The 57460-nt window shown below is 70.0% G+C and carries 53 protein-coding genes and 1 pseudogene (1 of these 54 cut by a window edge); 18 read left to right on the forward strand and 36 right to left on the reverse strand.

The genetic code is table 11. The annotated features are described in order from the left end of the window. From EJK15_RS17795 to EJK15_RS17875, 17 genes and pseudogenes are all read right to left on the reverse strand, one after another. A partial coding sequence (locus EJK15_RS17795; protein ID WP_206060923.1) for a hypothetical protein occupies positions 1-329 on the reverse strand: 329 nt, incomplete at its 3' end. Further along, positions 326-1327 (reverse strand): DUF5605 domain-containing protein, encoded by a 1002-nt coding sequence (locus tag EJK15_RS70655; protein WP_171074376.1) that lies wholly within the window; start codon positions 1325-1327, stop codon positions 326-328. The genes EJK15_RS17795 and EJK15_RS70655, both read right to left, overlap by 4 nt. Further along, positions 1324-2409: a DUF5605 domain-containing protein gene (locus EJK15_RS17810; RefSeq protein ID WP_206060924.1), complete on the reverse strand. Its 1086-nt coding sequence runs from the start codon at positions 2407-2409 to the stop codon at positions 1324-1326. Before EJK15_RS17810 ends, EJK15_RS70655 begins: the two co-directional genes overlap by 4 nt. A 109-nt stretch (positions 2410-2518) precedes the next feature. Continuing rightward, a pseudogene (locus EJK15_RS77590) lies at positions 2519-2725 on the reverse strand (DUF5060 domain-containing protein); the annotation flags it as partial. Next, positions 2722-4152 (reverse strand): ABC transporter substrate-binding protein, encoded by a 1431-nt coding sequence (locus EJK15_RS17815; RefSeq protein ID WP_138711565.1) that lies wholly within the window; start codon positions 4150-4152, stop codon positions 2722-2724. The pseudogene EJK15_RS77590 and the gene EJK15_RS17815, both read right to left, overlap by 4 nt. After that, positions 4149-5270 carry a sialidase family protein gene (locus tag EJK15_RS17820; RefSeq protein WP_171074377.1) on the reverse strand — a complete coding sequence of 374 codons (1122 nt, stop codon included), beginning with the start codon at positions 5268-5270 and terminating at the stop codon, positions 4149-4151. The genes EJK15_RS17815 and EJK15_RS17820 overlap by 4 nt, the downstream gene beginning before the upstream one ends. A 50-nt stretch (positions 5271-5320) precedes the next feature. After that, positions 5321-6373 (reverse strand): sialidase family protein, encoded by a 1053-nt coding sequence (locus EJK15_RS17825; protein ID WP_138711567.1) that lies wholly within the window; start codon positions 6371-6373, stop codon positions 5321-5323. Beyond that, the gene (locus EJK15_RS17830; protein WP_171074378.1) at positions 6370-7416 is read right to left on the reverse strand and encodes an ABC transporter ATP-binding protein; all 1047 of its coding nucleotides are present in this window, start codon (positions 7414-7416) and stop codon (positions 6370-6372) included. Before EJK15_RS17830 ends, EJK15_RS17825 begins: the two co-directional genes overlap by 4 nt. Then, the gene (locus EJK15_RS17835; protein WP_138711568.1) at positions 7413-8414 is read right to left on the reverse strand and encodes an ABC transporter ATP-binding protein; all 1002 of its coding nucleotides are present in this window, start codon (positions 8412-8414) and stop codon (positions 7413-7415) included. The genes EJK15_RS17830 and EJK15_RS17835 overlap by 4 nt, the downstream gene beginning before the upstream one ends. Next, a complete protein-coding gene (locus tag EJK15_RS17840) occupies positions 8392-9516 on the reverse strand; it encodes an ABC transporter permease (protein ID WP_138711569.1) in 1125 nt (374 codons plus the stop codon). Before EJK15_RS17840 ends, EJK15_RS17835 begins: the two co-directional genes overlap by 23 nt. A gap of 6 nt (positions 9517-9522) precedes the next feature. Beyond that, positions 9523-10521 (reverse strand): ABC transporter permease, encoded by a 999-nt coding sequence (locus tag EJK15_RS17845; protein WP_138711570.1) that lies wholly within the window; start codon positions 10519-10521, stop codon positions 9523-9525. A gap of 2 nt (positions 10522-10523) precedes the next feature. After that, positions 10524-12506 carry an ABC transporter substrate-binding protein gene (locus tag EJK15_RS17850; RefSeq protein WP_138711571.1) on the reverse strand — a complete coding sequence of 661 codons (1983 nt, stop codon included), beginning with the start codon at positions 12504-12506 and terminating at the stop codon, positions 10524-10526. A gap of 17 nt (positions 12507-12523) precedes the next feature. Beyond that, complete coding sequence (locus EJK15_RS17855; RefSeq protein ID WP_138711572.1) at positions 12524-14821, reverse strand: Ig-like domain-containing protein; 2298 nt, start codon at positions 14819-14821, stop codon at positions 12524-12526. Between the two features lie 249 nt (positions 14822-15070). Further along, the gene (locus tag EJK15_RS17860; protein ID WP_240777036.1) at positions 15071-16093 is read right to left on the reverse strand and encodes a sugar-binding transcriptional regulator; all 1023 of its coding nucleotides are present in this window, start codon (positions 16091-16093) and stop codon (positions 15071-15073) included. A gap of 113 nt (positions 16094-16206) precedes the next feature. Then, positions 16207-17103 (reverse strand): nucleoside hydrolase, encoded by an 897-nt coding sequence (locus tag EJK15_RS17865; RefSeq protein ID WP_138711573.1) that lies wholly within the window; start codon positions 17101-17103, stop codon positions 16207-16209. Between the two features lie 50 nt (positions 17104-17153). After that, entirely contained in the window at positions 17154-18416 is a 1263-nt protein-coding gene (locus EJK15_RS17870; RefSeq protein ID WP_138711574.1) for a hypothetical protein, read from the reverse strand. A 41-nt stretch (positions 18417-18457) separates the two neighbouring features. Further along, positions 18458-19768: a pectinesterase family protein gene (locus tag EJK15_RS17875; RefSeq protein WP_171074379.1), complete on the reverse strand. Its 1311-nt coding sequence runs from the start codon at positions 19766-19768 to the stop codon at positions 18458-18460. Between the two features lie 516 nt (positions 19769-20284). Between EJK15_RS17875 and EJK15_RS17880 the strand changes: the two genes are divergently transcribed. Genes EJK15_RS17880 through EJK15_RS17895 form a run of 4 tightly spaced genes read left to right on the forward strand, consistent with a single transcriptional unit; the run spans position 20285 to position 23824 of the window. Then, positions 20285-21235, forward strand: a complete 951-nt coding sequence (locus EJK15_RS17880; protein ID WP_138711576.1) for a MerR family transcriptional regulator — start codon at positions 20285-20287, stop codon at positions 21233-21235. Beyond that, positions 21232-22482 carry an NAD(P)-binding domain-containing protein gene (locus tag EJK15_RS17885; protein ID WP_138711577.1) on the forward strand — a complete coding sequence of 417 codons (1251 nt, stop codon included), beginning with the start codon at positions 21232-21234 and terminating at the stop codon, positions 22480-22482. The genes EJK15_RS17880 and EJK15_RS17885 overlap by 4 nt, the downstream gene beginning before the upstream one ends. Beyond that, positions 22479-23153: an HAD family hydrolase gene (locus tag EJK15_RS17890; RefSeq protein WP_138711578.1), complete on the forward strand. Its 675-nt coding sequence runs from the start codon at positions 22479-22481 to the stop codon at positions 23151-23153. The genes EJK15_RS17885 and EJK15_RS17890 overlap by 4 nt, the downstream gene beginning before the upstream one ends. A 38-nt stretch (positions 23154-23191) precedes the next feature. Next, positions 23192-23824, forward strand: a complete 633-nt coding sequence (locus EJK15_RS17895; protein WP_138711579.1) for a hypothetical protein — start codon at positions 23192-23194, stop codon at positions 23822-23824. Here EJK15_RS17895 and EJK15_RS17900 read toward each other — a convergent pair. From EJK15_RS17900 to EJK15_RS17915, 4 genes are all read right to left on the reverse strand, one after another. Next, complete coding sequence (locus EJK15_RS17900) at positions 23811-24020, reverse strand: hypothetical protein (RefSeq protein WP_138711580.1); 210 nt, start codon at positions 24018-24020, stop codon at positions 23811-23813. The genes EJK15_RS17895 and EJK15_RS17900 overlap by 14 nt on opposite strands. Before the next feature lie 118 nt (positions 24021-24138). Continuing rightward, positions 24139-25071 carry a nitroreductase/quinone reductase family protein gene (locus EJK15_RS17905; RefSeq protein WP_138711581.1) on the reverse strand — a complete coding sequence of 311 codons (933 nt, stop codon included), beginning with the start codon at positions 25069-25071 and terminating at the stop codon, positions 24139-24141. A 552-nt stretch (positions 25072-25623) separates the two neighbouring features. Further along, positions 25624-25800, reverse strand: a complete 177-nt coding sequence (locus EJK15_RS70660) for a hypothetical protein (protein ID WP_171074380.1) — start codon at positions 25798-25800, stop codon at positions 25624-25626. Positions 25801-26022: 222 nt separating this feature from the next. After that, positions 26023-27060: a S66 family peptidase gene (locus EJK15_RS17915; protein WP_138711583.1), complete on the reverse strand. Its 1038-nt coding sequence runs from the start codon at positions 27058-27060 to the stop codon at positions 26023-26025. A gap of 140 nt (positions 27061-27200) precedes the next feature. Between EJK15_RS17915 and EJK15_RS17920 the strand changes: the two genes are divergently transcribed. Beyond that, positions 27201-28589 (forward strand): sensor histidine kinase, encoded by a 1389-nt coding sequence (locus tag EJK15_RS17920; RefSeq protein ID WP_138711584.1) that lies wholly within the window; start codon positions 27201-27203, stop codon positions 28587-28589. Here EJK15_RS17920 and EJK15_RS17925 read toward each other — a convergent pair. The 4 genes from EJK15_RS17925 to EJK15_RS17940 all read right to left on the reverse strand — a co-directional run bounded on the left by EJK15_RS17925 (position 28527) and on the right by EJK15_RS17940 (position 32151). Then, positions 28527-29162 carry a response regulator transcription factor gene (locus EJK15_RS17925; protein WP_138711625.1) on the reverse strand — a complete coding sequence of 212 codons (636 nt, stop codon included), beginning with the start codon at positions 29160-29162 and terminating at the stop codon, positions 28527-28529. The genes EJK15_RS17920 and EJK15_RS17925 overlap by 63 nt on opposite strands. A gap of 11 nt (positions 29163-29173) precedes the next feature. Further along, on the reverse strand, positions 29174-30049 hold the full coding sequence (locus EJK15_RS17930; RefSeq protein ID WP_138711585.1) for a CPBP family intramembrane glutamic endopeptidase: 876 nt from the start codon (positions 30047-30049) through the stop codon (positions 29174-29176). Positions 30050-30307: 258 nt separating this feature from the next. Continuing rightward, entirely contained in the window at positions 30308-31582 is a 1275-nt protein-coding gene (locus tag EJK15_RS17935) for an MFS transporter (protein WP_138711586.1), read from the reverse strand. Next, on the reverse strand, positions 31579-32151 hold the full coding sequence (locus tag EJK15_RS17940) for a winged helix-turn-helix domain-containing protein (protein ID WP_138711587.1): 573 nt from the start codon (positions 32149-32151) through the stop codon (positions 31579-31581). The genes EJK15_RS17935 and EJK15_RS17940 overlap by 4 nt, the downstream gene beginning before the upstream one ends. Before the next feature lie 186 nt (positions 32152-32337). Between EJK15_RS17940 and EJK15_RS17945 the strand changes: the two genes are divergently transcribed. From EJK15_RS17945 to EJK15_RS17955, 3 genes are all read left to right on the forward strand, one after another. Beyond that, a complete protein-coding gene (locus EJK15_RS17945; protein WP_138711588.1) occupies positions 32338-32694 on the forward strand; it encodes a mycothiol transferase in 357 nt (118 codons plus the stop codon). Positions 32695-32791: 97 nt separating this feature from the next. Continuing rightward, positions 32792-33151: a hypothetical protein gene (locus tag EJK15_RS72800; protein WP_206060926.1), complete on the forward strand. Its 360-nt coding sequence runs from the start codon at positions 32792-32794 to the stop codon at positions 33149-33151. A gap of 503 nt (positions 33152-33654) precedes the next feature. Beyond that, positions 33655-33924, forward strand: coding sequence for a hypothetical protein (locus tag EJK15_RS17955; protein ID WP_138711589.1), 270 nt, complete (start codon positions 33655-33657; stop codon positions 33922-33924). Positions 33925-34064: 140 nt separating this feature from the next. Here the strand turns inward: EJK15_RS17955 and EJK15_RS17960 are convergent, their stop codons facing one another. Then, on the reverse strand, positions 34065-34508 hold the full coding sequence (locus tag EJK15_RS17960; RefSeq protein ID WP_138711590.1) for a hypothetical protein: 444 nt from the start codon (positions 34506-34508) through the stop codon (positions 34065-34067). 33 nt (positions 34509-34541) lie between these two features. Here EJK15_RS17960 and EJK15_RS17965 point away from each other — a divergent pair, with 33 nt between their 5' ends. Beyond that, entirely contained in the window at positions 34542-35285 is a 744-nt protein-coding gene (locus EJK15_RS17965) for an endonuclease/exonuclease/phosphatase family protein (protein ID WP_138711591.1), read from the forward strand. Between the two features lie 5 nt (positions 35286-35290). Here the strand turns inward: EJK15_RS17965 and EJK15_RS17970 are convergent, their stop codons facing one another. Further along, positions 35291-36319 (reverse strand): WXG100 family type VII secretion target, encoded by a 1029-nt coding sequence (locus tag EJK15_RS17970; protein ID WP_138711592.1) that lies wholly within the window; start codon positions 36317-36319, stop codon positions 35291-35293. 58 nt (positions 36320-36377) lie between these two features. After that, on the reverse strand, positions 36378-37709 hold the full coding sequence (locus EJK15_RS17975; protein WP_138711593.1) for a WXG100-like domain-containing protein: 1332 nt from the start codon (positions 37707-37709) through the stop codon (positions 36378-36380). Between the two features lie 137 nt (positions 37710-37846). Here EJK15_RS17975 and EJK15_RS17980 point away from each other — a divergent pair, with 137 nt between their 5' ends. Continuing rightward, positions 37847-38176, forward strand: a complete 330-nt coding sequence (locus EJK15_RS17980; RefSeq protein ID WP_138711594.1) for a hypothetical protein — start codon at positions 37847-37849, stop codon at positions 38174-38176. Between the two features lie 875 nt (positions 38177-39051). Continuing rightward, positions 39052-39225, forward strand: a complete 174-nt coding sequence (locus EJK15_RS70665; protein WP_171074381.1) for a hypothetical protein — start codon at positions 39052-39054, stop codon at positions 39223-39225. A gap of 117 nt (positions 39226-39342) precedes the next feature. On the opposite strand, the gene EJK15_RS17985 is transcribed toward EJK15_RS70665, so the two are convergent. From EJK15_RS17985 to EJK15_RS18010, 7 genes are all read right to left on the reverse strand, one after another. Next, on the reverse strand, positions 39343-42270 hold the full coding sequence (locus EJK15_RS17985) for a glycosyl hydrolase (protein WP_138711595.1): 2928 nt from the start codon (positions 42268-42270) through the stop codon (positions 39343-39345). Between the two features lie 109 nt (positions 42271-42379). Further along, positions 42380-44191 (reverse strand): right-handed parallel beta-helix repeat-containing protein, encoded by a 1812-nt coding sequence (locus EJK15_RS17990; protein ID WP_138711596.1) that lies wholly within the window; start codon positions 44189-44191, stop codon positions 42380-42382. Next, positions 44188-44955, reverse strand: a complete 768-nt coding sequence (locus EJK15_RS17995; RefSeq protein WP_138711597.1) for an RraA family protein — start codon at positions 44953-44955, stop codon at positions 44188-44190. Before EJK15_RS17995 ends, EJK15_RS17990 begins: the two co-directional genes overlap by 4 nt. An 8-nt stretch (positions 44956-44963) precedes the next feature. Then, positions 44964-46970, reverse strand: coding sequence for a DUF8034 domain-containing protein (locus EJK15_RS70670; RefSeq protein ID WP_476739196.1), 2007 nt, complete (start codon positions 46968-46970; stop codon positions 44964-44966). Positions 46971-46972: 2 nt separating this feature from the next. Then, positions 46973-47779 (reverse strand): carbohydrate ABC transporter permease, encoded by an 807-nt coding sequence (locus EJK15_RS18000; protein ID WP_206060927.1) that lies wholly within the window; start codon positions 47777-47779, stop codon positions 46973-46975. Next, the gene (locus EJK15_RS18005; RefSeq protein WP_206060928.1) at positions 47776-48684 is read right to left on the reverse strand and encodes a carbohydrate ABC transporter permease; all 909 of its coding nucleotides are present in this window, start codon (positions 48682-48684) and stop codon (positions 47776-47778) included. Before EJK15_RS18005 ends, EJK15_RS18000 begins: the two co-directional genes overlap by 4 nt. A gap of 20 nt (positions 48685-48704) precedes the next feature. Next, positions 48705-49988 carry an ABC transporter substrate-binding protein gene (locus EJK15_RS18010; protein WP_138711598.1) on the reverse strand — a complete coding sequence of 428 codons (1284 nt, stop codon included), beginning with the start codon at positions 49986-49988 and terminating at the stop codon, positions 48705-48707. Between the two features lie 162 nt (positions 49989-50150). On the opposite strand from EJK15_RS18010, the gene EJK15_RS18015 reads away from it, so the two are divergent. The 7 genes from EJK15_RS18015 (at position 50151) to EJK15_RS18045 (ending at position 56872) form a co-directional block, all read left to right on the forward strand. Further along, entirely contained in the window at positions 50151-51245 is a 1095-nt protein-coding gene (locus EJK15_RS18015) for an FCD domain-containing protein (protein WP_206060929.1), read from the forward strand. A 169-nt stretch (positions 51246-51414) separates the two neighbouring features. Further along, on the forward strand, positions 51415-52131 hold the full coding sequence (locus EJK15_RS18020) for a FadR/GntR family transcriptional regulator (protein WP_171074383.1): 717 nt from the start codon (positions 51415-51417) through the stop codon (positions 52129-52131). A gap of 11 nt (positions 52132-52142) precedes the next feature. Next, a complete protein-coding gene (locus EJK15_RS18025) occupies positions 52143-52919 on the forward strand; it encodes an enoyl-CoA hydratase/isomerase family protein (protein ID WP_138711601.1) in 777 nt (258 codons plus the stop codon). Then, entirely contained in the window at positions 52919-54109 is a 1191-nt protein-coding gene (locus EJK15_RS18030) for a CaiB/BaiF CoA transferase family protein (protein WP_138711602.1), read from the forward strand. Before EJK15_RS18025 ends, EJK15_RS18030 begins: the two co-directional genes overlap by 1 nt. Next, a complete protein-coding gene (locus EJK15_RS18035) occupies positions 54097-55137 on the forward strand; it encodes a type 2 periplasmic-binding domain-containing protein (RefSeq protein ID WP_138711603.1) in 1041 nt (346 codons plus the stop codon). The genes EJK15_RS18030 and EJK15_RS18035 overlap by 13 nt, the downstream gene beginning before the upstream one ends. Beyond that, entirely contained in the window at positions 55134-55835 is a 702-nt protein-coding gene (locus EJK15_RS18040; RefSeq protein WP_138711604.1) for an SDR family NAD(P)-dependent oxidoreductase, read from the forward strand. Before EJK15_RS18035 ends, EJK15_RS18040 begins: the two co-directional genes overlap by 4 nt. After that, a complete protein-coding gene (locus tag EJK15_RS18045) occupies positions 55832-56872 on the forward strand; it encodes an aldose 1-epimerase family protein (RefSeq protein WP_138711605.1) in 1041 nt (346 codons plus the stop codon). Before EJK15_RS18040 ends, EJK15_RS18045 begins: the two co-directional genes overlap by 4 nt. Here EJK15_RS18045 and EJK15_RS18050 read toward each other — a convergent pair. Next, on the reverse strand, positions 56869-57460 hold the 3' portion of the coding sequence (locus EJK15_RS18050) for an amidohydrolase family protein (RefSeq protein ID WP_138711606.1). The gene runs 239 nt beyond the window's last position; 592 of the gene's 831 nt are visible here — the last part of the coding sequence; its start codon lies off the right edge, out of view — the gene reads right to left on this strand; the stop codon is at positions 56869-56871. The two genes, EJK15_RS18045 and EJK15_RS18050, sit on opposite strands and share 4 nt — an antisense overlap.

Raw genomic sequence — 57460 nt, forward strand, 5'->3', positions numbered from 1 at the left:
GCCACGTCCGCCGCCCCTGCCGTTCCGCCCGCCGCCCCTGCCGTTCCGCCCGCAGCCTCGGCCGTTCCGCCCGCCACGTCCGCCGCCTCGCCTGGCGCGTCCGTCCGGCGCACCTGCACCGAGCCGGGCCGGGCGGGCCGGATGCGCCAGGGGCGGCCCGTGGAGGCGGTGAGCATTCCGTGCAGCGGCGCCCGCAGGTGCGGGCCGTCCGCGTCGCGGCGGCGCAGGCACACCTCGGGTCCGCCCGCACCCGCCACGACCTCGACCAGCTTCCCGCCCGGCTCGCCGATGGCGGCCACGACGTCCGCCCCGGACACCGTGGGCGTCATCGGCGCCGCCGCAGCCGGATGGCCTGGCCGGGCGTTCCCGGCAGGGGCACGGTCAGCGTCCCTCCCTCCCGCACTCCGAGCGACGCCACCGTCATCTCCCACGTGTCGATCACCTCGACCTCGTATCGTCCCGGCGGCACGTCGTACTCCCGCTGCGGAAAGCGGTGCTCCCCGCAGAACTCCAGGTAGAACTCGCCCGCCACCTCCAGCATCGGCGCGTCCCTGTCCCGGTAGCGCGCCTCCTCGGGCGTCCCGGCGAGAAACCGCCGCAGCAGCGCCAGCCGGGGCACCGCCGCGCCCACCAGCGTGCCCCCGTCCCGAGACCAGGTCAGCCCGTCCTCGTCCACGTACGACTCCCCGTGCGTCACCAACCGCCGGCGCACCGCCCCGTCCCACGCCTGGGCCACGACCTCCTCGGCGGTCAGGCTCAGCCACGGGTCGTCCGCGTCGCCCTCGTATCCGCACATGTCCATCAACACCGGCTTGTGGTGGTCCCGCGTCCGCACCCAGGCGTCCCGCGGGCCGGCCGCCCGGACGCTGCCGTGCGTGAACGGGCGCCGCCACAGCAGCGGCGACCCGGCCTCGACCGTGATCGACAACGGATGGTGTCCGGGGTCCTCCTCGGCCACGAGGTTGGCGAGGCGTACCCAGTCATGCTCGGAAATGTCGGGAAAAGGGGATGGGTCAGTCGTCAGCGACCACCACACGTTCGGGTGCGCGGCCAGCCGGGGGACCACCTCCTCCAGGTAGCGGGCCGCCGCCTCGACCTCCGCGACGCCCTCATCCGGATGCAGGAGCACCAGCTCGGCCGTCACGCCGATCCCGGCCAGTTCCGCCACCCGCTCCTCCAGCGAGTCCAGCGGGCATCGGGTGGCGGACGCCGCCATCCTGACCCGGTCGAACGGCGACGACTCCAGCGTGGCGAGCGTCCGCGCGCGCCGCTTCTCACCTTGCAGGTGCCAGCCGAGCGCCGTGGTCGCCATCGAAACGTTGATCATCGGCATCCCACCCTCGTCATCCGGAGTGCCAGGTACGGCCGCCGCGGCAGCGCCACCCGCACCCGGTCCCGGTGCACCCCGTCCACCGAGGTGATCGTCATGTTCCAGGCGTCGATCAGCTCGACCTCGTAGCCGTGGCCGGGCGGCAGCTCGGCCGTGACGTGGGCCGGTTGCCGCCGCCCCAGGTAGCGCAGGACGGTCCCGTCGCGGCGCTCCTCCATGATCGTGCGCAGGAACGCGATCCTGGCCGGGCTCTCCCCGCGCAGCGTGCCGCCGTTGCCGATCCACGGCCGTCCCTGCCCGCCGGTCATCGACTCGCCGTGCCCGACGTACCCGCCGCGCACCATGCCCTCCCAGAACCGGTCCACCAGCTCGGGGCCGGAGACGTTGCCCCAGCGCTTGCCGATGTTCCCCTCGTACGAGATCTCGTCGATCACCACCGGCTTGGGGCAGGCCAGCAGCCAGGAGCCGGTCAGGGTGGCGTCCCAGTGCTGGATGCTCTGGTGCGTCACCCAGGGTTTGGTGAAGTCGTACAGGGTCGCCACCTCGTACATCCGCGTCCCGTTGTGGATCGAGCGCAGGTGCTCGTACGGGTCCAGCCGCTGGATCGTGCGCAGGATGTCGTCCCAGTCGGCCACGTTCTTGGCCCGGTTGAAGTCGTACTCGTTGGCGGCCGACCACCACACGTTGCGGTACGCGGCCAGCCGGGCGATGACGTACCGCAGGTAGGCGTGGTCGGTGTCGCGGCCCATGTCCTCCACGCCGCGCAGGCCCCCGTCGTACGGGTGGAAGAGGATCACGTCGGCCTCCACCCCGATGTCGCACAGGTCCCGCACCCGCGCCTCCAGGTGGCGGAAGAACGCCGGGTCGAACCGGGTCTTGTCCAGCCCGTGGGGGTCCTCGCCGGCGAACGGCACGAGAGGCGGCTTCATCTGCCCGGTCGGCAGCACGCACATGCGCAGCTTGTTGAACGGCGAGGCCGCGAGCGTGCGCAGAGTGTCGCGCTCGCCCGACTCGTCCAGGTCGTGCGTCCAAGTGGTAGCAGGTCGTGCCGAACGGCAGGTACGGCGTCCCGTCCGCATACGAGAACCCCGTCCCCACGGCCCGCACCGGACCATGGTTGCCCGGCCCCGCGGGCGTCACCTCGAAGCCTCCGGAACGACCATCCAGCTCGTTCACGTTGCTCACCGTCGTGAACCGCCACGGGCCCATCGCGTCCGGCATGAACCGGACGCGGTAGACGCCGTCCCCGTCGTAGAAGCCCTCGGCCTCCACGACGCGGTTGCGGTACTGGTACCGGGCCGACAGCCGCACCTCCGCGAACGGATTGCCGCCGTCGGGCCCGGCCAGCTCGATCTCGTGGACGCCCCAGCGCTCCACGGACGGGGGATGGGTCACCAGTCCTTCCCGGCTTCGGCCTGCGCCTTGATGTAGGCGGGGATGTCCTGCCGCTCGGCCACGGTCAGCGACTGCTCCGGCGTCATGCCGTCGCGCAGGACGTGCTGGCGGAACACCTGCCACAGCGGCAGGTCCCAGTACTCGGTGTTCTGGTAGTTCGTCACCGTGGCGTTCTCGCCCCAGTACACGGCCGAGGTGTCGATCTTCGCCAGCTCCGGGACGCTCTTGCCGAAGCTCGACACGACGCCCTCGGTCTGCAGGACCGCCTTGATGCCCTGGCTGGACAGCTCCGTCTGACCCTCCTCGGACACCAGCCACTTCACGATCGCGAGGGCCTGCTCCTTCTTCGCCGAGGCCGGCGGGATGAACGCGGCACGCACGTTCGGCTGGTAGACCGCCTTCGAGCCGGACTCGAGCACCGGCACCGCCGAGACGCCGATGTCGACGCTCTTCGCCGACTCGGCGAACGACTCCTCGTCGCCGTCCTCGATGAACAGCTCGCGGCCGGCGTACATGTTCAGCCTGGACAGCGTCTCGACCGCCATGGCCAGGCGGCCCGGCCTGCTCATGTCGCCCTTGAGGAAGTCGTTCACGGTGGTGAACTCGTTGCGGGGGATCGTCAGGAACCGGTACAGGCTCTCCACCTGCTGCTTCCAGCCGTCACCGGTGATGCTCACCTTGACGTCCCCGGGCTCGGGCTCCTCGCTCGTCGTCGGCTGGAACGGGTAGAGCCCGAGCTGGTTGAACTCCAGGTACTGGTCGGGGTGCTGCATGTAGCCCTTGTAGTGGTCCAGGCCGTCGTCCCTGGTCAGGCGCTTGGCCAGCTGGTACGCCGCGTCGTACGTCATGCCGGGCTGGGGGTGCGGCACGCGGAACTTGTCGAAGATCTTCTTGTTGTAGAGCAGCAGGTGCTCGTCGATGAACAGCGGCACCCCGTACACGCCGCCGTCGGAGCGTGACCTGACCAGCTCGACCGCGGCCTTGTTGAGCGTGCCCAGGTCGATGCCGGCCTGCTGCAGTGCCAGCGTGAGGTCGCCGACCCAGCCCAGCGGCTCCAGGTCCCGGTCGATGCGGGTGCGCGGGTCGTCGATGATGATGTCGGGGACGACGCCGGCCTTCTTGATGTCCTCGTAGCGGATCGGGAGGTCCCACGTCGCGTACTTGATCTTGACGTTGGGGAACGCGGCGCGCAGCTTGTTGCCGATGACCTCGTCGAAGACCCTCGTACCCTGCCGGCTGTCGTCGACGCTCCCCTCGAACGGCTTGTAGTTGGCGGCGAAGACGAACAGCTCGTCGTCGCAGACGCTGAACGGCTTGTTGTACTTGTTCGGGATGTCGGTGCACGCGGCAGCGGCGGCGCCGGCGGGAACGGTGATCACGGTTGCCGCGAGCGCGAGCAGCGCGAGGGCCTTGGACCCGGCGATCATGAAGCCTCCTTCGAGGGCGCGTAACCGCACTGGCGCACGACATTCCGCCGGACGCCGTTCTTGAATTCAGTGATGGTGTGCTCCGGGTAATTCGACAAAAGGCCCACCCCGTCACGGAGATACTGCTCGTTGAAGACGACGTGCCGGATGTTGTTGCGGTTGTAGGAATAGACCATGTGGACGTAGCCGTCCCCGGTCTGGGTCAGCAGCGGGTAGGTGAACTGCGGGCCCGACTGCGCCTCCACGTCGGCCGTGTGCTCCCATGTACGCCCCTTGTCGGGCGACAGCGACAGCCGCATGGGGGAGCGGTGCTCGACCCAGGGGTTGTAGGCCAGCACCAGCTTGCCGCTGTCCAGCTTGAGCGCGGCGATGCGCGAGTTCGGGTTGCCGATGGGCTCGGCCACGGGCGCGCTCCAGGTGCGCGCGAAGTCCTTCGACTCGCTCCGGTAGATCGCGCCGTCGCCGGTGCGCATGTAGGCGATCAGCCGCCCCGGCTCGACCTCCGCCACCGTGGGCTGGATCGAGCCCTTCGGCGTGCGGATCCAGCTCCCATGCTCCTCGGGGTAGGCCTTCCACGAGCTCATGTCCGGGCTGAAGACGTAGAAGCCGGAGCTGAAGGCCTCCTCGTCGTAGATCGGCAACAGCACCTCGCCGTTGGACATGCGGATGGCGTTGGTGCCGGTCATCCACCCCCACTCCTCGCGGATCCAGGAGGGGGCGCTCCAGGTGTGGCCGTCGTCGTCGGAGGTGATCAGCCGGATCCCGGCCTGCTCCCACCCGTGCCCCGCGATCGTCACGAAGAACAGGTAGAGGCGCTTGCCGTCCGACCACAGGATCGGGTTGCCGTCGGCCTTGCCCGGCTCGTCGAACACGACCTCGGGCTTGGACCAGGTCCGCTTGCCCGCGGCCAGGCGCGACAGGTAGAGCGCCTGGTCCGAGGAGCCCTCGTTGGTCCCTCCGTAGTAGACGGTCAGCAGGTCGCCCTGCGGCGCCTGCGCCAGCGACGCGGAGTGCACCCTGCGGACGGCGGGGTCGGGGGCGGCCACGTCCTGGCGGCAGGCGTACGAGCCGGTGGGTTCCACCACCACCTCGCCTGTGTCCGCCGAAAGGTACGGCACCGCTCCCACGGTCACCGCGAGCGCGCCGTATAAAACGCTCTGCCGGAATTTCATCGCGTGCCAATCTCCAGATATTTGATGGTTTTCCGTAGATAAGAGAAGGCGATATGGAGACGGCCGCCGCCGTCGATGACGCTCGGATAGGAATAGCCGAGCTCGTTCTGCCAGTACTCACGGTCGTAGTCCTGGAGGACGTGCCGGTACGGCCAGCTCACGCCGCCGTCGTCCGACACCGCGAGCACCAGCGGGGTGCGCAGGGCCTTCCTGCGCCGCTCCCCGTTCTTGGTCACCCATCGGAACTGGCCGCGCTCCAGGCTCGCGTCGTTGTAGACGAGCGCGAGCCGTCCGTCCCCGAGCCTCGTGAGCTGGACGGAGGAGTCGTTGTTCGGCAGCCCGGTCCGCTCCGGGGCGGCCCACGAGCGGCCGTCGGCCGAGGCCGAGGCGTGGATGCGGCCCGCCCGCCGGTCCCTGAACATCGCCAGCAGGCTCCCGTCAGGGCGCTCCGCGATCGTCATCTGCACCAGGTCGGCGCTGCCGGGAACCGGGTGCTCCTTCCACGTGCGCCCGCCGTCGTCGGTGACCTTGACGACGCTGCGGTCGCCGGAGCCCCCGCAGTGGTAGGCGGGCAGCAGCCAGGTCCCGTCGCCGAGGATCAGCGGAGGGTGCCGGACGAAGATCCCGGGCTCGGCGAAGAGCACGCGCGGCTCGCCCCACGTCCGTCCACCGTCCGCCGACGTCCGGGCCACGACGTGCGCCGTCGTCTGGTCGTACGGCTCGCTGGAGGTGTGCAGCAGCCACACCAGCCCGCCGTCGTCGAACAGCACCGGGTTCTGCTCGCTGCGCTCCGGGTCGGCCGCGATGACCTCGGGCGGGTCCCAGCGGTCGCCGGCCAGCCGGGCGAGCACGACGTTCGTGCCCGGATGGCCCTCCTCGGGGCCGCTGAACCAGGCGCAGAGCAGGTCGCCGTCGGGCGTGCGCAGCAGGTTGGCCGCGTGGTTGTCATCGTGGTTTCCCGGGCCGTGCGGCGCGGGGAGCAGCGCCTCGCGCGCGCCGGGCAGCATGGCGGACGGGCGCACGATGCCGTCGAAACGCGGGTCCGTCATGTGCTCACCTCACGTACGTCAGGGTCCGCGAGCTCCGGCACGCCGCGCAGCTCCAGTTCCCCGGCGAAGTGGCAGGCCACGCTGCGCCCTCGGACCTCGCGCAGCGGCGGCACGTCCGTGCGGCACACGTTCTTCGCGTAAACGCACCGCGGATGGAACGGGCACCCGGGCGGCGGATGCGCCGGGTCGGCGATGTCGCCGAGCAGCTTGATCCGCTCGCGGTGCCGCTTGGCGGCCGGGTCGGGGTCGGGCACCGCCGACAGCAGCGCCTCGGTGTAGGGGTGCAGCGGCCGCTCGTAGAGCTCCTCGGTCGGGCCCTGCTCGACCACCCGCCCCAGGTACATGACCGCGACCACGTCCGCGACGTGCTCGATGATGCTCAGGTCGTGGCTCACGAACAGGTAGGCCAGGCCCGACTCCTCCCGCAGGTCGGCCAGCAGGTTGAGGATCTGGGCGCGGACCGAGACGTCCAGCGCGCTCACCGCCTCGTCCGCGACCACCAGCCGGGGCTCCAGGGCCAGCGCCCGGGCGATGCCGACCCGCTGCCGCTCGCCGCCGCTGAAGGCGTGCGGGTAGCGGCCGGCGTACTCGGGGCGCAGGCCCACGCGGTCGAGCAGCTCGCCCACGCGCGCGTCGATCTCGTCCTTCGTCCCCCACTTGTGCGCCCGCATCGGCTCGCCGATGATCTCGCGCAGCGTCTTGCGCGGGTTGAGCGACGAATGCGGGTCCTGGAAGATCATCCGCACCTGCGCCCGGTAGGGCTTGAGCTCCTTCTCCCCGAGCCCGGCCACGTCGATCACCGAGCCGTCCGGCCACCGGTAGAGCATGCGCCCGCCGGTCGGGTCGTGCGCCCGCACGATGCACCGGCCCAGCGTGGTCTTGCCACAGCCGGACTCGCCGACCAGGCCCAGCGTGCTGCCCGCGGCGATGCTCAGGTCCACGTGGTCGACGGCCCTGACCGCACCGACCTGCCGGCCCAGCAGGCCGCTGCGGACCGCGAAGTGCTTGGTCAGCCCCTCGATCTCGAGCAGTGGCCCGGTCACGCGTTCACCTCCTGCTCGTCGTAGAGGAGGCAGGAGACCTCGCGCTCGTCTACCGGGACCCGGCGCGGCGTGACCGTCTCGCACCGCCCCGCCAGGACGCTGTCGCAGCGCGGATGGAACGCGCACCCGCCGGGCCGCGCGTACGGCGGCGGCACCATGCCCTTGATCGCCGTCAGCCGGGTCCGCGCCGCCCGCCCCAGCCGGGGCATCGACCGCAGCAGCGCCTGCGTGTAGGGGTGCCGGGGAGCGCTCAGCACCTGCTCGGCGGGGCCGTACTCGACGACCCGGCCCAGGTACATGACCGCCATGCTGTCGGCCACCTGCGCGGCCACCCCGAGGTCGTGCGTGATCAGCATGATCGCCATGCCTAAGTCCTCCTGGAGGTCGGCCAGCAGGTCGAGGATCTGCGCCTGGGTGGTCACGTCCAGCGCGGTCGTCGGCTCGTCGGCGATCAGCAGGCCCGGCCGGCACGACAGCGCCATCGCGATCATCGCCCGCTGCCGCATCCCGCCGCTCAGCTCGAAGGGGTACGCGTCCACCCGCCGCTGCGGCATGGGGATGCCGACCCGGTCCAGCAGGTCGATCGCGCGCCGGCGGGCCTCGGCCTTGCCGGCGTTCTCGTGCAGCCGCACCGCCTCGACGATCTGGCTGCCGATCGTGTGCACCAGGCTCAGCGACGCCATCGGCTCCTGGAACACCATCGCGATGTCCCGCCACCTGACCTGCCGCAGCAGCTTCCGGTTCGCGCCGACCAGCTCGACCGGGCCGTCGCCCCGGTGCAGCGTGATCCGCCCGCCCATGATCCGGCCCGGCGGGTCCACCAGGCGCAGGATCGAGCGGGCCATCACACTCTTCCCGCAGCCCGACTCGCCGACGATGGCGAGCGTCTCACCTTTGCGCACCCGCAGGTCCACGCCGTCCACCGCGCGCACGTCGCCGTCCTCGAGCAGGAAATGGGTACGCAGGTCCTCGATCTCAAGCAACACGTCTGCGGGCACGCCTGCTCACCCTTCTGTTGCTGTGCTGGTGTGGATCGGCGGCGTCACGCAACCCGTCACCGAAGAAGTTCATGGCCACCACGACGACCACCACCGCCACACCCGGTGCCAGCATCCACGGCGCGTTCGCCACCACGCGCACGTTCTGCGCGCCCTCCAGCAGCACGCCCCAGCTCACCGCGGGCGCCTGCAGCCCCAGGCCGAGGAAGCTCAGGCTGGTCTCGCCGAGGATCATGCCGGGGATGGCCAGCGACAGGGACGCGATGATGTGGCTGGCGAACGACGGGATCATGTGCCGGAAGATGATCGGCAGCCGGCCGACGCCGTCCAGCCGCGCCGCCGTGACGAAGTCCTCCTCGCGCAGCGACAGGAACCGCCCGCGCACGTCCCTGGCCAGCCCGGTCCAGCCGATCAGCGAGAGGATCACGGTGATCGCGAAATACCGGGTCAGCGGCCCCCAGTCGTGGGGCAGCGCGGCCGACAGCGCCATCCAGAGCGGGAGCGTCGGGATCGCGATGATGAACTCGATGACCCGCTGGACGGCGTTGTCCACGCCGCCCCCGAAATATCCGGATATGCCGCCTATGAGCATGCCGAGTAAGAAGCTCGCCGCGACCCCGACCAGCCCGATCGACAGCGACACCCGCGCGCCGTGGATCAGCCGGGACAGCAGGTCCCGGCCGTTCTGGTCGGAGCCCAGCAGGAAGAACGGCTCACCCTTGGTGACCGGGCCGATCAGGTGCACGTCGGACGGGATCAGGCCGAGCAGCTTGTACTCGTCGCCGTGCGCGAACAGGCCGACGTCGATGCGCCTGCCCTCGTCCACGGTGTAGCGCTGCTCGTACGTCACGGGGTCGCGCTCGGTGCGGTAGCCGTACACGTACAGGCCGATGTCCCCGGAGTAGCGCACCAGCTGCGGCGGCGCGTACGTCATGGTGGTGTTCGCGGTCGAGCTGGACATCGGGGCGAAGAACTCGGCGAAGATCGCCACCACGTACACCGGCACCAGGATGGCCACGCCGGCCAGCGCCAGCCGGTGCCGGCGGAACCGCCGCCATACCAGCCGCCACTGCGGCAGCGTGCCGATTTCGTTGCGGGACATGCGGCGCTACTCTCTCTTGTACCGTTTGCGGATTCGCGGATCCCACCAGGCCAGCGCCATGTCGCTCAGCACGGTCCCGATCACGGTCAGCGTGCTGAGGATCATGATGAAGCTGCCGACGAGGTACATGTCCTGGTTCATCACCCCGCTGAGCAGCAGGGGGCCGCCGGTCGGCAGGCTCATCACGACCGACACGATCGTCTCCCCGCCGATCAGCCCCGGCAGCAGCCAGCCCACGGTGCTGAAGAACGGGCTCAGCGACATCCGCACGGGATACTTCAGCAGCAGCTTCCACTCCGGCAGCCCCTTGGCCCTGGCCGTGTGCACGTACGGCCGGTAGAGCTCGTCGAGCAGGTTCGCCCGGGTGATCCGGATCATGCCCGCGGTGCCCGAGACGCCGATCACCACGATCGGCACCCACAAGTGGCCGAGCAGGTCCAGGACCTTGCCCAGGTTCCAGTCCGCGTCCTGGAACTCCGGGGAGAACAGGCCGCCCACGCTCTGGCCGAAGTAGCGGAACCCGACGTACATGAGGACCAGCGCCAGCATGAACTCCGGGATCGCCATGCCGATGAACCCGAGGAAGGAGGCCGTGTAGTCGCCCCACGAGTACTGCTTGACCGCGCTGTAGATGCCGATCGGGAACGCGATCGCCCACACCATGAGCAGCGAGCTGATCGACAGCACCGCCGACAGCGCGACCCGCTCGCCGATGAGCGTGGACACCGCCTGGTTCCAGGCGAACGATTGACCGAAATCGCCGTTCAGGACGATCGCCGAGATCCAGCGCCAATACTGCACGAGGACCGGGTCGTCGAGGCCGTACCGCTGCCTGAGGTTGGCGATCTCCGCCGGGGTGATGCCCTCGCCGCCCGCCTGCGCGCTCGCGACCAGCGTGGAGACGTAGTCACCTGGCGGCAGGTTGATGATGACGAACGTGACGATGGAGATCGCCCAGAGCGTCACCACCACGTACAGGAGGCGGCGGCCGAAATATCCCAGCATGGCTAGAGCGAGTACTGCTCGGGCTGCGTCGGCCCGGGGTTCGTCGGGGCGCCGGCCATCGAGCCGGGCACGTTCTTGAAGCTGTTGGAGACGATGCCGTACTCGTCCGGGTACGAGCTGATCCCGATGGCGTAGAACTGCTCTTTCGAGATCTCCACGACCTGCTTGGCGAAGCCGAGCGCTTTGGTGAAGTCGTACTCGGTGCGCATCTTGGTGAACGCGTCGAGCTGGCGGCGGACCTCCTCGGGCGGCTCGTCGCCGCTCTTGCCGTGGCTGCCGTACCACTGCGCCCAGCGGATCGCGTACCGGGCGCTGCCGGAGTTGCTCGGCACGTAGTAGTGGTCGCCGCCGGTGCCCGTGATCAGGTCGAAGTCGCTGCACGTGTAGGCCGAGGCCTGCGGCTGGTTCGCCATCGTGCGCTCGGTGAACAGCGTCGACGCGACCGGGTCCGCCCGCAGCCCGACCCCGACCGCCTCCCAGCCCTTCTTCACGAACTCCAGCGCCTCGACGTGGTGCGGGAACTCGGTGTCGGTCATGATGGTCACGACCAGCGGCTTGCCGTCGGGACCCAGTCGCATCCCGTCTGCGTCCTTGCGGGTCAGCCCGGCCTTGTCGAGGTGCTCGTTCGCCCTGGCCGCGTCGAACTCGGTGTACTGCTTGGCGAACGTCTCGTCGTAGACCGCGTTGCGCTTGGAGGGCGCGGCCTGCCACGGCTCGCCCTGGCCGGCGTACACGCCGTCGATGATCTCCTGCCGGTCGATCGCGTACGACAGCCCGATCCTGAAGTCCCTGTCCCGGAAGAGCTTGCGCAGCCCCTCGTCGGCGACCGTCTGATTGAACTGGATGATCATCGTGTTGCTGAGCCGGCTCGGCACGTCGAACAGCCGGTACTTGCCCTTGCCCGCGTTCTGGGCGACCAGCGGCTTGTTCTCCGGCGTGTTGAAGTTACGCAGCTGCAGCCCGATCTCGCCGTTCATGATCTTCAGCAGCTCGACCTCGACGTCCCCGAGGATCTCCGCCCTGAACCGGTCGAAGTACGGGAGCTGCCGCCCCTGCTGGTCGACCTTCCAGTAGTACGGGTTGCGCTCGGCCACCAGCGCCGTGCCGCTGCCGATCGCGTTGCTCACCTTCCAGGCGTGCAGCGTGGGCTGGTCGGCGTTGTGCCACGGGTCCTGCTTCTGCATGAACAGCTGCGTCCAGTCCTCCAGCTGCTCGTCCTTGGCCAGCTTGTCCACGTCGGGGTTGTACTTCTTGTGGAACTGCTTCAGGTAGTGCTTGGGCAGCAGGAACCCGATCGGTCCCGGCCGCTCGAACGTCGCGACCGCGATCTGGAACAGGAACCCGGCCTTGGGCTCCTTGTAGACGTACCGGACGGTCCGCTCGTCCACCTTCTCGACCTTCACCCGCTCCGTGGTGCTGCCGTTCTCCAGGTAGAGGTCGTAGACACCGGTGGTGTGCAGGTCGTGGTAGACGGCCACGTCCTCGAAGGCGAAGATCATGTCGTCGGCGGTGCACGGCTGCCCGTCCGACCACTTCAGGCCCTCGCGCAGGCGGAAGACGTACTCCCGGCCGCCGTCCTTGACCTCGAACTCGGCCACGTTGGCCACGATGTCCTCCGGGCCCTTCTGCCCGCTCGTGCCCGGCTTGAGGCGGACCAGCGGCTCGTACCCGAGGGTGTTGGTCAGCCAGTCCACGTCGTCCTCGCCGACCATGGCCGAGGTCCAGGTGCCGCCGTACTTGCCCGGCCCCTGCAGCGGGGTGACCACCAGCGGGTTCTTCGGCAGACGCTGCTCCAGCGGCGGGAGCTTGCCGCTCTTGACCAGCTCGGCCAGCGCGGGCGCCTCCTTGGCCGACACATCCGCGGCCTGCGCGGCACCGCCGCTGCTGGGCCGGGTGTCGAAGAAGCTGCAGCCGGCGGCGGACGTCAGCAGGAGCAGACCCCCGCCACGGAGCAGATTCCTCCTCGTCAACGGTTGCTGTGTCATGCGTGCTCCGTTCCGGTCTAACGATTGACCTTGACCAGGCTGAACCGGGCCGTGGTGTAGTGGTGGACGGCGTTCGCCTCCTGGTTCCCGTCGACCGCGAGGCCGATGTAGAACCGGCTGGTCCGCATGGCGATGCGCTCATAGCCGATGCGCGTCCAGGCGAGCGAGTTGTCCGAGATGAACGCCTCGAACTCGTTGTCGCCGCCGGTCGGCAGGCTGCGGCACACCAGGCGGAGCCAGTACGGCTTGTCCGCGTCCAGCGGATCCTCCGACGTGGCCGGATAGAGGCCGACGCTGGCCCGCGTACCGGTGGAGGCGACCCTGATGGCCTTGGCCCGCTTGCCGTCCTCGGACCACCCGAGTCCGGCCAGCATGAACGGCGAGTTCGGCGCGAGATCCTGCCGCACCATCAATCCGGCGACGGCGTCGACGTGGGCCCTGCTCACCGCGTCCACCCGGGCGGTGATCTCGATGACCTCGCCCCGCTTGCCGAACCCGACGGCCTGGTGCGCGAAGTGGAAGGAGTCCTTCCACCCGGCGATCTTCCCGGACCCCTTCAGTGTGAGCACCCCGTCGGCCAGCGCCGTGTGCCCCGGAATGGGCACGTCCCCGATGTCCAGCGCCCGCCACGGGGTGACGCTGGTGGCGCGATTGACGTGAACGGGGACGATGGAGGAGGTGGTCGCGGACCCCGTGCCGTCCGTCGCTCTGGCCGTCAGCCAGTAGGACCCATCGGCCGCATCCGCCCAGGTCACCTGATACGGCGCCGCCGTCGCCTCGCCGATCTTCTTGTCCTCGTGGAAGAACTCGACCTTGGCGATGCTCGATCCGTCGAGGGCCTTGGCGGCGGCCTGAACGGTCATGCTCTGGCCGGCCTTGAAGATCTGGTCGGGCCTGGGCTGGGTGATCGCGACCTCGGGATTGCGGCTGCCCGCCCGCTGGATGGAGTGCAGATACCGCTCGAGGTTGGTGTAGCCGTTCCCGTCGACAGCGTTCCGATCATCCGCGTTCCCGGGATCGAGCCCCTGCGCCCGCTCCCACTCATCCGGCATGCCGTCGTGATCGCTGTCGGCGGGCGCGGGATCGGACGGTAAGGGCACCCATCCGCCGACGTCCCGCTGCGAGTTGATGGCCCGACCGGTGCCGGTGCGCGCCTCGTGGATCAGCCGGGCGTCGATCGGATCCCTGCGGGGGAGGACGGCCCCGGCCTGATCGAGCACCGCGGCATATGCCTGCGCGGGCGGCTGCTGCGTGATGCCGTGCTCCAGCTCCACCGGCCTGGGCAGCAGCGTGATCCCGCCCACCGGGTACGTGATCCCGCGCGTGTTGTCGCCGGTCACATCCGGATGACCTTCGACGTGATTGCCACTGACATGCCACTGCCCGAACCGCCCCGGAGCCACGATGACGGGCGCGATGTCGGCCAGCGTGTTCGGTCCGGGCTTGTAGAAGTTCGCGACCATGTTGACGCCGTTGGACCATTCGCCGCCGTAGCAGGACGTGAACCCGTAGTTGTAGATCACGTTGTTGCGGTGGTCGACCACCATGTCCATGCCCTCGGTGAAGCTGAAGCGGGGGTTGCGGGCGGACTGGTGGATCAGCAGATTGTGGTGGTACGTGATGTTGTCGCCGCCCCACAGGCCGCCCATGCCGTGGCGGCCCTTGGGGTGGACCGAGTTCGTCAGGCCCTCGGCGATGATGCACCACTGGACGGTCACGTTCGTGTTGCCGTAGACGGAGAAGCACTCGTCCACGCCCCAGCTGATCGAGCAGTGGTCGATGATGACGTCCCGCACGCCGCGGGCGGTGAACGTGTCGATGGGGGTGCCCAGCTCGTCGCCGCCGCGGAAGCGCAGGTAGCGGAGGATGATGTTGTTCCCGGCGATCTTCGTCTCGTTGCCGTTGACGCTGATGCCGTGGCCGGGCGCGGTCTGGCCGGCGATGGTGAGGTTGGACCCGGTGATGTCGAGGCCGCCCTTGAGGTGGATGTTGCCGGAGACGCGGAAGACGATCGTGCCGTCCGACTTCGCCACCGCCTCCCGCAGCGAGCCCGGCCCCGAGTCGTCGAGGGTCGTCACCTCGTAGACCGCGCCGCCCCGGCCGCCGGTGACGTACATGCCCGCGCCCTCGGCACCGGGGAACGCGGGGACCGCCCTGCTGAGGGCGCTGCTCCGCTGCTGCCCCGCCTCTTCGATGGAACCGGCCGCCGTCATCCCGCCCCACGCCACGGCGGGCGTGACCATGGCCGCCGAGCGCACGAAATCGCGGCGGCTGAATGGTGATTGCTGGCGATCGAAGCCAAGGGCATCGGTCATGCGAAACGCTCTCTTTCCGCCCCGGAAATAGGCAGGGATGTGCCACCGTTCGGCACGACTCCGGACCACGCTGTCATTGGTGAGAATTTTTATTCAGCCATGAATGGAGTGGATTCATCACATCGTGAACGACACGCAAGTGACTGTCAAGAGCGCTTTCTTCGGCAGATAGGTCCGCCGGTCAACAACCGCAACGCCGAAGGCCGTCGTGCGCATCGCACGACGGCCTTCGGCGGGGGAGCGGGAGGGTCAGTCCTTGAGGAGTTCCTCGGCCACGCCCACGTCCGTGATGAGCGTGTTCACCCACCCACCCCGCAGCGCGGCCCGGATCGCCGCCGTCTTGCGGCGCCCTCCGGCGATGGCGATGCGCCGCGGCACCCGGAGCAGGTCGGCGGCCGGGATGCCGAGGATGCGCTCCTCCAGCGGCGAGTCGATGAGCTGCCCGTCGGCGTCGAAGAAGCGCAGGCACACGTCGCCCACCGCGCCGAGCCCGCGCAGCGTCTCCAGGTCCTCCTCGGAGATGGCGTTGCCGCTGTCGCGCAGCAGCGGCGACGGGTCGAGGCTGCCGATGCCGACCAGCACCGTCGTCAGCCGCGACCACGCGTCCACGACCTGGCGTACCACGTGGTCGTCCGACAGCGCCTGGCGCGCCACCGCCGAGCCGACGAGGCCGGGCGCGGGCAGGAAGACGGGTTCGGCGCCGGTGAGGTCGGCCAGGTGGGCGGCCAGCCGGGTGGCCTGGACCTGCGCGGATCCCTTGCCCACGCCGCCGATGAGCTGGACGACCTCGTCGGCTACGCGTACCGGACGGCGCTGCATCGCCTCGACGGTGGCCAGCAGGCTGGCGCTCCACGACGAGATGCCGAGGTGCTCGCCGCCGATCAGGGTGGCGTCGAGGTAGGTCGCGCCCGCCGAGCCCAGCGCGGCCACGACGTCGTGGTTGTCGCCCGCGGCGTCGACCACGATGATCTGCTCCACGCCGTACTTGCGCTCGAGGTCCTCCTCCAGCAGAGCATGGACGCCGCTGGGCACCACGACGACGGTGCGGACGATGCCGATCTCCGTGGCCTCCTTGAGCAGCCGCGACACCCGGGGCTGCGAGATGCGCAGCTGGGCGGCGATCTGCGGCTGGCGAACGCCGTGCTCGTGGTAGAGGCGGGCGACCCGCACCAGCAGCCGCATGCGCTCGGACTCCTGGCCGAGCCGTCGGCCGCCGACCCTCATGGACTCGCCGCCGGGACGGCCCTTCTCGAACTGACTGTCAGCTCCCACGATCGCTGGCCTCCGCTTCGGCTCCGCCGCTCCTGCTGGTCCGGTGGCGAGCCCGGGCCACTGCCGAGTGCCATTCTGCTAGCGCGCGGCGACCCTCGCACCCATATCCTCGCCTAGCCGCCGGCGAAGGCGCGTAGCTTCGCGAAGAAGTCCTCATGGATGAACCGGGCGTCGATCGAGTCGTAGGTGCGGATGGGCCGGTTCGCGGCGGTGAAGTCATGTGAGCCGTCGTGGCGGAAGTTCGGGGCGGGCCGTTCCACCCAGGTCCCGCAGTCGGGGTGGAGCATCAGGCCGACGGCGGGGGAGTCGCCCAGCACCCGGATCTCGATCGAGCCGCCGTGGTGCCGCTCGTTCCACTCCACGAGCTGGCGCACGAGATAGTCGCCGAGCTCGCCGCACGGCGCCACCTTCGCGTCGAGCTCGGCGTAGCCGACGGCCATCATCCGGTACGTCGGCGCCGGGATCTGCCAGACCCGCAGCGCCGACGAGAACACGACGTTGGCCGCCACGATGTCGTTGGACAGGTTGAACTCGGGCCGCCCCGGCGCCCCGCCGCGCCCGTCGTATCCGCCGCCGCCGATCCAGATGACGGTCACGTCCCGCTCGGCGATGCGCGGCTCGAGGAGCAGCGCCGCGGCCATGTCGGTCAGCGGGCCGAGGAACGCCACGTAGAGCGGCTCGGCCACGTCCCGCATGGCCTCGGAGACGATCAGCTCCACGCCGGGCGCCGGGACGGGGGTGTTGACGTCGGGCAGTGCGTACGGCGCGCCGTCCTCCACCCGGACCTGGCCGTCGAGCTTCATCAGCCGCAGCAGCAGGTCGATTTCCGCCCGGCTCTCCTCCAGGCTCGTGCGGGTGCGCCGGTTACCGAAATGCGCGGCCACCAGACCCCGAATGTCCAGGCTCGGTGAAAGGAGGGCGTGCACGATGGCGAATTGATCGTCCGCCTCGTTTTTCGCGTCGGAATTGATGATCACTCTGCGCCGGTTGGAAAAGGACCGGATCGCCATGCGTGCCCCTCGACTGAATATATATTCGAAGATGTATCGATATTCTGATATTAGATTGTGACATTTGTGGTGTCAAGATCCCACAGGATGACGGACAGCGCGTGCGGCGAGATCGTGTGGCCGTCGTGCGTCGCGTCCTCCAGGAGCTCCCAGCGTCCCAGTTCGGGCCGCCCCTTCGCGAGCAACGCCACCCGGTCGCGCACCGGGGCCTGGTAGGCGCGGTGCCCGACCCCATTGAAGCAGCACTCGTCGAACCGGTTGAGTATCTGCAGCTGCCCGCGCCCCGGGCCGATCGACGCCATCACGTACATGTCGAGGAAGTCGTCGGAGTCCGCGGCGTAGAAGCCGGGCAGCGCCGCCTTGGTCTGCTCCCAGTCGCCGATCGTGGGCCGGGGCTTCGGCGCGGCCGGGCGCAGGAAGAACGGCAGCGATCCGGCCACCGGATAGCTGCGCGTGACGCGCGGGTCCAGCGCCGAGTGGACGGTGGTCGTCCAGCCGCCCCCGGACAGGCCGATCATCTCCACCGACAGCGGCCGGTACGTGGCCTGCGCGTAGTTCAGCGTGACCGTGAGCGGTTCCAGGAAGAACGTCAGCGCGGAGAACTCCGCCGACTCCCAGGGCGGCAGCTCACGGTGCGAGGGGTTGGGCAGCAGTTTGGCCGGGTCGGCCGGGTCGGCGATCTGCTGCTGGTTCCAGTGGTGGAACGGCATCGCGTACGCCATCACCCGGTAGCCGCGGTCCAGCAGCGCCTGGACGGTGCGGAGCATGGTGTCGAACGGCTCGCCGTGGCCGTTGTGGTAGAGCGCCAGCCGCCGGTTCCAGGCCCGGCGCGGCACGAGGTCGTAGACGGTGGCGGTGACCTGGTAGCGCAGGGGAACCTTCAGCCGGTCGATCCTGCGCACGCCCGTCAGGGAGGCGAAGTCGGGTGCGGTCACGCCGCTCTCCACGGTCGGCTGCGTGTCCGGCGGGCCGGCGCCCTTCCAGATGTAGTCCGTCATGGCCTTGCGCTTGGCCTCGATGCCGGCGAACGCGTTGATCCCGATCAGGGGCTCGATGTCGACGCCCCCGGCGGCCGCCGGGAGGGTCTTGTACTCGGGGCCGAACTTGGCGGCGGCCTCCTGGTTCACCGGCGCCACCGGACGCGGCGCCCGCCTGCCCCCAAGCCCGGTCGCCTTCCCGGAACCCGCCGCCCCCGCGCCGTCCGTGGCCGCAGCGGTCCGGGTGAGGGCAGAGGCCGCAGCGGGTCCCGCCGCCGCTCCCGCCGCTCCCGCCGCGACGGCCGCGCCGAGTCCGCCCAGGACCCCGCCCAACACGTTCCGCCTGCTGGCTGACCTGTCCGATCCCGTCACTTCCATCACCTCTCTGGATCCCAGCCGCCAAGAACGAACGAGGGCTCGCTCCACCGCTCCGCCTCGGCGGCCGTGAGCCGGCGCGAGCAGGGCAGCCGCTGCGACGTGTCGATCGCGCGGCCGTCCAGGTCGGTGCTGCGGTACTCCCAGAAGGACAGCGACGGCGCCTGCGCGCAGTCGTTCGGATCGATCTGCCAGCCGACCGGCGCGATGTGGGAGTCCATCGCGGTGTCGATGAAGACCGCCTGGCTGTGCGTGAACCGCCACACCGCGCTCCGGCTCAGCACCACCGACCCGTCGGGCACGCCCGGCGCCCGCGTCAGCCGGGTCCGCACGAACACCGCACCCGGACGCGTGTCGTCGTTGCGGCTCTGCGAGATGTAGCCGGCGTCCGTCGACTCCAGCACCGAGTCCTGGACGAACACGGTGCCGGTGCCCCACACGAAGTCGGTGTCACCGCTGATGCGGCTGTCGGTGACGAACCCCTTGCCCTGCAGTCGCAGCGTGTCCTGGTGGCTGCGCAGATCCACCCGCTCCAGCGCGATGCGCTCGTTGTTGCCACGGAACGCCTCGGCCTGCGACCCGCCGTCCGGCGTCGTGTTGTGCAGCGTGAGGTCGCTCATCCGGAAGTCCGCCGCGTCCACCCCGAACATGGCCCGCCAGCAGTTGTGGATGTCGGAGGTCTCCAGCACGCGGCGCGGGCACACGTCCGCCGGCCCTCCGTTGCTCAGCGCCTTGTCGCCGTTGCGCAGGTCGTTGTTGGCGTACTGGATCACGGTCCGCCGCATGCCCGCGCCCCGCACGGTGATGTGCGGGCGGTCCTCGCGCACGTAGACGATCTCGGTGTAGACGCCGGGCCGCACATCGATGGTCACCGGAGTCTGGTTGCCGAGCGGCACGGCGTCGATGGCGCCCTGCACGGTGCAGAAGTCCCCGGTTCCCGCGGCGGAAACCGTCAGATGGCGAGAGGGAACGGCGTGCTTCCTGGTTGTGAAGCGCCACTTTCGCGGGTCCTGAACGCCGTCGAAGCCCGCGAAGACGCCGGGATCGACGGTGACGTAGTAGCTCTGGCCGTACTCCAGTAGCCGGTGCAGGTGGACATGGGCGGTGCGGCCGTCGATCGTGATCGATTCGTACGAGAAGTCGTGCGGGAGCCCTGTGTCGGACACCGCGCCGCCGATGTTCTTCCTGTCGGTCTTCGCCGTGGCCGCCTCGATGCGGTCTGCCGGCGTGCCGTCGGCGCGCCGCACCTCGATCGCGCCCGAGGAGCCGAGGGTCGGGGGTGCCGGGAAGGTGATCCGCAGAGGCGCGTCCACGCAGGTCCCTCCCGCCCGGCCAGGCACCGAGAAGCGCACGCCCGCATTCGAATCCGCTGTCGCCGTCGCCGCTGGGCACAAGGCCAGCACCGCCGCTGCCATGACCGCCGTGAGTGTCACCTTCACACGCAGCTCCGTATGGATATGTATTATTGAATATATATGTAGGCGGCTTCGTGGCGCCGGTCAAGAGTGGGAAGCCATGTCATGAAAGAGAGCCCGGCCCTCGGGAATCTCCGTCCGGATGCGAACGGCATGCCTCTGCAGCAGGTGCGGGGGCGTCCGGTGGCGGCCCAAGAGCCTTGAAGCCGGCCCGAACCGACATGTGAGCACGACCGGGTCAGCGCGGGAACGCGGGCCTGTCTCGTCGGCGGGGCGAGGACGCGCGTGGTTGCTGCGTCCACGGCGCCGACCCGGTGCCGCGCCGCATCGAACGCGGGTGTACGCGGTGGCGCTGCCGGCGGAGTCCGCGGATCGGTTGACTTGTACCTTTGGGTACGGGTTTAACGTGAGGGCGTGCTAGTGGGAGAGCTGGCCCGCCGGACCAATGTGACGGTACGGGCCTTGCGATATTACGAGAAGGCCGGGCTGGTGGTGCCGCAACGGTTGGCCAACGGTTACCGGCAATACGATCCGGTGGCTGTCCGGCAGGTGGAGGAGATCAAGGAGCTCACCAGCCTGGGGCTGTCGGTGGAGGAGACCAGGCCGTTCGTGGAGTGCCTGGCCAGCGGACACGCCTCCGGCGACGAGTGCCCGGCGTCGCTGGCGGCCTACCGTCATGCGGTCGATCAGATGTCGAGGCGAATCGAGCGGCTGGTGCAGCGACGCGACGCGCTGGCCGCCCATCTGGAGGCCGCGGCCGGCCGGGCGATGCCAACCCGGAAGGCCGCTTCGGTCAGCGCGGCCAATGCTGCTGTGCTCCTGGTGGAACCAGAGGATGACGGTGCCGCGGCGCATCTGGCGGGACGGTCGCTGCCCGCGCTGCCGCTGCCGGCCACCGATGGCACGACGGTCGACCTGGCCGCGCTGGGCGCTGGGCGGACGGTGCTGTACCTCTATCCGCTGACCGGCAGGCCGGGGGTGGACCTGCCGGACGGCTGGGACGCCATCCCAGGGGCCCGGGGCTGCACGCCCGAGGCGTGCGGGTTCCGTGACCACCACGAGGAGTTGCGCGAGGCCGGGGCGGCCCGGGTGTTCGGGCTGTCGTCGCAGTCCGGCGAGTACCAGCGCGAGCTCGTCGATCGTCTGCGCCTGCCGTTCCGCATGCTGGCGGACCCGGGGTTCGCGGTGCGCGATGCGCTGAAGCTGCCGACGTTCGAGGCCGACGGCATGATCCTGTACCGCCGCCTGACCATGATCGTCCGCGACGCTGCGATCGAGCATTTCTTCTATCCCGTGTTCCCGCCGGACCAGCACGCCGGCCAGGTCATGGCCTGGCTGCAGGCACACCCGGAGGGCGAGCGATGACCGCCCTCGCCTGGATCGGCCTGGGCGCGATGGGCGCCCGCATGGCACGCCGGCTTGTTGATGCCGGTCACGAGGTGACGGTGTGGAACCGCACGTCCGCGCGTACCGACGCCCTGGCCGCAGCCGGCGCCCGAGTGGCGGCCACCCCGGCGGAGGCGGTACGGCGTGCCGAGGTGGTCTTCCTGATGTTGGCCGATCCCGCCGCCCTCCAGGCGGTGACCGAGGGGCCCGGCGGTGTCGCGTCAGGCGTCGGTGCGGGCGCCACTGTGGTCGACATGTCCACGGTGGGCCCGCTCACGCTCGCCCGACTGTGGGCGGCGCTGCCGCCGGCGGTGGCGGTGCTGGACGTGCCCGTGCTGGGCAGCCTGGCCGAGGCCGAGGCCGGCACGCTCACGCTGCTCGCCGGCGGGCCCGCCGAGGCCGTCGCCCGGGTACGGCCGCCGCTGTCCGCCCTGGGTGAGCTCGTCCACCTCGGCCCCGCGGGCACCGGCGCCGCGGCCAAGTTGGTCGCCAATTTCGCCCTGCTGGGCATGGTCGGACTGCTCGGCGAGGCGCTGGCAATCGCCGACGGCCTCGGCCTGCCCCGCGAGGTCACCTGGCGCGTCCTGGACCGCACTCCGCTCGCCGCTCAGGCGGCCCGGCGGCGGCCGGCGATCGAGTCGGGCGCCTTCGCGCCGCGCTTCGCCCTGGCGCTGGCCCGCAAGGACGCCGACCTCGTCGTCACGGCGGCGGACGAGGCGGGCGCGGACATCCGGCTCGCCCGCGCCGTGCGGAGCTGGCTGGCCGACGCCGAGAGCGATGGGCTCCAGGCGCTCGACTACACCGCGGTCCTGCGCCATATCACCTCACCTCCCGGCAGACCGGAACACACGGGTACCGCCGTCACCGCGGCCGACGTGCCGGGCTACTCGTGGGGCGACGGCTGTGCCGGCTGGCGGCTCGTCGACACGCCGGGGCTGTCCGTGATCGAGGAGCGCATGCCGCCCGGCACCGCGGAGGAGTGGCACGTGCACGACCGCGCTCGTCAGTTCTTCTACGTCCTGGACGGCGAGGCGACCATGCGCACCCCTGACGGCGACGTGAGCCTTCCCGTCGGCGCCGGCGTCGAGATCGCACCCGGCACGCCGCACCAGCTGAACAACATCGCAGCGGGAGACCTGCGCTTTCTGGTCGTCAGCGCCCCCACCACGCGCGGCGATCGTCGTGCGCTTCCCGGGGTGCCGGGCCGGGCCGGGGACCTCGCATGACCGGGGCATCGGGCATGCGCGCGAGCGCCGTCGTGTTCGACCTCGACGGCACGCTGGTCGACACCATGATGTCGGTGCCCACCGCGTACGCCGGCACGATCCGCGCCCTCGGCGGCCCCGCCGTCACGCCGGAGGACGTGGTCGCCGCGTGGCACCTGGGGTCGACTCCCGTAGTGCTGGCCCACTTCCTCGGCCGCCCGGCCTCGGCCGAGGACCTGAACTCTTTCTACCGCCACCTGGATGTCGCGGTCGCGGCCGTCCGCCCCTTCCCCGGCGTGGCTGACATGATCGGCGCTCTCAGCCGGGCCGGCCATCCGCTCGGCGTCTTCACCAGTGCCACCCGCCGCGCCACCACGCTCATGCTCGCCATCGCGGGCCTGGCCGAGCTGTTCACGGTGGTGGTGTGCGGCGACGAGATCGGCCGGCCCAAACCCGCACCCGAGGGGCTGGAACTCGCCTGCCGCCTCCTCGGCGTGACCGCCACCGACGCGATCTATGTCGGTGACGCCGATGTAGACCTCGAGTGCGCCCGCCGAGCGGGAGCACGAGGCATTCACGCATCCTGGGGCGTCCCCGCCGTCTCCCGCACGCGCTCCCCTCTGGTGGCCAGACGTCCACAGGACGTCATAGGACTCGCCCAGCAACCCACCGGCAGACCCATCGGCACCTAATCGCGATCACCATCGCCTGGTGTGGTCTCTCATTTTCGATGGACTCGGTCTACGACGGCAGCAGGTTCAACGCAGTCTCGTTCAAGAGCGGTCACGCGTGGATCGTCGGCGCCAAGAACCGCGCGAAGTGCGAGGGGGTCACACCGGCGATCTGGCACGGGGACCCGGCGGACAAGGACTGGGGCCTGGACAACATGCTCGTCCCCGACGTGCGCGGCGGGGTACTGAAGAGCATCTGGCAGACTGACCCCGACGACGTGTGGGCCGTGGGAGAGGTCTTCCCAAGCGAGCAAGAGCACGACTACCTGTCGGACAAATGCATCGACAAGGCCACAGGCAAGGAGGAAGACGTCCTCCCTGCCCCGCTCGTCATGCACTGGGACGGCGTCACCTGGGAGCACGTAAAGCTGCCCGCCTGGAACGTCTCCCTGACCGGCATCGCAGCCGCAGGCAAGCACGACGTGTGGGCAAGCGGCATCGACCTGGTCACCGACGAGGTCGTTTTCCTCCACTACGACGGCGGGAAGTGGACACGGAAGAACCGCTTCGTCGGCGGTTCTGACAACAACGTCAAGATGACCACGATCCCGGGAACGTCCGAGCTGTGGGCGGTGGGCTCCATCAACGGGGAGCGCGACGACGAGAAGGCGTTCATCCTCAGGAGGCGTTAGCCGTGCCAGTCGGGGGCCGCCCTGGCTCCTGAATCCGCCAGGGCTTGAAGGCCTCCACCGACTCCGGGACGGCTTCGTCCCACTCGACCCCCATGGTCTCCAGGAAGTTCAACCACACCCGCAGCGAGGTCACGTACTTCTTCCACGTCAGCGCGTCCAACGGCAGCATCTCGGCTGAGGAGAACCAGTCTTCCATCGTCGATCGGGCATCCCCTTCGGGGGCAACAAGAACGGCTGACCGTCTCTCCGCGCCCTGACCCGGCGATCACCCCCCGCGCCGAGGAAGGGGTCGGCCCGGGGGTGCCGGCGGATGATCAGCCGAATTTGGGAGCTGGGGCCGTGGCGTTGAGCGCCGTCACGATCGTCTCCTCCTCGTACCTGAAGTGGGACTCCAGCTGGTTCGCCAGCCGCTCCAGGTCGGCGCGCAGCTGCACGGAGTCGGTTTCACCGGGTACGAAGCTGTCGACGAGCTGCCGGATGTCGTCCTGCAGCCGCGCTACCACCTTGTGCTCCTCGCCGAGCTGCGCCAGCGCCGGAGCGAGTGCGGGGAACTGCTTGGCCAGCATCGGGAACATGGCCATGTCCTCGCCGCCGTGATGCTTCTTCAGCGCCCCGCAGAAGTTCAGGCAGTGGGTGCGCATCTGCTGGGCGAGGTCCGGCGGCGTCCGCTCCATCGTGTCCACGCCGCCCTCGATCGCCTGGTCCGCCTGGGCGCGGAGCGTCTCGAGCTCCTTGCGCAGCCAGTCGTGCACCTCGACGATCCAGTCGCCCATGCCCTTGACCCGCTCCTCGCCGGGCTTGGGGCCGATCCGGTGCAGTACGACGACCGGGATCTCCCGGGTCGTCTTGGCCTGGTGGTCGGCGTACCCCGGCGCCTCGGCGATCACGCGGTCGAAGAGCTTGTCACGCTCCTGGGCCGGCGGGATGGCGGCGATCGCCTGATAGGTGTCGCTACTCGTCTCGACCGTCACGATCGGGTTCTTGCGGATGTTGTGGTACCAGGCGGGGTGCTTGTCGGCGCCATTCGAGGACGCGACGACGATCCCTTTTCCGTCGAATTCGAGATACCCCAGGATGCACTCCCGTCGCAGGCCGCTCTTGGCTCCGACGGTCGTCAGCACGGCCAATGTCCAGCCCTCGAACATGCCGCTCATCTTCCCGTTGTTCGCCCGAAACTCGGCGATGACCTGACGCTGGAACTCATTGACGTCGAAGCCCGCCCAGGTCTCGGCCTGTTCCTTGCTCATGCACTGCCTTTCCGTGTCGATTGATCGCGAAGGAGGGTCATGCCACCGGAAATCGACACAGAAATACCCCGCATGCCTACGCAGTGAAGATGGGCGCAGCAATCCCAGGACAGGGATTGACAAGCTGCGAGAGACGGAACGTGCCGATCTCTGCAATGGCTGAGTAGCCGCTACCTCCATGCGTAGGCCCATACGGGGCTCCGTGAGACCGTAACACCGTCCCTGCTGATCGAGCAACGTCACCTTGGCGGGTGCAACTGCGGCCGCCTGCTCGGCGGTGTTCGCGCGAGGGCTGGAGCACCGCTGCAGACAGCAGGTTGAGCGCTTATCCATGTGTTCCGCAGTTGCCCACAGGGTGACGAGCGCGTCCCCACCAGGTCGTGACAGACCTCAGCCAGCGGCCGGTCCGGGCCGAGCAGGGCGCAGGTGCGGTCGATTGCGCCGGCGTAGGCGCGGTGGGTGTTGGGGTTGGCGAAGCGGGGCGTGGACAGGAGGCGTCGGTGGTCCGCCCCCACGGTGATGTCCCGGTCTCCGCCGTGGCCAGGCATTGCCTCAGCCGCGAACGCCGAAGCGATACGGGCACTGGCCCTTAACGAGGTCCTCAAGGACCAGGTCGCCGCAGATCCCGCACTGCGCAAGTCGGCCTGGCGGGTGGCCGAACGGTACGTCGGTGGCCAGACCGTTGCCGAGGCGCTCGCCCGGGCCGCCCTGCTCAATGCGGGAGGGCAAGTCCGTCTCCCCTGACTACATGGGGGAGAGCTGCCGGGACGCCGGCCTGGCCACGGCCGAGACCGAGGTGTTCCTGGACCCGTCACTGCATCGCCGAGGACCCGCTCCGCCTGTTCCAGGCTCTGGTAGACGCCACCCGGCACGGCGGTCATCCCGCATCTGATTAGGTGGCAGGAGTGGAGTGACGCGTCCTCACCTTGATCCCGGACCAACCTGACGGCGCTAGTACCGCACGGTGATGCGGCCGGTGACGGCGTCGACGGTGATCGTGCCGCCGTACGGGACGACCAGCTGTGGGTCGGTGTGCCCGATGTCCACGTTGAAGACGAGCGGAATATCCGGGTTGTATTCGGCGAAAGCCCGCAGCACGGCATCGCGCTGGCCGGTGATGAACGCGGCTCTCTGATCCGGCGAGAGCGGGTTGTCCAGCGCCCACGCTTTGGGCCGCCCAATGATCGCGGCGCCGAACCGCTGAAGCAGACCACGCTCGCCCATGCACATCAGCACGCGATACACGTAGGTGGCGTCGGGGAGTTCCTCGGAGGTCTCCAGGAAGAGCACGCAGCCGTCGTAGGCGGCGGGATTCTCGATGTGGTTGCCGGCGCGCAGGTTCGAGTCGATGACCTCCAGGCAGCCACCCCATGACGGGCCGGTCACGGGACGGCGCGGGCCGTGCCATTGCCAGCCTCCGCCGGAAATCATGTCCGGCTCGCTCTCCAGTAACGCCGGATTCCTCCAGTCCCGGTCGACGTCGGTGTATGCCTGGGCGGGGCGCAGGTCGTACTCGTCATGGGTGAACAGGGCGGCCCGTACCGCCTCGGCGGCCTGCGGATTCATCGCGCCGCCACGACCGAAGACCGTCATGATCGTGCCGCCGTAGTACGACACGATGCCGAGGTTCCACAGGTAGTTGCACAGGTTGGTGTTGTCGCTGATGCCGAAGAACGGCTTCGGATCGGCGCGGAGGATGTCCGGGTCGAGGTGACGCAGCACCTTGATCTGGTCTTCGCCTCCGATGGAGGTGAGGATGGCCCTGATCGCCGGATCGGCGAACGCGGCGTTGACGTCGGCGGCCCGAGCGGCCGGCGACGACCCGAGCTCACGGGTGGTCGGGTACTCGACCGGCACGAGTCCGAAGTCCTCCCGGAGGCGGGAGAGGCCCAGCTCGTACGGCGCGGGGAAGATCGCGGGCAGTGCCGTGCCCGGTGACAGGATGGCCACGTGTTCACCGGGCTTCGGCTTGTCGGGGTACGCCGGCATGCGGAGCAAGCTACCGGAGGGCGGTGCCACCGGCTACGGCTTTTCGTCTCGGCCTACAACGCACGGAGGACACACACCTTCAGGCGAAGGCCGATCGTGAAACCACGCGAGGTTCCCATGCCCAGGCGCACAATGGTCGGGTGCACAAGCTGATCATCCTGCTCGCGGTCGTGCTCGCCGCGGCGTCAACCGTGGCCTTACTGGGCACCGAATTCGTGGTGACGAAGGTCCCGGTACTGCTCATGGGATATGCGGCGGGGGCCGCTGCGGTGACGTGCGGTCTGTGGGCGAGGGCGCGGTGGCCGGACAGCGCGGTGGGATCGTGGCTGGCCTGGAGCGGCGTGATGTGGCTGGCCAGCGGGATCAGCTATGCGGGCGGGACCACGGCTGTCGCTCTGGGCGCCGCGGCGGCGGCCTTTCAACATGGGCTGCTCGGACACGTGATGGTCGTGCTTCCGCACGGCCGCGTGGACGCGTCGGCCATGCGCGGGGTGGTGGCGCTCGCCTACGTGGTGCCCTTCCTTTCCGGCGCCATGTGGGTGGCGTACGGAGAGTTGCCCGGTGGGGGATGTCTCTGCCTGCCCCAGGCGATCGGCTGGGAAGGGGCAGAGGTGCCGCTGGCCCTGATCGGCGTGGCGATCATCGCCGGATATGCGGTCGCCCTGTCGGCGGGGGTATGCGTGCGCTGGGCCCGGCTGCCGCGGCGGGAACGCAGTGCGGCCCTCACGTTCTCCGGGCTGGTGCTCATGCTGCTGGTGCTGGCACATGAGGGAGGCAAACTGGCGCAGGCCGGCGGACTCGCGGTCTACTTCACCGGCGGACTGGTGGACAGCCTGGTCGTGCTGGGTTTCATCGTCTGGCCGCTCGCCTATCGCGTCGTGCTCGGCCGCAGGGAGGCGGCGCGCCGGATGGCCGAGCTCCTCGACGCGGGCGATGAGGCCAGGCGCCGTATCGAGCGGGACATCCATGACGGCGCCCAGCAGCGGCTGGTCAACGTACAGCTGTTGCTGGGGCTGGCACGTGACGAGCCGGCCCGTCTCGGTCAGGCGGTCGCCGAGCTGGGCCAGGCCTTGGAGGAACTACGCGAGCTGGCGCGCGGCGCATTCCCCGCGGTGCTGGCCGAGGCCGGGCTGGGCCCCGCGCTCGGCTCGCTGGCCGAGCGGGCCGCCCTCCCCGTCCGGGTGCGAACCGATCTGCCCGTACGGCTGGCGCCGCAGGCTGAGCGCACCGCGTACTTCGTGGCCGCGGAGGCGCTGGCCAACGCCGCCAGGCACGCCCGCGCATCGGCCGTGGAGATCACTGCTGTGCTCGGAAAGGGCCTGTTGACCGTGGACGTGACCGATGACGGATGCGGTGGCGCCGTCCTCGAAGGCGGCCTGCGCGGTCTGGCCGACAGGGTGGCGGCGTGCGGGGGAACTTTCTCACTGCACAGCCCGCCTGGGGCCGGAACCACAGTGCGAGCTGTGTTACCCGCGCAAATAGTGGAGGACGGCCAGGACCCGTCGGTTGTCGGCGGCACTGTCCGTTAGGCCGAGCTTTCCGAAAACGCCGCGAACGTAGCCTTCGACCGTCTTCTGTGTGAGGCCGAGCAGGTCGGCGATGCCCTGGTTCGATCTGCCCTCCGCGACGAGGGCGAGCACTTCCCGCTCGCGTGGGCTGAGGCGGCCCAGCGGGCCCGGCTCACGGGGCCGGGACACCAGCTGCGAGACCACGGCGGGGTCGAGTACCGTCTGTCCCGCCGCCACGCGGCGCAGCGCGTCGGCCAGTTCGTCCGGTGCCCCGACCCGGTCCTTCAGCAGGTAGCCCGTCCGGCAAGGGGAACGGCCGAAAAGCTCTCCCGCGTGGTGGGTCTCCACGTGGTTGGACAGGAGCAGCACCGCGACGGACGGATGCTCGCGGCGCAGCCGTATGGCCAGCTCCAGGCCCTCGACCGTATAGGTGGGCGGCATGCGGATGTCCACGACCGCCACCTCGGGCGGATCGGCTCGAACCAGTCGTGCCAGCGTCTGTCCGTCGCCGGCCAGGCCGGTGACGGTGAACCCCGCGCGTTCCAGAAGAGCGGCCAGGCTCTCGCGGAACAATGCGGAGTCGTCGGCGATCATCACCTGCACGGTCACACGATAGCCGCGGCAGTCTTCCGGCGCGGTGGCCGCGCCCGGCCCGCTCGTACGGCCATGAAGAGGAGGACCGCTCCTGCGGCCGCGGCGACCAGGATGAGGACGAGCCCGGACTCCGGATCGCCGGGGCCGCCGGTCCACAGCTGCGGGCCGCTGACATGCCCGCGCAACAAGGGGGTCTCGCTGATGGCGCCGGCACCGGTCGATCCCGCTCCGAACACCGAACTCTGGAACAGGTTCCAGCCGGTGTGGATGCCGATGGGCAGCCATAGTGAGCGGGTCAGCAGGAAGCCGCCGCCGAGCACGAGCCCGCCCGCCACGGTGATGCCGACGAGCGTCATGGCCGTGGCGTTGGCGTTGGGGGCATGGATGAGCCCGAAGACGGCGGCGCTGAGCGCGAGCGCCCACCAGGAGCCTATGGCCTTCTCCGGCAGCCGCAGCAGCACACCGCGGAAGGCCCACTCCTCCCAGAAGGCGACGCACAGGGCGAGCAACGTCATGGTGACGAGCGAACCGACGTCCACCGTGACCGCCGAGACGGTGTACCAGCCCGCCACGGCCATGATCCCGAACACCGCCGCCTGCACTCCTGCGCCGACCGCGAAACCGCCCAAAAGGTGGCGGACCACATTCTTGGCCGGGAAGCCGAGGCCTGCGAGCGACTCGCCCTCCATGCGCCGCGCCAGCGGAACGGTGATCAGCGCCGCCACCACTCCCGCCAGGCCCAGCAGCAGCCCCAGGGCCGGGGTGAGGTTGCCGGGGCCGATCTGGAAGGCCGCTGCCAGGACGGCTTGAAGGACGAAGAAGACAGCCAGCACCACGACCAGCAGGGTGAACGCCTGAGGCAGCGGATGGCCGAGGAGTTTGCGCATGAGCGAGCTCCGATCAGTAGGGGGTGGCTCGATACTCCGGCACGGTTCTCCCACTGTTCAAGATCCGTATTTGCCTCAAGGGATAACCCTGGGATGGGTTCTCCGCTCCTCAGTCCTGGAAATGACGTGTTCTCGCAAGTGCGCTCCCGGAGCGGGGGCTGCCGTCAGCCCACCGCTCGCCCGTGCCTCGGGCCCGGTCGGGCGATCATCTGTCCGCTGACCGACGCCCTTCCTCGCTGATCCGAAAGACGCACGAGCTCAGGGCGCCTGCTGTGGCGCCATCCGCTCTGTAGGAAGATCCCGCAGTTGGCGCAGGGGAGTGGCCAGCAGGATCAGCCCGCTGAGCGCGAAAATGCCCAGCATGACCCATAGTGCGGCCCGGACGCTGAACGCGCTGGCCAGTGTCCCGGCCAGGACTGCACCGAGCGGGATCGCGCCGAAGTTGATCACCTGGATGCTGGTGCTCACTCTGCCCATCAACTCGGTGGGCACGTAGCTTTGCATGAAGCCCGAGAAGATCACATTCCCCGCGACAACGCCTGCGATCATCACGATGCTCGCCACGACGAACGGCACCAGCAGCAGCCCGCGATCAGTACACGCGATGAGCAGACCAGTCGGCGCAAGCCCCGCCTTACCGATCAGTACAGCCCGCGAGCTGCCCAGCCGCGCCGCCATCGGCCGGGCGGCGAGGGCGCCGAGGACGCCGCCCAGGCTGGTTGCCGCGAGCAACATGCCGGTTACGCCGGCGCTCAGCCCGATGTCCTCTACCAGGAAGACCACCAGGAGTGACTGGTAGCCGGTCAGGGCCAGATTCGCGACGCAGCCGTAGAGCATGTTGCCCCGCAGCAGCGGGTCATTCAAGACCGTCCGCAGCCCCTCGTGGATCTCGCTGCGAAGCCGTCGCCGTGGACGGCGCTCGACGACCTCCTTGCGCTTGATGCCCAGCAGGCAGACGGCCGACACTGCGAAGCTCGCGGCGTCGGCCAGGAGACCACCGGCCGCCGAGAAGAGCTGGGCGATCAGTCCGGCCATGCCGGGTCCCGCCAGGTTCGCCACCTGCTCACTGCCCTGCAATTTGGCGTTGGCCTCCAGCAGGTCCGGCCCGTCGACCAAGGACGGCAGGTAGGCGCGGTAGGCGGTCGCGAAAAACACCTTCGCTGCTCCGGCGACGAGAGCGACCCCGACGAGCTGGACGATCGTCAGCAGGCCCAGGACAGCCGTGATCGGCACACTGATGAAGGCCGCAACCGACACGTAGTCAGCGACCAGCATCACCTTGCGGCGGGAAAGCCGATCTACCCAGGCGCCTGCGGGTAAGCCGATGAGCAGCCACGGCAACCATGCGGCGGCGGCCAGGACACTGACCGCGAACGGCGGAGCGTGCAGCACGGTCACCGCGACCAGGGGTAGAGCGACGCCGGTGACGGCACTGCCCAGACTGCTGGCACTTTCGCCGATCCACAGCAGCCGGAAATCCCGCTGGCGAAGGAGCCCGAACGGGGACGGTCGGGCGCTTTGAGAAACGGTCATGGCTGGGCGGGCACTGCCCGGGCGAAGGCGAATACGGTGTCGCGTTCCCTGCCGTCGTCGGGAAGCTCTCGCTCGGCCCACCGGTTCGTCACGGCCCTGATCTCGGCGGCGAACTGGGCCAGCTCGTCGTCGGTCACGCGTAGCCAGGTCTCGGTAGAGAAGGGGCCGTGTGGCCAAGATTCCTGAACGGACTGCGGTTGGTCCGCCCAGCGGCGGACGTGGCCCGTCTGCCGCTCCAGGTTGATCGATTCGAGAGCCCGGGCGATCGCGTCGCCCGCGGCGTCCTGGGCGAAGTCGGTAGAGGACCAGCACAGACTCTGCGATGTCCGGCGCCACCACCGTTCGCGCCTATCTTTGGCCAGCTCTGGCGCCTCCTCTATCAGGTTTGCGCCGGCCAGGGCGCGGAGGTGGTGGCTGACGTTGCCTACAGCCTCTCCCGTGCGCTGGCTGAGCAGGCTCGCCGTGGCCGGACCGTACAGTTTCAGCAAGTCGAGCAAGCGTCGGCGCAGCGGATGCGCCATGGCGGCGAGCACACGCGAGTCGGTGATCGAAGGCGATTTGTCGGGCATAGCGTGCACTCTAAATACACAAGAGCAATTGTGCAATGACTCTTGTGTATCTTGCGTGATCTTTCTGGACGTCGCCGTTCCGGACCGTGCGCTCCTGCGGGTCCGGCCGTGGGCCCTGTATCACGTCGCACGAGCTCCGATGGACTGCGGACGGAGAACGTCCGGAATGGGGTCTACGGTGGCGACATGACCGACAGTGATCACTGGTGGGAGCCGCCCCTGGCCGGTACCGAGGCCGAGCACCTCGTCGGTACGCTCGACCGCCTGCGCACAACCTTCCGCTGGAAGACCGACGACCTCGATGCGGGCGGGCTGCAGGCCCGCATCGGCGCCTCCTCGCTGACGCTGGGCGGCCTGCTCAAGCACCTCGCGCGTGCCGAAGAGCAGATGTTCAGCACCAAACTCAGCGGCGCGCTGCGGCACACCGGGCATGCCGACCGTGGACGGGCTGGTCGGCGAGGACCCTCCGGCTGGATGGCACGCAACGTCCAACCGACCACGCCTGCGCAGCTGACCGGCGTACCGGCAAACGAGGGGTCGTAGGACGCGACCGTCAGCGTCGTCCGCAGGCAGTCGACTAGTGAAGCGTCTGTGCCAGTTCGGCCGCCTTCGTCGTGACAACCGAAACATCGGTGACATCGTGTACTTCCGCGGACAGGTTCCGAAACACCTGCTGCGCTTCCTCGAACGCATTCCACTGCGCGTCGTCGGTCGCACCACCCGGCTCACCGCGCAGGCCGCGGCCAAGATCGCCACTCTGCTGACCCCTGCAGACGACGGACACTCGTGGCCGGCGACGCTGCCCCCCGGATGGGCGGGGAGCCCGTACGGCCAGCGCGGACCCCTGACCTACACCCGGGTCCAACCCGACCTGGTCGTGGAAGTCCTGATCGACACCGCCACGGACCTGGGCAAACATCGGCATCCCGTTCGCTACCTACGCCCACGCGCCGACCTTGACCCTGCGCACGTGGTCGAGGGGCACGACGCCGCGGCGTAGTCATCGAGGTGGGGTCAGCGCGCGGCGGGCACCAGCTCCGACAATGCGCGAATGAGCCCGCGGTGACCCGGCTGACGAACCCGCGAGTTCCCCACCCGGCCGGCTGACACCCACGGTGATCTGCTGCCACCAGTCCGACCAAGCCGAGCAGACCTCGCCAGCGACCGCGTGGCCCGCCAGCGCACCCTTCTCCGAATGCGTCCCACTTCATACAGGCGCGACGCATGAGGCACACGCTGGAACGACCTGACCCGGTCCACCAGGCCGAACACCGTCAACCGAGACCTCGGTAGTCTCCGTCCTGCAAGCGACAAGACCACCAATTGAGCGACGTGAAGAAGTGGCTCCATCTTCATGATCAACAACCTTCCTGGGGAGACCCCCGAGGGCGCCTCAGCGCCTGACAGAGGCGATCAATCTCCACCCACCAGTCCAGCAAGGCCGGAAACGGCGCTCCACGGCTCACACGAGGCCGCTCGGCGCCCACCGTGCCGGACCGGATCATGACCGAGCCCGAAGAGATCTTCCAACGCGAGGTGCTGCGCCGTCACCAACTCCCCGACGCGCCGCTCGTCGGCGCGACAGAGCCCGAAGAGCTCTTCCAGCAGGAGCTGCGCGACCAGCACCGCCAGCCCGGCGGCCGTACCCTTGCCGACCTTGCCGACCCGGCCGACCCGGCCGACCCGGCCGACCCGGCCGACGCGCAAGCCGTCGCCGCTGACCGTGCCTGGCTGACCACCATGATGGCCAGGCGCACCGCCGACGGCGGGTGACACCGATCCCAGTAGTGCGGCGGCCAGCGACCGCCCGCAACTTTTGTGGCAGCCCAACTCCGACCAAGGCAACTCGTAGGTGCCCCTGGGACGTCGCCTCCACGGCCACACAACCCGGGCATCCTCCCCGTGATCAACCCTCAGTTGCCTGATAAGAGCTTCGCCACAGGCTCTTCGGGGGCCTTCAACTGGGCCAGGGTCTGGGTCAACGTGAGCCACGCATTCAAGCGAATCCAAAACCGCCAGCGTGGCCCGCCCAGCACTGTGGCCATCTGCCCGGCCAGCTCCAGCACCTGCGCGCACTGCTCTGACCGCGGGCGCTCCGACAGGATCACCCCGAGCTGAACGAACAGGTAGTCGCCGATGAGCGTCCGCGCTGGCCCCGCGAACGTGGCCAGGTAGCGGCCGGCGTCATCTGCCAACCCCCGCACCTCATCCTCAAGCCGTGCGAACTGCCGCGCCTGCTCGGCCCGGAGCTTCTCCCGTACCTCCCTACTCGCCTCGGCCGGCAGCTCGGCCCCCGCCGCCGTGGCCGTCAGCCCGACAACGGCCACCCGGGCGAGCAGGTCCCGCCGGGCTCGCACCGCCTCCAGGACTAATCGGTATAGTTGATGACCATGGGCATTGAGGCGGGCATGAAGTTCGGCCCTGTGGGCAAGCTGGCCGACGAGGTGGACGGGGCGCGCACCGCCGTGGAGGAGGGGCGCAAGGCGCTCTCCGACAGCCCGGGAGCCGTCACCTACGTGCCGGTGCCGAGCGTGCCGGGGTCCAACGCGTTCGGCAACACGTCCAAGGCCACGGAGGCCGGCTCAGCGCACGCGTCCGTCCAGGCCTCCGCCGACAGTCTCGCCGAGATCTTCATCGGCGTGCTCGACTCCGACGGCGAGCGGCTGCGCAAGGTCATCAAGGCGTTCAAGGACCTGGACGACGAGATCGCCGATCGGCTGTTCGCGAACGCCGCCAAGGGCTTCGACGTCTACAGCGCCCACGTGCACAGCCACGGGCTGCACGAGTACGACGACTACGTGCGCACCGGGCAGATCAACCGGCTGCACGAGGCCATGAACGGCGGCCCGTCACTGCTCGGCGGCGACCTCAACGTCATCACCAACAACGGCGACAACCCGAAGAACACCTCGTCCGGCGACGCCATCGGCGACATGGCCGGCGAGGGCTACACGGTCTACTCCGGGGCGACCAACGCCGACGGTGACATCGTCGGCACCTCGCCCTCCGGCACCCGCATCGACCACGTGGCCGGCTCGCCCGCCCTCACCATGGACGGGCAACCCACCCTGATGGACGGCTCCACCTCCGACCACGACGGCCAGGTCGTCGACGTGCAGGTGCCCGACTGGTAGGCCGCTCACCGCGGCCTGATCTGCACCTCCGTGCGGGCGGCGGAGCGGCCCTCGCCGTCGTCGATGCGGTGGTCGCCTCCGCCCGGCTGGTTGGCCGGCAGGTCGATGTGGCCGCCCTCGACGTCGAGCTTGATGGTGTCGCTGCCTTCCGAGCCCGCGATGACGTCGCCTTCGCGCACGAGCACGGCGTTGCCGAACGACGCGTTGACGATGTCGCCGAGGATGGGGATGTCGTCGTCGGCGTGGTACTTGTTGCTCGCCTCCGCGTACTGGACGTCCCAGTTGTCGCCCGTGCGGCTCTCCAGTTCCTCCTCCAGGTTGTAGATGTCGTGCTGGAAGACCTCCTGGATCGTGGCGATGTCGGCGTCCTGGCCTGTGATGGCGTCGGCGATGTCGTCGATGTCCTCGGAGTCGGTGCCTGCGTCGTTGCCGGGGGAGTTGCCGGCGCCCTGGCCGATGTTGAGGTTCACCATGCGGATGGACCGGGGCTTCCAATCCTCGGCGATCAGGTCGAACTGCTCGCGGTAGAAGTCGAGGTCCTGCCGCTTCTCCTCCAGTACGGTATCGACGCGGCGGCGGATCTCGTTGGCCGTGCTGATCGCGGCGTTGACCAGGGTGGTCTGCTCGGCGGTCTCGGGCCGGAAGGTCAGGCCGTCGGTGCCGGTGCCGGCGGGCACCGCCTTGAGCCTGTCGCGCTCGTCGTCGAGGAGCCCCTGCTGGACCCGGAGCGTCGTGGCGGTCAGGTCAAGCGTCTGCGCGATGTTGTCGGCCCATGCCGCGGCCCGCTCGATGTCGGCGGTGAGGCGCTTACGGTAGCCGTTGAACGAGTCGGCGGTGTCGCCCGTCCAGTGCTCGTTGGCGAAGACCGCCTTGGCCGCGTTGTTGATCTTCCCCTCCGCGGAGCGCACCTTGGAGCCGAGGCCGCGCCACGCCTCGGCCAGCAGCTCCAGCCGCCCGGGATCGGCGCGCAGGTCCCACACGTCGGCGGTGGTGATCGCTGCCTGGCTCGTCTCGCTCGTGGGCTCGGGTGCCATGGTGATCACCTTTACACCAGTTCGTCGTCTACTGCAAGGTCGTCAGTCAGGACGGGAGTCATTCGATCGTCCAGGTGACCGTGCGCTTGAGCGTTCCGCGCGTGTCGTACGACCTGGCCCAGCCGAGCTCCTCGAAGCGGCCGTTCTCCGAGGTGAACCAGTGGCCGTCGTTGTTGAAGTTGTAGCGGTCGTAGGCGTGGATGGTGACGTCCATCGTGGCCTGGTTGCCCTCGACCCTGACGTCGCCGCTGCCCCAGACAGAGTGCTTGCCGAGGGCGAACTCCCAGTTCTTCGTGTCGGTCCTGTCGATGTCCACCGGTTCGCCCGTCATCTGGAACTGCGGCTGTCCCGTCTCGCGGTAGAGGCGCTCGGCATTCGCCTGCGCGCGGCGGATCTCCGCGTCCACTCCTTCGCGGATCAGCTTGTCGTCCTTGTACGCCTGTTCGTAGTCGATGGCGTAGTCCTCGCCCGAGCCGCTCAGGTAATGCCGATACGTGTCCGCCGCCTCGTCGAAGCCGGGCGTGGCGTCCTCCGCGTCCTGGAAGGCCTGCCACTTGTACCAGTTCGCGCGGTCGGCGAGGATCGGGTCGGCGTCGGGGTCCAGCAGCCACGGGTTGTCGAAGGAGATCCCCGGGTCCTTGGCCGGGCCGAGGTCGTACTTGCCGTCTCGTGGGCCTTCCTTGGGGGACTTGGGCTGGGGGTCCAGGTTCCGTCCCGGCGGGTTCTGCGAGATCTGCCATCCGGTGGCGCCGGCGGTCGCCAGCATGCCGGTCCGGGCCAGCGCGGCGCGCACGCCGCCCTTCTGGACAGCGGGGAACTTGGGCGCCTTGGCCCTGAGCAGGGAGCGCAGCCGGCGCTCGACGGCCCTGACGACCGCGTGGCCGAAGTAGCGCTCCAGCTTCTCGCGCAGGGTGGCGACGGCCTTTCTGGCGAACAGGCGCAGCACGCCGACCATGGCCCGTCCCTTGATCGCGGCGATTGCCCCCGAGACCACCGCTGCGGCCAGGGCCCATGCCAGGACGAGCAGGACGTAGGCGGCCAGGAAGATCAGGATGAGTTTGACGATCTCCACGAACCTCGCGTAGACGTCCTGCCCATCGGCGAGGGCGCGCAGCGACGTGGACAGGCTCTGCAGGTGCCCTTCCTGCTTCTCGGGCTCGTGGTACTCGGCCCACGACTCGTTGAGCGCGTCGATGTGCTCGCCGGCGTTGTTGGTGGAAGCGTGCGCGACGGCGCCGGACGCGCCCGGGCCCACCTCGGCGTCCAGGGTGTCGGCGTAGGCGCGCAGGGCGGACGACGACAGCCGGATGTCGTCCTCGTTCTCGCTCGGCCACTCCACGAGGAGCATGTCGAACGGCGCCTGAAGGTGCGCGGGGAGGGTGATCGCCATCGGGTCAGTGGTCGAAGGGAGATTCATCGGTCACAGCGCCCATGAGTATCACGAATGGTGCGTATGGGCTGAAAGTTGGGCTCGGTTCACGACATTGGTGCGATCCTTTAACCACATTCGTGATAGTGATTATTGCCGTGAGTGATGAGTTCCTCTTCGACCACTCGACCTTGAGCAGTGCGGGGCGGCACTTCATGGACTCCGCGGAAGCGTTCCAGCGCCACACCGACCAGCTGCTCACCTCCGTACGCGGCACGGGCACCACCGCGTGGGGCTCCACCGGCACGGGAGCGGTCATGGACGCGCTGGCCGAGCTTCTCGAACAGACCTGCGGGCACCTGGGCGGCAACATGAAGGAGTTCGGCTCGGCCATGCAGCGGATGGCCGACAACATCAAGCAGACCGAGCTCGACACCGTGGGCGTCATCAAACAGGCCGACCCAACGGGCGGCACGTCCCAGATCTGATCGCTTCCACCAACAACGCCTGGGAGTGGGGTACGGCGGCTCTTGATACGCCACCAGGGCCGACGATGCCGGCGCGGCCCATCGGCAACCCGTACGGGCCAGCGCCTACCGCGGAAGCAGTAGATTCGCAGCTCGTGCGGCGTCTGCGGCAGGGAGAAGTACCTCCGTCAGCAGGGTGACCGGCGGCGGGTTCAGCGGACATAGTTCTGGTTGCCAGTCGTGGGAAGAGGAGGAACACCCCATGTCCGTCCTATTTGTGCTTGCCGCGCCGATCTGTACGACGCCGGTGGAGTGCGCGGGCCAGGGTGTCGATACCTTCCTCGGGACCCCTGAAGAAAGCTCCGGCTCCTACCTCGGCCGGGGATCGTCAGCCGGTCACTAACCGCAACCATCAACTGTCCACTTGCTGGTCCGAGTGGCTCTCTAAGCCGACGATATTTTCCGGCTCCTGACCACCAACTGGCTCTCAAGCCGCCTAACATCCGGCTCTCGTTCTCGCTTACCTAATCATTCAGCCCTTCGCCGGGAGACGTGAAGGGAGCGCCGGCGTCGGCGTCGCGTTCGAACCAGACCTGCCGACGGGCCTGACCGCCTGGATAGGCATGCAACCATTCGGTCTCGACTCGCTCGTCGGAGACCTCGAAGCCATAGACGTACCGGTCGCCGCCGAGAACGATGTCGACCTCGAAGAGAGAAGTGTCCGTGCGGGCGGAGGTCGTGACACACCGATTGCCTGTGTCCTCGCCGACAACCCGGCCGACGGGCCGTCCTGACCTGCCCGTGGCGGCAGGCGCGTCAGCACCGCGCTAACCACGCGCTAGTGGCCGGCTCGACAATCATCGCAACCGTCACGGTGGGATACGAGGAGGCAAGACGTGAGAGTGCTCATCGACAAGGTGCTGGCGCTGGTGATTCCGGAAGAGCGGGCGTCGGCGATCTGCGGGTATCAGTACAAGTGCATCGGGACCAGCTTGTACAAGAGGCTGTGCTGCTCGTCCTCCGGCGACAACTGCGGGTCTTGGCAGCGGGTCGGCCCCTGCCCCCTTTGAGACCGAGCGGCCGTAGATCAGCCGGTGGTGAGCTCCGCGGCCGCCGAGTCGGCGGCGGACGGGTTCGCCGCACTCGGCGAACCCGTCCGCCTGCAACTCGCCTAGCTCGTGTCGCGCTCACGGGTCCGTTGCGCGCACCCGGACCTCCCGGTACGGCATGATCCGGACCGGGCCGATGAGGCCGTACGGCTGGCGGGCCAGCCCGCCGTACACGGCCGGGTCCGCCACCCTGAGCCGGTTGCCGAGCGGGGTGGCCACTTCGACCTGCAGGGTGTTGACTCCGCGGCGCACATGAGGCCCGAGGTCCACGATCGGGTTGAGCTGGTCCACCGGGTCCAGCTGGCGGCCGTTGAGGAGCACCCGGCAGGTGTCGGTCATCTCTCCGAGCTCCAGGTACGCTCCGCCCTCCAGCCGGATCTCGGTGGTGTAGACGCCGATGCCCGACACGTCGGCCAACTCCGGAATGTCCGACCAGGGTGCGAGCCGATCGAGGACCAGCCGGTGCGCGGCCGTCCCCTCGGGCCGCCAGTCCTCGGCCTCCAGTCGCCACGACGACGGGACGACGGGCTCGGGCACCGGGCCGATCACGGAGGTCACCGTCCGGCCGTCGGACAGCGTGGTCGTGTACGTCCCTGCGCGGGAGGCGCGGACCACCACCGAGCCCCCGTCGAACCTCACCAGGTCGGCGTCCGTCGCGACCGCGTGCGGCGCATGCGCCCTCCCGGTCCCGAACAGGCCGGGCCGCCCGATGGCCACCACCATCGACTCGCCCGGCCGCAGCCTCACTCGCAGCCGGATCCCGTCGCCGTCCGCTGCATAGAGGGCCGGCCGCTCGACCCGTCCCGTCCACGGGTCCAGCAGGTACGGCACCCCGTCCCTGGCCGTGCGGGCCAGCGTGACCTCGTGGTCGACCGGAGGGATCGGCGGCTTGGGGTTCTCCACGTGCTTGCCGTTGACCAGGTAGTAGTAGTCCACGTCCCCGGCCACCCGCCGGGCATGGAGCAGCGTGGACGCGGTGGCGTACCGCACGTCGGGTCGCACGCCGAGGGCGTCCAGCGCGGCGGGGATCTCGGCCTGGGCGGCGACCATGCGCACGGTCGGCCGGGCCAGCAGCTCGGCGATCAGGGCACGGAGGCGCTCGTTCTCGCCGTCCCGGGCGACGCCGGGCACCGAGGCGGCCCGCCAGTCGCCGAGCAGCACGATGGGCAGCCCCGCCCCGGCGTACTCCAGCAGCCGCCGCGCCACCTCAAGGGTCATCGTGCATTCGCCCGCGTAGAACTTGTCGCCCTCGACGAACAGCGCCTTGTACGCGGGCCCGGAAGGCGCCAGCCGTCCCCGCACGACCCGGGCGGCGGGCAGGTCGAGCAGCGGCCCGCTGATGAACTGGTGGGTCCAGCCGGTGGGCACGCCGCTCGCGGTGAACCAGCCGGCGCCGAGGCCGGTCTTGGTGTAGCCGGTCTGCCGCAGGACCGCCACGTCGGCACGCGGCGTGCCCTCCCGCAGGACCTGGTGGATTCTCGCGAAATATCCGGATATGTCGGTGATGTGCCGCCAGGTGGGCTGGCGCGGCCCCCAGGACTCGGCGTACCCGGCGGTCCCGTTGTACGGGGTGAAGGCGGCGAACCCGGGCCAGCCCGCACCGGGCGCGGTGGCGTACGAGAACCCGTGCAGCACGGTCTGGTTGAGCCCCGCCGCGTACGCGCCCCCCATGGTGCGCAGCAGTTTCTTCCAGGTGGTGGTGTACGCCCCGCCCTGGTACGCCCCCGCCTCGCAGGACATGACCTCACGGCCCGCCAGGTCCCGGCCTCCGGCCAGGCAACGGTAGTCGTCGAGGTTCTTGAACCCCAGCGACTCACCCTCCGGCACGTCCAGGATCGCCGCGCCGGCGATCGCGTCGGTCCGCAGCCCGTACGGCTGCGCCCGCAGCTCCAGGCCGATCGAATGCGCCCAGTCGCGCAGCACCCCGAAATGGTGCTCGTTGAACAGCTCGGAGACCGTGTCCCAGTAGTCCTTGCGCGCGTGCCTGGTCAGCGCCGCGTCGTAGGCGAAGACCTGGTCCTCGTCCGCCAGCACGATCACCGGCAGGAAAGGCGCCAGCTCGTAGCCCCGACGCCTCTTGAACTCCGCCGGCAGCCCAGGCGTCCACGGCAGCGCGCCGGTCTCGATCTCGATGGAGTCCTCGAACAACGCCCCGCCCGCCCGCTTCAGCAGCCTGCGGACCGCGGGCGTGAGCAGCGTGGACTCCCAGTAGTCGATCACCGCCTGGGTCCCGGCGCGGCTGAAGTGGTCCACCACGTACGCCTCCGGCACGGTGTGCGGCCCGGACTCGGGACGCTGGCCCGACCCTCGCTCCCAGTAGGAGATCAGCCGCCATTCGCCCTCGGCGGGCGCCGTCCAGGTGATGCTCGCACCGCTCACTCGCCCGGTCACGTCCACCACGGACGCCGGGTCGAGGCCGGTCTCGTCGCGGGTGGAGTTGGCGGGCTCGATCATGGCCGCCTGGACCAGCAGCAGCTTGCGGACGGGATGCCCGGCCACCGCGGGCGGCGGCACCTCGCCCGCGTACGTCGCGCCACCCGCCACCGTCACCGCGCCGTGGGCCAGCTCCTTGACGGCCGCCTCGCTGTCGGGGGTGATCGTGGGGACGGCCGCCGGCCAGGAGGGGCCGATGGTGAGGTCGACGCGGAGGCCGCGCCGGGCCGCCTGGTCGAGTGCGGCCTCGACGGCGGCGTTCCAGGCCGGCGTGCCCCACCCGTACCGGGCCGGGTCGAGCACGGACTTGTCGCGGATGCTGTGGTGCACCGCAGCGATCTCCGCGCCGCCGAACCCGGCGTCGGCGAGCTGGTCGATCTCCCGCCGGATCTCGGCGGGATCGACGTGGGCGTCCGGCCACCACCAGCGCACCATCGGCCGGACCCGCCGGCCCGGCCGGGCGAACCAGGACGCGCTGGTCACGGCAGAGGCCGAGGAGGGGGAGAAGGAGACGGGGAGGGGGAGCGTGGCGGCACTCAGGACGAGGAATCCGCGGCGAGTGAGATCCTTCACGGGGCGCTCCAGGGGGTGAGGATGGCGTCGATCCGGCGGGGGTGACGGTGGTGCCGGTCGGTGGGGGCGCCGTCCGCTCGGGCCGGCACCCCCTGCTGTCCAGCGTCGCCTAGCTGGGGATCGGGTAGGGGAACGCGCTCGTCACGCCGATCTTGTCGTACTCCATCTTCGAGGCGTCGAAGCCGTCGGCCCAGTTGGCGTTCTTGACCTCGTTGCACTGGTAGCTCTGGTACTTGTCGTCGCTGACCTTGCCGACCTCGATGTTCTCGAACGAGAAGCCGCAGCCACCGGCGTCCATGTGCACGCCGCGGGTGCCGCTGTCCGGCATCGCCCCGCCCGGGTCGTTGATGACGTCGCCGATCACCATCTGCGAGACGTGGTTGTCGATCTCGTGCGGGTCGGTGTTGCTGACGCCGTAGGTGTAGAACGCGCCCATGTCGCCGCTGTCCAGCCCGGCCTCGTCGATGCGGATGTAGGAGAACCGGTTGTTGCGGGCGTAGTTGTCCTCGTCCTTGACCTCCGGCCGGACCTCCAGGCTGATGCCGTAGCGGGCGCTGTGCCGGACCGCGATGTGGCTGATCTCGTTGTTGCCGGTGCTCAGCAGCTCGATGCCGGACGCGTCGCCGGGGACCAGCTCGCCGACGTGGTAGATGTAGTTATTGCTGATCATGTGATGTCCGGAAATGTCCCCCTCGCCCGGGTAGCCGCCCTCGACCTTGATGCCGTCCGCGCCGATGTTCTCCAGCAGGCTGTCCGAGACCTTGACCCGCTCGTTCGCGAACAACATGTAGACGCCCATGAAGCCGCTGTCCGACAGGCGCAGCCTGGTCAGGTCGATGTCGCGGGAGTTCGTCACCGTGATCATGCCGAACCGGTTGCGCGGCATCTCGATCTGCCGGTCGTACACCGGGTACTTGTGCTCGTAGCCCGAGTCGCCCTCGCTGATCCACCCGGCCCGGTACCAGTCGACGAAGTCGGAGTACTGCAGCGCCAGCCCGTCGAAGGCGAGGTTCTGCACCCGCCTGTCCGGCGAGCTCCCGGCCAGCGAGATGATCGTCTTCACGGTGGGGGCCATGACCTTGTCGATCGAGGTGCGCGGCCAGTAGTAGACCTCGCTGTTCGCGAAGTCGAAGTAGTACTCGCCCGGCTGATCGAGGAAGCGCAGCGTGTTCTGCAGGAAGTAGCGCGAGCCGCTGCGGCTGTTGACGAACGAGTAGCGGGCCCAGTGGTTGAGGGTGAAGAAGTTCTTGCGGAAGTCGGCGCCGCCCAGCGGGACGGTGTCGGTGAACCAGCTCCACGAGCCGCCCGACCAGACCACGATCTGGCTGTTCTTGTCGAAGTCGGCGTCCCACTCCTTCGGCACGTCCTCCGGCTTGAAGTACAGCCACTGGCGCACCGCCTCCTTCTCCGGTTCGCCCAGCACCGAGAACAGGTAGGGGGACCACAGGTCGTCGCTGGTCCGGTTCGGGTGGCGGGCGGTCGTGGCGCGCTTGCCGTCCTCGAAGAGCGTGTAGAAGTTCCGGTCGATCTTGGTCTTGTAGATCTTGTCGTTGTGCTTCTGCCAGCCGGTCAGCGGCTTGGCGCCGAGCAGGCGGGCCTTGCCGGGGCCGTCGGCGCTGCGGTAGATGATCTTGTGGCCGTTCTCGCCGGAGTCGGCCTCGGTGAACTCGATGGTCTTGTCCACGACGTAGTCGCCGGCCTTGACGTTGACCACCAAGTCGCAGCGCTGCTGCCGCTTCTTGGCCCGCAGCTGGTCGCGGGCCTGCTCGATGGACTTCCACGGGCGCTGGGAGCTGCCGTCACCGCGGTCGCTGCCCGCGGGGGAGACGTAGTAGTCGCACGAGCCGCCGCCCGTCGCCGGGGCCGGGGTCGTGACGCCTCCCAGGAGTAAGACGAGGGCGCCCAAGGACCTGAGGATCACTGGCTCTCCTTAACTTGCCGCCACCGCTCGTACTCGGCGCGGGTCTCGGGGGTGAGGGGGTAGTAGTCCGACAGGGCGCCGCCCTCCTCGATGCGGGCGCGGCTGTAGCGCTCCCACTGCTCGTGGTCGGCGGCCGCTTCGAGCACCGACTGCGCGCGCCGGCGCGGCACCACCACGGCTCCGTCGTCGTCGGCCACGACCAGGTCGCCGGGCAGCGCGAGCGACCCGCCGACCGCCACGGGAACGTCGTACGCCCACGGGAACAGCTCCGCCTGCGAGGCGTAGTGCGGGGTGGCCCCCGTGCACCAGATCGGCACGTTCAGCCCGCCGACCCTGGGCAGGTCCCTGATCCGGCCGTCCACGACGATGCCCGCGCCGCCCCTGCGCTTGAAGTAGCGCACCAGCATGTCGCCGAAGCAGCCGGTGTAGGCGCTGCCGTACGCCTGCACGACCAGCACGTCGCCGGGCTCGATCCGCTCCAGCACGGCCCACAGCGCGGTGTGCCGCTCGACGTACTCCTGGCCGAGGCCGGAGGCGACGTCCTCGCGCTGCGGCATGAACTGCAGCGTGCGGATCCGGCCGGCGATCTTCTGCCCTTGCGCGATGGGACGCGGTCCCTCGATGAAGGTCCGCCGGATGCCCTGTGCGTGCAGCTTGGCGCAGGCGGTGGCCGAGCTGATCCGGGACAGCCCCTCCACGAGGACGGGATCGGGTTCGGCGGGCAGCGGCCCGCGAACAGGCAGATCCCAGATGGCGTCGTCCATGTAACTCCTCAGTAGTGCTGGTGCGACGGCGTGCGGACGCGCGCGGTCGTGTGCAGGTCGAGCCGGATGCGGCGGCCGGGCGGCAGCTCCACGAGCAGCCGCGGCCCGCCCACCGTCACCTCCCGCTCGGTCTCGGTGATCGGGGGAGAGGTGTAGGAGCGCGGGTCGCCCGGGTAGCCCTCGCCGGCCTTGGAGGCGATCGCGCGGTCGATGCGGTGCTCGCCGAACGCGCCCGCCTGCACCACGACCCGGCGGGTCTGGGTGAGGCCCAGGTTGGCCAGCTCGACGCGGACGCCGTCGGGGCGTACCTCGTCGACCAGCGCGGCCACGTCCCTGGGCAGCCCCGGGCGGTGGCGGTCGGCGTCGTGGTAGGCCAGCCGGGCCGGCAGCAGCCCGCCGTTGTAGAGCACCTGCGGGGTGCCGGTCACCAGTTGCAGCAGCGCCTCGGTGAGCACCGGGTTGAGCCGCTGCCAGTGGTGCACGTGGATGCCGGCCAGGTCCGCTTCGTCGGCCTCGATGAGCGCCATCCGCCGCTGCACCTGCCCGAGCGCCGTCGCCAGCATCGCCTCGGGGAAGCCCGGGTTGGCGCCGCGCAGGAACTCCAGCCAGGGCGCCTCGTGCCCGGCCTCCTCCTTGTTGCGGAACGGGCGCACCGTGGCCCAGTCGTAGCCGGAGGCCGCCCGCAGCCGGTCGATGCGCTCGGCGTCCCCATGCCCGAGCCCATGTCCGAGCGACGTGTGCCACAGCCAGACCGGCAGGCCGAGCTGCGGCGGCTGGAAGTCGAACCAGCCCCGGTCGTCGTGCCGGTTGGGCACCAGCATGGTCGGCTTGCCGGCCTCGTCACCCAGCTCGGCCAGCCAGCGGTCGCTGATGCTCATGTCCGTCTCGGTGACACTCGCCTGGACCGCGCGGGCGTACACGGTCTCCAGGGGGTCGCGGCCGATGGCCAGCGCGCTCTCGTCACCGGTCAGCAGGTGGGCGTTGACCGCGGCGATCGCGGCGGCGGCGCCCACGCTGTAGAGTCCGTGCGGCCACTGCCAGCCGTAGTTGCCGCCGTACCAGCGGCCGCCGTGCAGCTCGCCGACCCTGCCCGACGGGCCGACGTTGTCGGGCAGGATCCCGTCGTTGGCCTCCGCCCGCCGCTGCCAGGCGCCGATGTAGCGCAGCGCCCAGTCGCGGTAGCGGTCGTCGCCGTCGTACAGCCAGGCGTTGACGGCCAGGCTGGTCGCGGCCAGGTTGACGGCCGCGTCGCCGCGGCCGATCCGCTCGCTCATCGCCGCGCCCATGCGGGCCGCGTTGCTCGGATCGGCCAGGTCCGCCCACTCCGTGATGCCCGGCAGGTCGCGCAGCGGCAGCCCGTACGGCCGCATGCTGGCCAGGTCCGTGTGGTAGGAGGCCCACTCCCACTGCAGGCCGTAGCGGGGGCCGCCGGCGCCGTTGTGCGGGGCGCGGATGATGTCGTGCTCGGCGTCGTAGTTGGCCGAGCCGGGCAGGTAGAGGTCGGCGAAGCGGCGGGCCCGGTCGTGGAAGCGCTCGTCGCGCGGGTCGGCGGCGCAGATGCCGTAGAACAGCAGCAGCGACTCGCCTTGGTGGAACCAGTCGTAGCCGCGCTCGAACTCGTCCACCAGGTAGCCCAGCTCCGTGAGCTGCGCGGTCACGCCCTCCCAGTGGTGCTTGGCCTGGTCGAGCAGGTCGTCGGCGCCGCCGAGCTGGTAGAGCGCCGGCCAGTTGAAGAACGCCTCGTAGAAGTCGTCGGCGCCGTCCCGGTCGGCGGCCGGGCCGTGGTAGACGAGCCGCCCGTCGGGGGCGCAGTAGCGGGCGGCGAAGGCCCGCCACGCCTCGTCGAGGGCGTCGAACAGCCTGCGCTCGAGCACGGCCCAGGCCGGCGGCACGCCGAGCGGGACGGTCGCGATGACAGAGGGATCGCTTGCGGGTCCCGGAGATACAGAGGGATCGCTCGCGGGTCCCGGAGATACAGAGGGATCGCTTGCGGGTCCCGGAGATGCTGCGCGCATGTTCAACCTTTCGTTGCTCCTGCAGTGAGGCCGCTGATGATGTGCCGTTGCATGAAGACGAAGAAGACCAGCAGCGGGGCGATGGCCAGCAGCAGCGTGGGGAAGACCACGGTGTAGTCGGTGGCGTACTGGCTGACCGCCGCGTAGACGCCGGTGGTCACCGTGTAGAGGCCGCTGCCTGGGCCCAGGATGATCTGCGGGTTCACGAAGTCGTTCCACACCGAGAAGGTGTTGAGGATGACCATCGTGGCGACCGCGGGCCGCATCAGGGGGAAGACGATCTGCCAGAACGTCCGCAGCCGGCCCGCCCCGTCCACGGCCGCCGCCTGGTCGAGCACGGCCGGGATGGTGGCGATGTAGCCGGCGTACAGGAAGATCGAGAACGGCAGCGTGAGCGTGGTCTCGAACAGCACGAACCCGCGGATCGTGCCCATCAGGCCGAGGGTCTTGAGCACGTACACGACCGGGATGACCAGCACCTGCCCCGGGATGAACGTCCCGGCCAGGAAGAACAGCATCAGGAGACGGAACCGGCGCTTGGGACTGCGCGCGATGGCGTACGCGGCGGGGGCGGCCAGCAGCACCGACAGCACGTTGACCGCCACCACGAACAGCAGCGTGACCGCGTACCCCTTGACCACGTTGAACTGCGGGTTCGTCAGCGCCCCCGCGAGGGGCTCGAGGGTGAGCGAGCCGAGCCCGAAGGGGTTGGCGAGGATGTCCTGCTGGCCCTTGAACGCGTTGACGGTCAGCACGTAGAGCGGGACGAGCATGAAGGCGACGGTCGCCCAGAGGAAGGTCCTTCTCACTGGTGCACCGCCAGCTCGCCGCGCCTGCGCAGCTTCGTCACCACGAACGCCAGCGCCGCGGTCACCAGCATGAGGATCACCGACTGCGCCGAGCCGAATCCGAGGCGGGCGTCGTGGAAGGAGTTCCACAGGATGAGGTAGGCGACGGTCTGCGTCTGCCCGGCCGGGCCGCCCGCCGTCAGCGACACCACCAGGTCGTACGTCTTCAGCAGCGTCACCAGCGACAGCACGATGTTGATCGTCACCGACGGGCCGAGCGCCGGGAGCGTCACGTTCCTGAACACCTGCCAGCGGGTCGCGCCGTCGATCCGCGCGGCCTCGATCAGCGAGTGCGGCACCGCCTGCAGCCCCGCCAGGTACAGCACCACGTTGACGCCGAACCCCGCCCACACCAGCACGGCGATCATGGTGATCGTGGCCCACGCAGGGTCGGACAGGAACGGCAGCACCTGCCCGCCCCATGAGGTCACCAGGTTGTTGACCGCGCCGGTGGTGCCGAGGATCGCCGACCAGAGGAAGCCGACCACCAGCGCGCTGAGCACGTGCGGGTAGAACAGCACGATGCGGAAGAACGTGTTGGCCCGGGAAGCACCGTTCACCAGCAGCGCGAAGCCCAGCCCCAGGAGGTTGAGCCCGGCCGTGCCCGCCGCCGCGACCAGCAGCGTGACCAGGGCGGCGCGACGCAGGCCGGGGTCGTCCAGCAGGCCGGCGTAGTTGGCGGCGCCGACGAAGGCGGGGTTCGCGCTGAAGCCGTCCCAGTCGGTCAGGCTCAGGTAGAAGGCCAGGCAGACCGGGACGACCAGCATCACGGTGTAGAGGATCGCGGCCGGGCCCACCATGATCACGTTGGCCAGCCCGTCACGCCTCCTTGCCTTCTCCGGGGCTCTTCTCGGAACGGTGACCACGGGTGCTTCTCGGGTGAGGGTCATGAGCGGCCGGCCAGCCAGCGGTCCACGCCCTCGGCCACGTCCTTGGGCGACTTGCCCACGTACAGGCCCTGGACCTCGGTGTTCCACGCGGAGTTGAAGCCCTTGGGGAGGGTCGCGTCGCCGTATCCCTCGCCCTGCGGGACCCCGGACGGGGCGCCGTCGAGGATCTCCTGCACCTGCCTCTCCAGCGGCGTGAACTCGCGCTCGACGCCGGTGCGGAAGTTGCCGTCCTGCTTGAGCTGGCTCTTGACCGCCGCCGGATCGGTGACGAGCCACTGGACCAGCTTGAGCGCCGCGTCCTTGCTGGGGGTGGACTTGAGGATCATGTACGGGGCCGCGAGCGTGGCACCCTGCGGGCCCGGGTACTGCTGGCCCTTGTCGACCGGGGCCGGGAAGACACCTACCTCGAAGTCCTTCTCGGTCTTGGCCTCGGAGGCGGTGAACCAGCTGCCCATGACGTACATGGCCGACTTGCCGGACAGGAACGCGGTCTCGGCGTCGGCGTACTTCATGCCGAGGGCGTTCTTGTCGACGTACCCCTTGTCGATCCAGGTGCGGTAGCGCTCCAGATAGGGCAGCAGCGACTCGCCGGCCTTGACCTTGCCCGCCTTGACGTCCTGCTGCCAGGTGGGATGCGTCTGCGCGCGGGACGGGTTCGAGAGTTGCAGCAGCTGCAGGCCCGTGAGGAAGTCGCCGCCGGTCTGCAGCGGCAGGTAGCCGGCGTCCTTGAGCTTGCCCATGGCCGAGTCGAGCTCGTCGAACGTCGTCGGCGGCTTGCCGATCCCGGCCTTGTCGAAGGCGGTCTTGTTGTAGAAGACCAGCGACTGCGCCTGCACGCCGACGCCGACCGTGTAGATCTTGCCGCCCAGCTTCGCCTGCTCGGCCAGCGGCGTGTCCTTGGCCCACGGCTGGCCGGTCAGGTCGAGCATCTGCTTGGCCAGCGTCTCGTCCGCCATCAGCGTCTCGACGACGTCGGGGGCGTTGCCGGCGGCGAGCTGCTGCGGCAGTGTGTCGGACACGCCCTTGCCGGTCGGGGCCTCGATCTTGACGTCGATGCCGGGGTTGGCCTGCTCGAACGGCTTGACCAGCCCGTCCCAGTAGGCCTGGGTGAGGTTGGGGCTGATGTTGACCAGCATCCTGACCGTGACCTGGCCGCCCTCGCTCTGCTGCGCTCGGGAGTCGCCGGCGAAGCCGCCCCCGCCGCATGCGGTGAGCAGGAACAGGCATCCGATGGCGGACGTGCTGATCGACTGGGCGAGGGATGGGCGGGGGGAACGCATCGCACCTCCAAGGGGGCGAGATCTGCGACGCCTTTTAATGGGTCGATACTCGATTAGCGATTATTTAATACGTTGGTAACCGGGGCCGGTCAAGGGGTTTTACGGCGCGACAAATACGTTTCCGGCCGGTGACTGAGTCATAAATACGTTAAGGTGGGGCGCGTGGCTGGACCTGGACACGAGGACGACAAGCGGCTGGTGCTGAGCGCGGAGGAGCTGTCCGCGCTGCGGGCGTACGCGGCCGAGCCGGGCGGAGGGCTGGCGCTGCGCAGCCGTATCGTGCTGGCGTGCGCCGACGGGCTGCCCCGCAAGGAGATCGCGGCGCGGCTGGCGGTGAGCCCCGCGACCGTCGCCAAGTGGCGGGCCCGGTTCGTGGAGCGGGGCCTCGACGGGCTGTCGGACGCGCCGCGCCCGGGACGGCCGCGCAGCGCGGAGCGGCACGAGGCCGAGCGCGTGATCGCCGCCGCGGCCGGCGGCTCGGCCGTGCCCTCCACCCGCACCATGGCCAGGCAGCTCGGGCTGTCGCAGTCGACCGTGGCACGCATCTGGCAGGAGCAGCAGGTCGCGCCACCCGCCGCCCGGCTGCTGCCCAGGGAGCTGCTGTCCGACCGGGTCTACGCGCTGCTGCGCGGCTGGATCGTGTCGGGGGAGCTGCTGCCGGGGCAGCGGCTGGTGGAGGCCGAGATCGCCAGACGGGTCGGCACCAGCCAGGCCCCGGCCAGGGAGGCGATCAAGCGGCTGGCGCACGAGGGGCTGGTCATCTCCTATCCCAACCGGGGGAGCTACGTCGCGGAGATCTCGGACGAGCAGGCCCGGGAGGTGCGCGACATCAGGGTGCTGCTGGAGGAGTACGCCGCACGCGGCGCGGCCATCCGCATCCAGCCCGACACGCTGCGCGGGCTCTCGGCCGACGTGCTGGCGATGCGGCACGCGGCCCGGGACGGGGACATAGGGGCGTTCAGGGACGCGGATCTGGCCTTCCATCGGCGGGTGTGCGCCGCGTGCGGCAACTCCTTCCTGCTGCGGCTGTGGCGGACGATCGAGTCGAACTTGTGGAGCCTGCACGTGGTGGGCAACCCGCTGTACGACGGGGACTGGACGGCGATGGCGGGTCACCACGACGACCTGGTGGCCGCGCTGGCCTCCGGCGACCCGGACGAGGCGGCCCGCCTCTTCGCCGCCCACGCCCGCGGCGAAGCCTCCCGCACCCGGCCCCGGACCCGCCCGGACGCGGAAAGGACCGGGCTGGCCACGTAGGGCGCGCCCGCTCCTTCTGCTGGTGCCGCTCGATCCGGGCGTCCACCGGAGGTTGGCGATGTCGATCACCTCGATGCACACATCGGTCGCATCACTTCATCTGATGAAATCACGGCTTCATCGGATGAAACTCTAGGAAATCCCGGACGATCCAGCTAGCGTGCGGATCGTGGCAACTGACCCTCAGAGGGACGCCGCCCGGCACGTCCAGGTGGTAACCGCCCTCGGCGCCCGCATCGTCGGCGGCTCGCTGGCCCCCGGCACGTCCCTCCCCATCGAGGAGGACCTCGTCGGCGAGCTGGGCGTGGGCCGCTCGGCCGTCCGGGAGGGCGTCAAGGTCCTGGCCGGCAAGGGCCTGCTGGAGACCAGGAGGAGCGCGGGCACCCGGATACGCCCGCGCGCGTCCTGGAACCTCCTCGACGCCGACGTGCTGAGCTGGCGGTTCGAGCCGGAGCCGCGGCCGGAGGACGTCCGGGTGCTGGCGGACCTGCGGGTAGCACTGGAGCCGGGCGCGGCCAGGGTGGCTGCGGAGCGGGCGGACGCGACCGCCGTGCGACGCATCGACGAGGCCCTGGCCGCGCTCTACGCCACCGCCGACGACCCCGAGCCGTTCATCGAGGCCGACCTGGCCTTCCACAAGGCCGTGTTCGCCGCGGCGGACAACGACCTGCTGCTCTACATCTACGACATGATCAGCATCGCCCTGCGGTCCGTGCGCCAGGTGCACACCCGCTCGGTGGAGCACAACAAGGAGACGCTGCCCGGCCACGAGCGCGTGGCGGTGGCGATCAGGCGCCGCCACCACCGCAAGGCCGAGGAGGCCATGCGCGGGGTGGTCGAGGTCGCCCGCGCCGACGCCGAGCAGCACATCCGTCTTTGCTGCTGAGATCCCAGGAAGTGAGCGAACCCTTGGACGTCCTCCTCGACGTCGACGGCCCGGTCGCCGTCGTCACCCTGAACAGACCCGCCAAGCTCAACGCGATCACCCCTGACATGGCGGCCGCGCTGCGTGCCTGCCTGGCCAGGATCGACGCCGACCCGGCCATCAGAGCGGCCGTGCTCACGGGCGCGGGCGAGCGCTCGTTCTGCGTGGGCAGCGACATCCGGGAGCTGGACGCGTACGACACCCCGTGGGAGTTCCGCAACCGCGGCGACTACGGCGACGCGGTCCGCGCCCTGCGCAAGCCGATCGTCGCGGCCGTCAACGGCTACGCGTACGGCGGCGGCCTGGAGCTGGCCATGGCCTGCGACATCCGGCTGGCCGCCGGCACGGCGACGTTCGCCGCGCCCGAGATCAAGCTCGGCTGGATCGGCGGCAGTGGCCAGTCCGCGCTGCTGGCCCACTCCGTCGGCCCCGGCAACGCGGCCACCATGCTGCTGACCGGCGACCCGATCGACGCCACCCGGGCGAGATCATGGGGGCTGGTCACCGACATCCACCCCCAGGACGAGCTGATGCCGGCCGCCCGCGAGCTGGCCGGCCGGATCGCCGCCCGCCCGCCGATCGCCGCGCAGACCGCGAAGGCCAACCTGAAGGCCGCCTACTCGATGCCGCTCGACCAGGCCATCCAATACGAGCGCGACCTGCAGACCGTCTGCTTCGCCACCGCCGACGCCGCCGAGGGCAGGGCCGCGTTCGCCGCCCGCCGCGAGCCCGTCTTCGAGGGGCGCTGATGGGCGTGCTCGACGGCTACCGCGTCATCGACCTGTCCATCGCGATGGCCGGCCCGCTGGCCGCCATGCGGCTGGGCGACCTGGGCGCGGACGTGGTCAAGGTGGAGCCGGTGACCGGCGAGTGGCAGCGGCACGCCCCCGCCGGCGGCGCCACGGGCAACCGGGTCAACGCCTCGTTCCTGTCGCTCAACCGCAACAAGCGCAGCCTGGCGGTGAACCTCAAGTCGGACGAGGGCCGCGACATCGTGCACCGGCTGGCCGCTACGGCCGACGTGTTCCTGCAGAACTACCGTCCCGGCGTCGCGGAGCGGCTCGGCATGGACCACGACACGATCAGCGCCATCAACCCGCGCATCGTGTACGTCTCCATGTCCGGTTACGGCGAGACGGGACCGTACACGTCGAGACCCGGCCAGGACCTGCTGCTGCAGGCCATGAGCGGCGCCATGCTCAGCACCGGCCGCGACGGCGACCCGCCCGCGCCCGCCGGCACGTACGCGATCGACGCGATCACCGCCTACAGCGCCTTCGAGGGCGCGCTGGCCGCGCTGCTGCACCGCGAGCGCACCGGCGAGGGCCAGCGGGTGAGCGTCAACATGCTGGACGCGGCCATCGCCGTGCAGATGCAGGAACTGTCGATCTTCACGGTCGGCAAGGTGCCGCAGCGGCGCGGCAGCGAGCCGCACGGCCACACCTACATCCGCGCGCCGTACGGCGTGTTCGCCACCAAGGACGGCTACCTGGCGCTCGGCATGCCCAGGCTCGACGCGCTGGCCGTGGCGCTCGACCTGCCGGAGCTGGCCGGCATGGACGGCGACGCCGACGGCCACACCAGGCGCGACGAGATCACCGCGATCGTGGCCCGCCGCCTGCCGCACCGCACCACGGCCGACTGGCTGGAGATCTGCGCCCGCCACGACCTGTGGGCGGGCCCCGTGTACGGCTACGCCGACCTGGTGGCCGACCCGCAGGTCAAGCACAACGGCTCGTTCGTCACCTACGAGCACCGCACCGAGGGCACGGTCACCACGCCCGGCTTCCCGTACGGCCTCAGCGCCGCCCCGCCGTCGGTCCGCAGGGGCGCGCCGCTGGCCGGCGAGCACACGCGCGAACTGCTCGACGAGCTCGGCTACCCGGCCGAGCGCACGGCCGAGCTGGTGGCGAGGGGCGTGCTGGCATGCGCGGACTGACCTGGGACCACCCGCGCGGGTACGCCCCGCTCGATGAGCTGACCCGGCTCGACCGCGCAGGGATCAACCCGTACGGTGTCGTGCCCGAGCCGATCGAGTGGGACCGCCAGCCGCTCGAAGGGTTCGAGTCGGAGCCGATCGCGAAGCTGTGCGAGACGTACGACGTGCTGGTGATCGACCATCCCGGGCTGGGCGCGGCCGTGGACGCGCTGGTGCCGATGGAGGAGCTGTTCGAGCCGGACGAGCTGGCCCGCCTGCGCGCGGGCACCGTCGGCCGCACCTGGGACGGCTACCACCTGGAGGGACGCCAGTGGGCGCTGCCGCTCGACGCGGCCGCCCAGGTCGCCGTCGCCCGCCCCGGCGTCGAGGCGCCGGCGACGTGGCCGGAGGTGGCGGATTTCGCGCAGGGCACGCGGATCGCGCTGTGCCTGGGCGGGCCGCACGCGTTCCTGATGTTCTGCGCGCTGTGCTCCGGCGACTTCCTCGACGAGGAGTCCGGGGCCAGAGCGCTGGAGCTGATGGCCGAGCTGCTCGCGCTCGCGGACCGGGAGGTGTCGCTGCTCAACCCGATCGGCGTGCTCGACGCCATGGCGGCCGGCGGGCCGGACTTCTGCCCGCTGGTGTACGGCTACGCCACCTATCCGCTGGCCTTCTCGGACGCCCCCGCCTGGCCGGGCCGGGCGCCGGGCAGCGTGCTCGGCGGCACCGGGCTCGCCGTCTCCAGGCGGCGCATCGGCGCGATCGGCGGCACGGTCCGCGTCCACCTGCGGCGTTTGCTGTCCGAGCCGGTGCAGACTCGACTGTTCCCGGCCACCGGCGGGCAACCCGCCGCCCGGGCCGCGTGGGAGGCCCCAGGGTTCTACCGCGACACCCGCGCCACCATGGAGGCCGCCTGGATCAGGCCGCGCTTCCCCGGCTACATCGCCCTGCAGGACGGGTCGTCCGCGCTGATCCGCGAGGGCCTGCTGGCCCGTGTCCCGGCCGCCGGCCTGCTCAGGAACCTGCACAAGGAATGGAGGCAAGCATGACCACCGCGCTCGTCACGGGCGCCGCCGGAGCGCTCGGCCGGGCGATCGTCCGCCGCCTGATCTCCGACGGCCACCAGGTGGCGGCACTCGACGTCGACGCCGGCGCGCTCGTCGGCACCCTCAACCTGAAGGCGGACCTGCGCGACCCGGCCGCCATCGAGGCGGCGTTCGCCGAGACGGCACTGCGGCTCGGCCCGGTCGGGATCCTCGTCAACAACGCGGCCGTCTACCCCAGCAGGCCGTTCCTGGAGGTGCCGCTCGCCGAGTACGACGACGTGCACGCGGTCAACCAGCGCGCCTACTGGCTGGCCGCCCAGCACGCCGCCCGCCAGATGGACGGCACCGGCGGCGCGATCATCAACATCGCCTCGATCACCATGCACGGCGGCTGGCCCGACCTGGCCGCCTACGTCGCCACGAAGGGTGCCGCGGCCGCACTGACCCGGGCGCTGGCCCGCGAGCTCGGCCCCAGGGAGATCCGGGTCAACTGCGTCTCGCCGGGCGCGTTCCCCACGGCGGCGGAGGAGATCCATCCGGATCCGGAGGCGTACAACCGATTCGTCCTGGAGCGGCAGTCGCTGCAGCGGCGCGGCAGGCCGGAGGAGCTGGCGGCCGTGGTGTCGTTCCTCGCCGGCCCGGACGCCTCGTTCGTCACGGGCCAGACCATCGAAGTCAACGGAGGGTGGGTGATGGCATGACGCCGGACCGCAGGCGGCTGGCCGAGCTGACCGGGGATCTGAGCGCGGCCGGCGGGGTCCGGCTGGTGACGCTCGGGGACGGAGTCGAGCGCGGCATCAGGACGCTGGAGTTCCGCACCGGGTCGGGGCTGGCGTTCGACGTGCTGGTCGACCGGTGCATGGACATCGGGCACGCCGAGCACGCCGGGCGCTCGTTCGGCTGGCGCTCGCCCACCGGCTTCCGCCATCCGGGGCTGCACGAGAACGCCGACGAGGACGGCCTGTCCTGGCTGCGCTCGTTCTCGGGGCTCATCGTCACGGCCGGGCTCGACCACACGCTGTTCGGCGGCGAGGTGCCCGCCGACGGCTACCGCTACCCGCCCCGCCAGACCGTACGCCACGGCCTGCACGGCCGCGCCGGCAACCTCCCCGCCCGGCTGACCGGGTACGGCGAGCGCTGGGAGAACGACCGCTGCGTCCTGTGGGCCGAGGGCGAGGTGCGCCAGGCCGCGGTGTTCGCCGAGAACCTGCGCATGGTCCGCCGCATCGAGGCCGACCTGGGCGGCGACGAGATCAGGCTCGTCGACACCGTCACCAACGCCGGGTTCGAGCCGGCGCCGCACATGTTCCTGTACCACATCAACCTCGGCTGGCCGCTGCTCGACGAGGGCGCCAGGTTCGAGGCCGACATCCGCGAGACGCTCTGGCAGACCGACAGCGTCGCCGAGCAGAAGGCCGACCACATCACCTTCCCCGGGCCGGTGCCGGGGTTCGTGGAGCAGGTGTACGAGCACGCGCTCGTCCCAGGCGACGACGGGCGGCACCGGGTGGCGGTGGTCAACGACCGGCTCGGCATGAAGGTCAGCGTGGAGTGGCCGGCCGAGGAGTTCCCGTATTTCTTCGAGTGGCTGAACCTGCGCTCCGGCAACTACGCGGTCGGCCTGGAGCCGTCCACCCATCACGTGTCAGGCGACGCGGCGGCCAGGGAGGACGGCAGCATGATCTGGCTCGGAGCGCAGGAATCGCGGGTTTACCACACCACGTTCCGCGTCTCCTAGTGCAGGCCGTACGCGCGGCGGGCGGTGCCGGCGAAGACCTCGGCCCGCTCGCCCTCCGACAGCCCCGCGCACAGCTCGTCCGCGGCGTAGAACACCCGCTCGTACTCGGCCGCGAGCAGGCAGACCGGCCAGTCGGAGCCGAACATCACCCGCTCGGTCCCGAACGCCTCCAGCACGGTCTCCGCGTACGGCCGCAGATCGGACACCCGCCACGCCGCCCAGTCGGCCTCGGTGACCATGCCGGACAGCTTGCAGTAGACGTTCGGGTGCGCGGCCAGCTCCCTGATCCGGGTGCGCCACGGCTCCAGCTCGCCCGACGCGATCGGCGGCTTGGACAGGTGGTCGAGCACGAACGTCAGCCCCGGTCTGGCGGCCACGGTGTCGATGGCGGCGGGCAGCTGGTGCGGCAGCGTGAGCAGGTCGTACGCCAGCCCGGCGGCCTCCACCGCGGCGAGCCCGCGCCGCACATCGGGCCGCTTGAGCCAGTCGGGGTCAGGCTCGGACTGCACGCCGTGGCGGACGCCCACCAGCCCGGCAGGCAGGGCGGCCAGCACGTCGGCGGCGTCGGGCGCGGTGAGGTCGATCCAG

This window comes from Nonomuraea basaltis (assembly GCF_005893125.1).
Classification (GTDB): domain Bacteria; phylum Actinomycetota; class Actinomycetes; order Streptosporangiales; family Streptosporangiaceae; genus Nonomuraea; species Nonomuraea basaltis.

Coding starts and splice junctions, on each gene's coding strand:
- EJK15_RS70655 (WP_171074376.1), bottom strand. CDS start 1,327: ATGATCAACGTTTCGATGGCGACCACGGCGCTCGGCTGGCACCTGCAA.
- EJK15_RS17895 (WP_138711579.1), top strand. CDS start 23,192: ATGGACTCGGTCTACGACGGCAGCAGGTTCAACGCAGTCTCGTTCAAG.
- EJK15_RS17905 (WP_138711581.1), bottom strand. CDS start 25,071: ATGAGCAAGGAACAGGCCGAGACCTGGGCGGGCTTCGACGTCAATGAG.
- EJK15_RS17865 (WP_138711573.1), bottom strand. CDS start 17,103: ATGGCGATCCGGTCCTTTTCCAACCGGCGCAGAGTGATCATCAATTCC.
- EJK15_RS17975 (WP_138711593.1), bottom strand. CDS start 37,709: ATGGCGATCACCCTCCCCGCGCACCTTCAGGCGCCGTTCGACATGCTC.
- EJK15_RS17845 (WP_138711570.1), bottom strand. CDS start 10,521: ATGCTGGGATATTTCGGCCGCCGCCTCCTGTACGTGGTGGTGACGCTC.
- EJK15_RS18030 (WP_138711602.1), top strand. CDS start 52,919: ATGGGCGTGCTCGACGGCTACCGCGTCATCGACCTGTCCATCGCGATG.
- EJK15_RS17850 (WP_138711571.1), bottom strand. CDS start 12,506: ATGACACAGCAACCGTTGACGAGGAGGAATCTGCTCCGTGGCGGGGGT.
- EJK15_RS17815 (WP_138711565.1), bottom strand. CDS start 4,152: ATGATCGCCGGGTCCAAGGCCCTCGCGCTGCTCGCGCTCGCGGCAACC.
- EJK15_RS17970 (WP_138711592.1), bottom strand. CDS start 36,319: ATGGCACCCGAGCCCACGAGCGAGACGAGCCAGGCAGCGATCACCACC.
- EJK15_RS17890 (WP_138711578.1), top strand. CDS start 22,479: ATGACCGGGGCATCGGGCATGCGCGCGAGCGCCGTCGTGTTCGACCTC.
- EJK15_RS17955 (WP_138711589.1), top strand. CDS start 33,655: ATGACCGAGCCCGAAGAGATCTTCCAACGCGAGGTGCTGCGCCGTCAC.
- EJK15_RS17915 (WP_138711583.1), bottom strand. CDS start 27,060: ATGCCGGCGTACCCCGACAAGCCGAAGCCCGGTGAACACGTGGCCATC.
- EJK15_RS17930 (WP_138711585.1), bottom strand. CDS start 30,049: ATGCGCAAACTCCTCGGCCATCCGCTGCCTCAGGCGTTCACCCTGCTG.
- EJK15_RS17855 (WP_138711572.1), bottom strand. CDS start 14,821: ATGACCGATGCCCTTGGCTTCGATCGCCAGCAATCACCATTCAGCCGC.
- EJK15_RS17995 (WP_138711597.1), bottom strand. CDS start 44,955: ATGGACGACGCCATCTGGGATCTGCCTGTTCGCGGGCCGCTGCCCGCC.
- EJK15_RS17885 (WP_138711577.1), top strand. CDS start 21,232: ATGACCGCCCTCGCCTGGATCGGCCTGGGCGCGATGGGCGCCCGCATG.
- EJK15_RS17965 (WP_138711591.1), top strand. CDS start 34,542: ATGGGCATTGAGGCGGGCATGAAGTTCGGCCCTGTGGGCAAGCTGGCC.
- EJK15_RS17940 (WP_138711587.1), bottom strand. CDS start 32,151: ATGCCCGACAAATCGCCTTCGATCACCGACTCGCGTGTGCTCGCCGCC.
- EJK15_RS17945 (WP_138711588.1), top strand. CDS start 32,338: ATGACCGACAGTGATCACTGGTGGGAGCCGCCCCTGGCCGGTACCGAG.
- EJK15_RS18010 (WP_138711598.1), bottom strand. CDS start 49,988: ATGCGTTCCCCCCGCCCATCCCTCGCCCAGTCGATCAGCACGTCCGCC.
- EJK15_RS70670 (WP_476739196.1), bottom strand. CDS start 46,970: ATGCGCGCAGCATCTCCGGGACCCGCAAGCGATCCCTCTGTATCTCCG.
- EJK15_RS17840 (WP_138711569.1), bottom strand. CDS start 9,516: ATGTCCCGCAACGAAATCGGCACGCTGCCGCAGTGGCGGCTGGTATGG.
- EJK15_RS18040 (WP_138711604.1), top strand. CDS start 55,134: ATGACCACCGCGCTCGTCACGGGCGCCGCCGGAGCGCTCGGCCGGGCG.
- EJK15_RS17935 (WP_138711586.1), bottom strand. CDS start 31,582: ATGACCGTTTCTCAAAGCGCCCGACCGTCCCCGTTCGGGCTCCTTCGC.
- EJK15_RS17825 (WP_138711567.1), bottom strand. CDS start 6,373: ATGACGGACCCGCGTTTCGACGGCATCGTGCGCCCGTCCGCCATGCTG.
- EJK15_RS17900 (WP_138711580.1), bottom strand. CDS start 24,020: ATGGAAGACTGGTTCTCCTCAGCCGAGATGCTGCCGTTGGACGCGCTG.
- EJK15_RS17925 (WP_138711625.1), bottom strand. CDS start 29,162: ATGATCGCCGACGACTCCGCATTGTTCCGCGAGAGCCTGGCCGCTCTT.
- EJK15_RS17810 (WP_206060924.1), bottom strand. CDS start 2,409: ATGCGGACGGGACGCCGTACCTGCCGTTCGGCACGACCTGCTACCACT.
- EJK15_RS18045 (WP_138711605.1), top strand. CDS start 55,832: ATGACGCCGGACCGCAGGCGGCTGGCCGAGCTGACCGGGGATCTGAGC.
- EJK15_RS18035 (WP_138711603.1), top strand. CDS start 54,097: ATGCGCGGACTGACCTGGGACCACCCGCGCGGGTACGCCCCGCTCGAT.